This window comes from Hydrogenophaga sp. (assembly GCF_014773545.1).
Taxonomy (GTDB): Bacteria; Pseudomonadota; Gammaproteobacteria; order Burkholderiales; family Burkholderiaceae_C; genus Hydrogenophaga.
In genome coordinates this window covers 169158-225946 of the sequence record NZ_SDDV01000001.1, presented here as the reverse complement: position 1 = coordinate 225946, position 56789 = coordinate 169158, and the positions used below count along the sequence as shown (strand labels likewise).

Sequence of the window (56789 nt, the reverse complement as noted above, 5' to 3'; positions counted from 1 at the left end):
ATAGCCCTGCAACAAGCCACCCCATGCTCTTGACCCACCCCATCCGCAGCACCGACTGGCCTGCCCCCAGCGCCCTTTTTGCCTGCGGCATCTGGTTTTTGCCGCGAACGGCGGTGCTGGGTGCTTCGATCAAGGTCGGCTCGATTGGCCTGCGCCGCTCACCGGCCTGGGCAGCGAGCGCAAACGCGCCATGACGAACAGGTTGCGGGTCAAAAACAAGACGCTGGTGGTCTGGCTGGCGCTGCTGGTCGGCTCGTTCGGTCTGCACCGCTTTTACCTGCGCGGCCTGGGCGACTGGATCGGCTGGCTGCACCCGATTCCGACGGCGCTGGGCTGGTGGGGGGTAGAGCGGGCGCTGACTCACGGACAGGACGACCCGCTGTCTTGGCTGCTGATTCCGCTGCTGGGCCTGACGCTGAGCGCCAGTTGCCTGGCGGCGGTGGTTTATGCCCTGACCGAACGCGAACCATGGAACCGGAAGTTCAATCCCGAGGCGCCGGCCGACAGCAGCGCCGGCGCCACCCGCTGGTTGACGGTCGGCGCGCTGCTGGCCGCTCTGATGCTGGGCAGCATTGCCTTCATGGGCAGCCTGGCGTTTGGCGTGCAGCGCTATTTCGAGTACCAGATCGAGCAGGAACGCAGCTTCTGACTATCCCGCTCTCCCGCCTGCGGGAGATGGCAAGGGCGAGGGAAGCACGCAAGCGGCGCAGGTGCCGTGAATCGACAGATCGACGCGTTGCCCCTGATGACCCAGACCGGCCAGCGTGCGCAGCAATTCGCCGGCCACGGCGTGTGTGGGCGCGTTGGCCGCGCTGAGGTGCCACTGACGGTGGCAGGCGTCACACTCGAAGCGCGGCACCACGTCGGCTGCTGCCGCATCAGGAACTGGTTCGGCCAAACCAAAACGCCAACTGCGCGCGGCGGCGTCCGGGTGGCGCTGCAAGACGCCGCAGGACGCCAGCCGATCCAGCAAACGGTAAAGCGTAACGCGGTTGACGGCCAAGCCGCGCGCTGCCAGCGCGGTCTGCGCCTGAGCATGGCTGAACATGCCGTGGGGATGGGACAGAAACAAGTCCAGCACCGCGCGCGTGGCCAGCGTGCGGCGCAGACCCGACCGATCCAGTCGAGCTTGCAACTCGGCGGGGACGTTCAGCGGTTCTTTGGCCGCGCGCCGCAGCGGCGACGCCGACGCGTTGCTTCCGTCTGTTTGCGTTATAGTCGCCATTAATGCAATTGAGTTGCGTTATCCACAGCCTATCTTAACTGCAATCCAGCCCCATGTCTTACGCGACCGCTGCCAGCTCGGCCGCACCCATCGAATTGCACAACCTCACGCTGGGCTACGAACGCCACCCGGCGGTGCACCACCTGAACCTGCGCATCGCCCCAGGTTCGCTGGCCGCTCTGGTGGGGCCGAACGGGGCCGGCAAGTCAACCCTGATCAAGGCGCTGGCGGGTCACTTGCGCCCCATCAGCGGCCGCTTGCTGGGGCTGGCGCCACAGCGCGTTGCCTGGCTGCCGCAGCACAGCGAGCTCGACCGCAGCTTTCCCATCACCGTGCGCGCCATGGTGGCGATGGGTTTGTGGCACGAGTTGGGTGCATTCGGGCGCTGGCGCACGCGCCAGCACGAGCAATGCGACGCCGCGCTGGCGGCGGTTGGGCTGACCGGGTTCGAAAACCGCAGCCTGGAGACGCTCTCGGGCGGTCAACTGCAACGCGCGCTGTTTGCGCGCCTGATCCTGCAAGACGCGCCGGTGGTCTTGCTCGACGAACCCTTTGCCTCGGTGGACAACCGCACCACGGCCGACCTGCTGGAGCTGCTGCACCGCTGGCACCAGCAAGGCAAGACGGTGCTGGCGGTGCTGCACGATCTGGCGCAGGTGCGCGCCCATTTTCCGCTCACGCTGCTGCTGGCGCGCGAACTGGTGGCCTGGGGGCCCACCAGCAGCGTGCTGACGCCGGACAATTGGGCGCGTGCGCAGCGTATGCAAGAGCCGTTTGATGACGCCGCGCCGCCGTGCGATCTGGCTGCCACCGTGGATCGGCACGCCGCCGGGAGCGCGCATGCCAGCCCGGGCGCGCCCGCACACCCGGCAGCACCGCCCGCACACCCGCGGCCGTATCCGCAGCCGCTCTTGCAGCCCCAGCAGGCGCAGGAGGCGCTGCCATGAGCGAGACAAGCGCCGCACTGGCGCCGATGGACTGGTTGTTTGCCGGCCTGCTGCTCGACCCTTTCATTGAATTCGGCTTCATGCGCCGGGCGCTGGCGGGCTGTGTGGCGCTGTCGCTCAGTGCCGCGCCAGTGGGCGTGTTTTTGCTGCTGCGCCGCATGAGCCTGACTGGTGATGCCATGTCGCACGCCATTTTGCCGGGTGCCGCGCTGGGTTATCTGGTGGCCGGCCTGTCGCTGGGCGCGATGACGCTGGGCGGCATTGTCGCCGGTTTGCTGGTGGCTGTGGCCTCGGGGCTGGTGGCGCGCAACACGGTGCTGCGCGAGGACGCCAGCCTGGCGGCCTTTTACCTGCTCTCGCTGGCGCTGGGCGTGCTGATCATTTCGGTGCAAGGCAACAACGTGGACTTGCTGCACGTGCTGTTTGGCACGGTGCTGGCGCTCGACAACGCGGCCCTGACCCTGCTGGGCAGCATTGCCGCGCTGAGCCTGCTGGCACTGGCGCTGCTGTACCGGCCGCTGGTACTCGAATGCCTGGACCCGGTCTTTTTGCGCAGCGTCAGCCGCTGGAGCCCGGTGGCGCACTACGGCTTTTTGGCCCTGCTGGTGATCAACTTGGTGGCTGGCTTTCACGCCCTGGGCACGCTGATGGCGGTCGGCATCTTGGTGCTGCCGGCCGCCACGGCGCGCTTTTGGGTGCGCCGCCTGGGCCCCTTGCTGCTGCTGGCCACCGCGCTGGCCTTGCTGGCTTGCCTGGCCGGTCTGTTGATTTCGTTTTACGCCAACTGGCCCACCAGCCCGCTGATTGTGCTGTGCCTGGGCGTGGCTTACCTGTCATCCATGCTGCTGGCTCCGCACGGTTTGCTGCGCCACCAGCGTCCCGCCGCTACCCACTTGCGCGCCTGAAAGGAGGCCTCCATGTCACCCACCTCATATCCCTGGAATTTACCGCGCCGCGCGATGCTCGGCTTCGGCTTGGCGCTGGCGGTCTGCAGTCCGGCGCTGCAAGCACAGGCAACGCCGGCGCAATCGCCCCCGGTGCAGGCGGCGCCGGTGCAAGCGGTGGCAACCTTCAGCATTCTGGGCGACTTGGTGCGCCAAGTCGGCGGCGAACGCGTCGCCGTGACCGTGCTGGTCGGCCCCGGCGCCGATGCCCACGTGTTCCGGCCGACACCGGCCCACGCGCGCCAAATCGGGCAGGCGCAGATCGTGTTCTCCAACGGCCTGGGCTATGAGAGCTGGCTGGCGCGGCTGCTCAGCAGCGTCAACTACCGCGGCCCGCACGTGGTGCTGAGCACAGGGGTGCAGCCGCTCAAGGCCGGCAAGAAAAAACACGGCCACGCGCACGGCCACGACCACGGTGACACCGACCCGCACGCCTGGCAAAACGTCGCCCACGTGATGACCTACGTGGCCCACATCGCCCAGGGTCTGTGCCAGGTCGACGCCAGCGGCTGCGACCTGTATCGGCGCAACGCCGGCAGCTACACCGCCGAGCTCAGGGCGCTGGAGGCCGAGATTCGCGCCAGTTGGGCTGAGGTGCCAGCCGCACAGCGCAGCGTCATCACCTCGCACGATGCCTTTGGCTACTACGGTGCCGCCTACGGCGTGCGCTTTTTCGCGGCGCAGGGCATCGACACCAAAAACGCCGCTTCGGCCCAGGACGTGGCGCGCCTGGTGCGCCAGATCAGGCGCGACAATATCCGGGCGCTGTTCGTCGAAAACATTGCCGACCCGCGCCTGATCGAGCAGATCGGACGTGAAACCGGCCTCAGACCGGCGGGCAAACTGTTCTCCGACTCGCTCTCGGGCGCTGACGGCCCGGCGCCGAACTACATTGCCATGATGCGCTACAACACCCGCGCGATGATCAACGCCATTCGGGGCCCCTGAGTGGCTGAGGTCGGGCAGGCGAATCAGTTGCGCGCCAGCCGGGCAAAAACCTGCCGAAACTGGGCCAATTTGGGTGCTACCACCGCCCGGCAGTAGCCGTGGTTGGGGTGGCGCTCGAAAAAATCCTGATGATAGGCCTCAGCCGGCCAGTAGTGGGCCAGCGCCAACAGTTCGGTGACAATGGGCGCTCCCCATGTGTTGCTGCGCGCCAGCTCATCGAGCAGCGCCTGCGCCGCCTGCTGCTGCTCGGGCGTGCCGAAGTAGATGCCGCTGCGGTACTGGGTGCCGATGTCATTGCCCTGGCGGTTCGGCGTGGTCGGGTCGTGAATCAGGAAAAAAATCTCCAGCAACTCGCGCGTGCTCACCTGCTGCGGGTCATAGACCAACTTGACCACCTCGTTGCAGCCGGTGCGGCCGCTGCACACGTCTTCGTAGCTCGGCTGCGCAGCCTGACCGTTGCTGTAGCCGGACTCGACATCGATGACGCCGCGCACCTGCTTGAAAACACTCTCGGCGCACCAAAAACAACCCGCGCCGAGCACCCAAGTTTGTCGCTCACTCATGTCAAGGCTCCTGGTTTGTCGCTGCAAGCACCCACTGTAGCCGCAGACGAATTCCCCGGCCACCCGACGGGTGCTTGCAGCGCAGCCAGCGCGCTCGCAGCCCGCTGCGCGGCGCACCCAATGCCCGTGCTATAGTGCCGCGGACTGATGCCGTCAGCCCGCCAGATGCCAGATACCCCACCATGCTGCCTTCCATTTCGCGCGCTGCCGTCGATTTGAATCAATTGCAGTTGGAAAAAGCCATTCAGTTGTTACAGCATGCCGGCATGCCGATCGTGCGCCCTCAAGCCGGGCTCGAGGTCGAATACATTCAAACCCTGATCGATGCGCTGTGCCGGGTTTCATCGATCGACCCGCTCACCGGCCTGACCAATCGGCGCCAATTGCTGCTGGTGCTCGAGCGCGAACTCAATCGCGTGCTGCGTGCCACCGAAGACGCCTTGTTGTTGATGGTGGATATCGACCATTTCAAACAAGTCAATGACACCTACGGCCACCTGGCCGGCGATGCGGTCTTGTGTGCTTTGGCCAAAGCCCTGCTCTCTTGCGTGCGGCCGATGGATACCGTGGCTCGCTACGGCGGTGAAGAATTTGCTGTGGTTTGCCCGAATTGCGACCCCGGCTACGGACAATTGGTGGGTGAAAGAATACGGCAGAAAGTGGCACAGCTGGCGGTTCCAATCGATTCGGGCGCCCTGCTCCAGGTCACGGTCAGTTGCGGCGGTGCCTACGCCCCCAAGTGGATCCGCAGCGGCGCCGAAGCGTGGCTGGCACGGGCCGACGCGCAACTCTATTTGGCCAAAGCGGGGGGTCGCAATCAGGTTCAAATCGAATCGCCACTGCACAGCGTGGTCAGCGCCGAGGAAAAAAGCATGCTGTTTGCAGCGGCATCGGACATCTCGCCCACCAGCGCCGCGCTGCCGACGGCGTCGATCTATTTGAGTGACACATGACCGAACCCAGCACGACCACAACCGCAGAGTCCGGGCAAGTTGTATCGATTCCAAAAATCGGCAAAGTGGTGGCCATTGCCAGCGGCAAAGGCGGTGTCGGCAAGACTTTCGTTGCCGCCAATCTGGCCGCCGCCTTGACCCGGCGTGGATTAAAGGTGCTGGTGCTGGACGCCGACCTCGGCCTGGCCAACCTGGACGTGGTGCTCAACCTCCATCCCAAAATCACCTTGCACGATGTGTTTTTGGGGAAGTCGTCGCTGGATGAAGCCATTTTGAAAGCACCGGGCGGCTTCTCGGTCATTCTGGCTGGCTCGGGGCTGGTGGAGTATTCCCGCCTCACACGCCAAATCAGCGATCAATTGCTGAGCGTCATCCAGGAACTGGTGCCGCGCTACGACATCGTCTTGCTCGACACCGGCGCCGGCATTTCTGAAGTTGTTTTGTTTTCCATCTCACTGGCGTCCGAAGTGATTCTGGTGGTCACGCCGGAGCCCACTTCCCTGACCGACGCTTACGCCACCATCAAGGTGTTGGCGACCCAGCAAAAACGTCAACAGGTGCGGCTGATCATCAATCAGTCACAACAACCCGGCGATGGCATGGCAATCACGAACCAACTGCAGGCTGTGCTGAACCGTTTTCTGGGCGCCCACACCGCCAGCGCAGCGCAGGCAAGGTCGAACGTGATTCGTCTGCTGCATCTGGGCGACATTCCGTCTGATCCGTCGGTCAAAGAGGCCGTGATGCGGCGTCAGTTGCTATTCTCCATCATGCCCGGCGCGGCAGCGTCGCTGGCCATTGGCAAGCTGGCCGGCAAACTCGAAGCGGCGCTGATCAAGCCCTGAACCCGCCATGAAAAACCGCTTCGATTGGGAAGACCCGTTTCTGTTGGGCCAGCAACTGAGCGCCGACGAACGCGCCGTGCAACAGGCCGCGCAGGCTTTTTGCCGGCAGCGCCTGCTGCCGCGCGTGACCGAAGCCTTTCGACACGAAAGGGTTGACCTGGCGCTCTGGCGCGAAATGGGCGCGCTCGGACTGCTGGGCCCGACGCTTGCTCCCGCCTATGGCGGCGCCGGTCTGAACCAGGTCTGTTACGGGCTGCTGGCACGTGAGATCGAACGCGTCGATTCGGGCTATCGCTCGATGATGAGCGTGCAGTCCTCGCTGGTGATGTTGCCGATTCACCAATTCGGCACCGAAGAACAAAGACAAAAATACCTGCCGCGTCTGGCCAGCGGCGAATGGATCGGCTGCTTTGGCTTGACCGAGCCCGACCACGGCTCAGACCCCGGCTCCATGAGCACACGCGCGCGCCAGGTGCCCGGCGGCTACCGCATCTCGGGCCGCAAGACATGGATCACCAATGCGCCGATTGCCGACCTGTTCGTGCTCTGGGCCAAAGACGACGAGGGCGCGATTCGGGGCTTCGTGCTGGAGAAATCTTGGGCTGGCCTGAGTGCCCCGGCCATTCAAGGAAAAGTCGGACTGCGCACCTCGATCACCGGTGAAATCGCGCTCGACTCGGTGTTTTGCCCGGAAGAAAACGCTTTTCCTGATGTGCGCGGATTGAAGGGCCCGTTCACCTGCCTGAACAGCGCCCGCTATGGCATCGCCTGGGGCGCACTGGGTGCCGCCGAAGACTGCTACTTCCGCGCCCGCCATTATGTGCTGGAGCGTCGGCAATACGGACGTGCGCTGGCGGCCAATCAACTGATCCAGAAAAAGCTGGCCGATATGCTGACCGAAATCAGCCTGGGCCTGCAGGCCTGCCTGCGTCTGGGCCGCATGAAGGACGAAGGCAGCGCCACACCCGAACTCACCAGCCTGCTCAAGCGCAACAGTTGCGGCAAAGCGCTCGATATTGCGCGCCAGGCGCGCGACATGCTGGGCGGCAATGGCATCAGCGATGAATACGGCGTCGCGCGCCACCTGGTGAACCTGGAAGTGGTCAACACCTACGAAGGCACGCACGACATCCACGCCTTGATCCTGGGGCGCGCCATCACCGGCATGGCGGCCTTTGCCAACTGAGCCCGCTCGCTTGCGGCGACGGCCCCTGACCCCGCTGCGGCTGAGCGTCGGCGTCAAATCTGTTAGCTTCAGCGCATGCTGCTGTCGCTCGACTTTCTCGCCCTGCCCCTGCTTGCCGTCGGCACACTGGTCTTCATCAGCGTGCTGGCCGGGGTGTTTTCCGCTCGGCTCGGGTTCTCGTTCCTGCTGATCTTTTTGCTGGCGGGCATGCTCGCTGGTATCGAAGGCCCGGGCGGCTTTGCCTTTGGCGACTTTCATCTGAGCTTTTGGGTCGGCAACGTGGCGCTGGTGGTGATTTTGCTCGACGGTGGCTTGCGCACCGAACAAGCCGCTTTTCGCACCGGGCTAAAACCAGCGGCGCTGCTGGCCACGCTGGGCGTGATGCTGACCGCTGCCATCACCGGCGCGGCGGCGCACTGGCTGCTCGGGCTGCCCTGGCCGCTGGCACTGCTGCTGGGAGCGATCGTCGGCTCGACCGACGCGGCCGCCGTGTTCGCCTTGCTCAAGTCTTCGGGTGTGGCCCTGAACGAGCGCGTGGCCACCACGCTGGAGATCGAGTCCGGCCTGAACGACCCGATGGCGGTGTACCTGACGCTGTTCTTCATTGCCATTGCCCTGGCCTACAGCAGCGGCGGCTCCAGCGGCCTGGACGCGCTGGGCGTGCTGCGCTCGCTGCTGGAGCAGTTTGGCTGGGGCGCACTGCTGGGTGTGGCCAGCGGCTTTGCGCTGGCCGAGTTGCTCAAGCGGCTCGGACGCGGCGCCGACGGCGGCGGCGGCATTCGGGCCCTGCTGCTGGTCTCCAGCGGAGTGGCGGTGTTTGGCCTGACCACGTGGATGGGCGGCTCGGGCTTTTTGGCGGTCTACCTGCTGGGCCTGTGCACCGGCATCCGGGCGCGCCGCCAGGTGCGACCGGCGCTCTCGGCCATGGATGGCTACGCCTGGCTGGCGCAAGCCGGCATGTTCTTGCTGCTGGGCCTGCTGGTTACCCCCAGCGAATTACTGAATACCCTGTGGCCAGCGCTGGGTGTGTCGCTGGTGCTGATGCTGGTGGCGCGCCCGCTGTCGGTCTGGCTGTGCCTGGCGCCGCTGCACTTTAACTGGCACGAAATCACCTTTATCTCCTGGGTCGGACTGCGCGGTGCGGTGCCTATCGTGCTGGCGGTGTTCCCGCTGATGGCCGGTGTGCCCGGGGCGCAGATTTTCTTCAACGTCGCTTTCGTGGTGGTGCTGGCCTCGCTGGTGTTGCAAGGCTCGACCATCGCCTGGAGCGCACGCCAACTGGGCGTGGCGCTGCCCGACCCGGACGACACCGCACACGCGCGACGGGTGTTCGGTGACTTTGTGCTCGACGCCAACACCCCGCTGCAAGACCTGTGCGCCTTCTACGACCTGCCGCTGCCGGCCAACGCCCAGCAAGCGGTCGGCCAGTGGCTGCAGGCCGAGCTCAACCGTCCGCCGGTGCTGGGCGACCACGCCTTGCTGGGGCACGCCGAGATCAGTGTGCGCGAGATGAAGGCTGAGCGCATCAGCCGCGTCGGCATCAAGCTGTGAACCCGGCAGATGGCAGTCCGGCACTCGGTAAAATGGCGCAGTTTTGAGAAAAATTCCGATCGGAGCACGACCCATGACCACCCCCAGCGCTGCCACCGCCCCCATGAGCCTGGAGCAAGCCCGCTTCAAAATGATCGAGCAGCAGATTCGCCCGTGGGAAGTGTTCGACGCCCAGGTGCTGGAACTGCTGGAGCGCGTCAAGCGGGAAGACTTCGTGCCGCCGGCGCAGCGGGCACTGGCCTATGCCGACCTGGAGCTGCCGCTGTGCCAGCCTATCGTGAGCGACCAGTGCATGCTGGCGCCCAAGGTGCAGGCGCGCCTGCTGCAAGAGCTGCAACTCCAGCCGACCGACAAGGTGCTGGAAATTGGCAGCGGCAGCGGCTACCTGACGGCCTTGCTGGCCCACATGGCCAAGCGCGTGCTCGCGCTCGAGATCGACCCCGATCTGGCCCGTCAGGCGCGCCACAACCTGCAACGCGCTGGCATCGGCAACGTCGACCTGCGCTGCGCTGACGCCTGCGCCAACGGCTTTGCCGCCTGCAGCGCCGAAGCACCGTTCAACGCCATTGTGCTGGGCGCCTCGGTGGCCCACATTCCACCCGAGCTGCTCGCGCTGCTGGCGCCCGGTGGCCGCCTGGTCGCCATCGTTGGCGATGAGCCGGTGATGCGCGCCACCGTGGTCACCCGCAGTGACAGCGGCGCGTATCAGACCACCCAACCCTGGGACACCAGCGCACCCCGGCTGCGCAACTTTCCAGAACCCTCGCGCTTTCAGTTCTTCTGATTGCCCCGCTTTTTTGCACCACCTCATGATCTCAATTGCTCCGGCCCAATTCCAGCACTGGCTACAACAGGCCAAGACCCAGACCGCGCCGGGTGCGCTGCCGATCGTGCTCGACGTGCGCGAGCCCTGGGAAGTTCAGACCGCATCGGTCAAGCCAGACGGTTTCGAGCTGCGCCTCATGCCCATGGCCAGCGTGTCGGCGCGCCACCTCGAACTCGACCGCCAGCAGCCCATTGCCTGCCTGTGCCACCACGGCCGTCGCAGCGCGCAAGTGGCTCAGTTTCTGCAGGAAAACGGATTCAGCCGCGTCGTCAACATCGACGGCGGCATTCACGACTGGTCGCAACAGTTCGATACCAGCGTGCCGGTTTACTGAGCCGCTGCGCCGCCCAAGTGCCTGCGAAGCAATCGTTGCCCTTCCCCACACGATGGAGCGCGCCGCTTCACACCGCCTGCCCAGCCTGCTTGGGATGCTTGTGCTTGCACTGCTGGTGCTCGCAACGCCCGCCAGCGCGCAGGCGCAAAGCCTGCTCGAGCTGCATGCAGCCGCGCGCACGCACGACAGCCGCCTGCTGGCCGCGCGCGCGCAGTGGGACGCCAGCCTGGCCCGGGCCGCACAGGCGCGCGCCGGCCTGCTGCCACAAGCCGGCCTGGCCGCTGCCAGCCACTGGACGCAGCGGGACAGCTCGGCCGCGCTGCAAAGCGGCAGCAGCAAGCACCAACACCTGACACTTTCCGCCAGCCAGCCGCTGCTGCGTCCGGTCAACCGGCTGGCCAGCGAACAGGCGCAGCTTGCGGTTGAAGTGGCGCGCGCCCAACTGGATGCAGCCGAGCAAGACTTGATCGTTCGCAGCGCGCAAGCCTATTTCGACCTGCTCGCGGCACAGGACAGCTTGCGTTTCGTCCAGGCCCAACTGACCGCCGTGGCCGCGCAGCGCGCAGCGGCACAACGCAACTTCGAAGTGGGCACCGCCACCATCACCGACGCGCGCGAGACGCAGGCCCGCCTTGACTTGGTGCGGGCGCAGGAAATCAGCACCGAGAATGAGCTGCTGATCAAAACACTGGCGCTCGAACAACTGGTCGGTCGCTCCGGCTTCACCCCGCTACCCCTGCGGCTGCCGCTGGTCTTGCCCGCCTTGCAAGCGGCCGAGCTGCAAAGCTGGCTGGACCAGGCCGAAACCGCTCACCCCCTGCTGCGCCAGGCCGCCCTGGCCCTGAGCATCGCCCAACTGGAAACCCGCCGCGCGCAGGCAGCCAAGCAGCCCACGCTAGACCTGCTTGGCCAGGTCCAGATCACGCGCGGCCCGGCAGGACTGCCAGCGCTGCCGGGCCAGGTGCGCAACCGCAACGCCAGCGTCGGACTGCAATTCAACCTACCCCTGTACAGCGGCGGCGCACTGCAAAGCCGGGTGCAAGAGACGCTGGCCCTGGAAGAAAAAGCCCGCGCCGAGCAGCAAACCACGCAGCGCAGCGTGACCCAGACCCTGCGCAGCGCCTTCTTCGGCGTGTTGTCAGGTCAGAGCCAGGTGCAAGCGCTGGCTGCCGCCCAAGCCTCCAGCCAGAGCGCGCTGGAGGCCAACCAGTTGGGCTACCAAGTGGGCGTGCGCATCAACATCGACGTGCTCAACGCCCAAAGCCAGTTGTTCCAGACCAAACGCGATCTGGCGCTGGCGCGCTACAACGTGCTCCTGGGCGGGCTGCGGCTCAGGCAGGCCAGCGGTTCGTTGGAAGTGGGAGACTTGCAGGCGCTGAATGCGTTGTTGGCGCACTGATTTTTTTCGCCCAGCAAGCCCGTCTGCAAAACAGACGCACCGATGCTCAGATCGTCCGCTCAGCCTCAACGCTGGCAACGATTTCATCAAAAATGGCATCTTCCGGGCGCGGTAAATCACCCGCCCGAACCGCTCGGACATACTGCCGGCGCATTCTGCTTTGCAACTCTCCCCGGTTTTTTTTCAGCAGCGGGATTCCCAGCAATGCAATGCTTGCGTAACAAAAAGAAGAATGAAAATTCCTTTTGTTTACCGTCACTCGGATGTGCTGCAAGACCTGCTCCCGCCAAGTTTGGTCGGCGACCTGCTGACACAAAAGTTGGTCGCGTTGCTGCTGAAGATCATCGTCAGTGTAAGCCCCGTAATGCAGCGTTTTCATCAAAAATGCATTTGATTGCGAAGTCAGCGCTTGCAGAAATAGATCCCGTGAATACATTCCTGAGCTGCGCACACCAGCGCCAAACAAGGCGCTGGAAAACCCCCGCTCACCTCGGCGCACCGTAAGATACTTGTTGCTGGTGGCAACATAGCGATCCCAATAGTCGACAAATACAGGCAATGTCAGCAAAGACCGCTTAAACAGAAAGAAATAGGACAGGAAAATACCAGCATGCTCTGCGTCTTGGGCTGGTGCGTTGACATGCCGCAGGGCACCGATAAATTCAGCGAACGACTGTTCCATGCGCACCAACATGGTTTCTGCTGAGAAGATCGGGAACCAAATGCTGTCGTTCAGCATGACCAACATATCTGGAACAATCGCCCAATGCCGAAGCAGCCGTATACCGTCTCGATAGCCGCCAAAATCATAGCCAAAGTTTTCACGTACAGCCACTCTCCAAACCAACTGTTGCAGCCTGTTCAGATCGGCATCTGTCAACGCAGAATTGGCCACCAACAAAACAGAGTAACCGTGCCCCTGTAAATGACGACATGTCACAAAAATCGACTCCGACAGACCATGCGGCTGATACACCAAGACAATGGCGACCTTGGATGTCAGCTGAGCCAAACCAGCGTGCACCTCAATATTGCCTGGAAAACGACGATCCTGTCGACGCTGACGCCCTGGACCAAGCAGTCTTTCCACAATGGCATCCACCTGCTGGCGCAGCGTTTCCAATTCGCGTTTGATTTTCCAGATTGGAATCATCCGAGAACTACACCATCTTCAATTAAACATCGCGCTCAGCGCAGCGCCGACTGCATGCGCCAGCCAGCCATCAATAAAGGCAGCACAGCCGTGAAAAAATTTCGTTCTGTCGTCACCCAAAGCGGTCCATTAATGAAACTGCTAACCAGCATCACAGACAAAAAACCAACCAGCAGAATTCTTGCCTGAATTTCACATTGCAATGCATGGGCAGCGGAACGCTGCAACAGCCAGGCGTAGGTCAAAATACCGATGATTCCGTATTCAACGCCGAAAAACAAAAATTGATTATGCGGATGAATACACGAAGTTGCGCACACCACCGGATCAACGTAGATCAATTCAGCCTGCATTCGGTAGGAACCAGTGCCATGCCCCCACCATGGACTATCCAGGAACATGTCGATCGAAATCCGCCACATATCCAAACGCGCACCAATGGATGTAAGACTCATATCTCCATCCAAGTAGCGATTGAATTCATCCAGCCCGACAGCAAAGCGCTGCAGCAACAAAGGAGAACTGGCAAATGCGAGCACCAGCAACAGGATGAGCAAGGCCAGAAAATGCCAGCGCCAGCGCACCGGTGCCGCCACCAATAATATTGCTGGCAGCATGACCAGCAGCACGACCTGTCCGGTGCGACCTTGCAGCAAATGTGTGATGCTGAAGATGGCGAGCAAAATCACCAGCATCCACCCAGCTTTGACACCCCAAGATTTCTCTGACAACGCATAGAAGACAGCCAGCACAACAAAAAAAGACATTGCCAGCCCCTGGGCAATGTGATCGTTGAAAACGTTATGGGTGACGCCCAAACCCTGATTATTGCTATCCGACCAAGGCACATGCCACCAGATGTTGACGTAGGTCGACACCAGAGTAATCAAGGAGCCGACAGCAAATGCTATGAGTGCTCGACGCTGCCATTTCGATTCGAATAACAAAGTCAACAGCATCAACATCAACAGCAGACGGCTGTACACATACAGATGCCGATTGATGTACTCCGGACGCGCCTCGGTGTAGGCAATGCCAATCAGCACCAAACCGAACAACATGAGCGATGGCAGGGTGATTGGGTTGTATCGAATGACCTCCCATTTCCATCGGAAATTTCCTGAGAACAGCCAACCGATGACGATCAACAGCGTGGCGACGTTGACCAACGCAATGGAAGTTGGCGCACCCAGCAACAAGACAACCGCGCCCCATTTGGCGAGCTGATCCATCGAAAGCTGGAATTTTTGCAAGGCGCTGCTACCGTGAATCATGTTATTTTGTTCTGGACTTTAAGCCAGCCGTGAAGAATTTCGGCCTTCCGTTTCAGTCAGTAAAACTCTTTTGCAATGAATGCATCCAGAAATTACCGTGCTCAAGAATACTCGTAAATCTCTCCGATGCACTGCCCGAGCCGAACGCCATATCTGCAGCAAAACGCCGCCCCCAGTGTTGAGTCAAGAAAGAGTCGATCGTGGCACGATCAAACACCGAGCACGCCGTGATGGAAGTTGCGGCGGCGCGTTGATTTTGCCGCGTCCCCACATCCAAACTGGGCAAGCCCAGAAACGGCGCTTCACGCACGCCGGCACTGCTGTTTCCCACCATCACGGCGGCGTGCTTCATCAGTTCCGAAAAGTAGTTGAAGCGCATGGATGGGATTAGTCTAAAGCGTTCTTTTGGCAGCCGCTCCAGTACGGCAAAAATGTCTTCAGTGCCGGGATCGTTGTTGGGCGAGATGACCACAAAGTGTCGACCACTGGCCTGCAGGCAGTCAAACAGCGCCTGCGCCTGCGCGCCCATGGTGTCGGCTTCCGATGTAACGGGATGAAAGATGACGATGCCGTAGTCGATAAATGGAATGGCGTAGCGCGCCTTGACTTCTTCGATCGTCACGCCTGAAGGGCGGGCGTGGGCGTCAAGTTCGGGCGAACCGATGTGGTAGACCCGCTCGGGTGCTTCGCCCAGCGCCAGCACCCGTGCGCGCGCGGCCTCGGAGCTGACGAAGTGAGTGGCGCAGAGCTTGGTATTGCAGTGGCGGATGCTCTCGTCGATGGTACCCGAGACCTCACCCCCCTCGATGTGCGCCGAAAGAATGTATTTCATGGCACAGACAATGGAGGCTGCCAGCGCCTCAACCCGATCTCCATGGATGAGCACCAAATCGGGTCGATGTTCGTGCACGAAGTCGGAAAAACCAAGAATAGTCTTGGACAGGATGAATTCCTGCGCGTCGCCTTCACGCTGGTTCACGAACTCGAAGAACTCGGCAGCGGGAAAGCGCTTGACCTCCAGCCGCGTCTCGCCGTAGCGGCGCATCATATGCATGCCGGTAATGAAAAAGCCGATGGCAAAGCCCGCCTGCTGGGCGGCGATGGCCAGCGGTTCAAGCTTGCCGTAGTCGGCCCGCGTGCCGGTGACAAAGAGCAGCTTCTTTTGCATCAGTTGTTGGATCAAGTGTTCGCCTGGGGCTTCACGCCGTCCAGATCGGTCCACAGCAGCTGCTGGTTGCGCTTCACGGCGCGCGTGAGCCGGGCGCCGATAAGGCGGTCGAAATGTTGCACCGAGATTTCACCCGAACCGGGGCGACGCGCCCAGATGTCGGCAGCACCGATCACATGACCAGCCGGCAGGTCCTGATCGGCCACCATGGAGCCGCGCGCGAAGCGGTACACGTCTTCTTCGGGGCCGGTGCGCAGCTTGGGGTTGTGGAGTGCGGTGTGGATTTCCTTGGAACGGTCGATCAGGAAACGCAGCTCGGCCGGGTCCATGGAACATGGGATGTCCGGGCCCTTGCGGTAGCGCGTGTCGGTGAAATGACGCTCCAGGATGCAGGCGCCCAGCGCCACCGAAGCCAGCGCCATTTCAGGGCCGATGCTGTGGTCCGAGAAGCCGATGACGGCACGCGGGAAGGCGCGGCGCAACTCGGTGATGCCTTGCAGGCTCACGATCTCGGGCGGCGAGGGGTAGAGGTTGGTGCATTCGAGCAGTGCGTACTCAATGCCCGCGTCGTCCAGCGCCTGCACCGATGGGCGCAGCGAATCGATGGTTTGCATGCCGGTGCTCAGGATGACCGGTTTGCCAAAACTGGCGATGTGGCGAATCAGCGGCAGGTGATTGGCTTCACCGGAGCCGATCTTGAAACCGGCCACGCCGATCTCGGCCAGAAAGTCGGCTGCCGCGCGCGAGAACGGCGTGGAGATGTAGATCATGCCGAGCGACTCGGTGTGCTTCTTGAGCACAATCTCATCGTCCTTGCTCAGGGCGCAGCGTGCCATCACCTCCCAGATCGACACGTCAGCATTGGGCGGGAAGATGGCCTTGGCCTCGTCGGTCATTTCGTCTTCGACGAAATGCGTCTGGTGCTTGACCATTTCGCAGCCGGCTTTGTGTGCGGCGCTGACCATGGCCATGGCCACGTCCAGGCTGCCGCCGTGGTTAATACCAATCTCGGCAACCACCAGCGGCGGCATACTGGGAGAAATTTCTCGGTGGGCGATTTTCATGTACTGCTTCGTATAGGGTTGAAAAGATCAGAATGAATCGGCGTAGAACGCTTTTATTTTTGACTGCATTTGCCCCAGTGTCTTGCGGCTCCAAATCAGCTTGCGGGACTTTTCGTCGACGATCACGTCACCCTCGCGCAGTGAGAGCAATCTTTCCGGCTTGATCATCAGGCCGTTGAGAGTCACCGCCACTAGGGCCCGGCGTCGCGCGCGCACCCAGGGCAGCCACGCCTTGAGATAAAGCCAAAAACCCCAGGGAAACATGTATTCGCCCGGAAATTTAACGGCAAATTGGCGTGGAATGCGCTTCATGTGCGGTTGCGCTGCCCAGCTCATGAAGCGCTCGTCGGCGACCATGGGACGAAATTCAAAATTTGGATGTTGCTGCAGCAGTTGCTTGAATTGCTCGGCAATGTAATGACAGGCGGCCGGGTGATAAATCACGAACGATGAATTGCCGCGTGCGTAGCGTCGTCCCTGCGTGCACCGGTAGATAAATCGCCCCATCCAGCCAAACGGGATGATCGCGCTTTGCAGTATGGCCACCGTCTGCTGATTCTCCAGCAAACACAGGCCTTGGCTCAAGTCGCCCAGAACGATGGTGTCGAGATCGACGTAAATGGCAGGCAAATCTACAGGGACGATACCTTGTTCGAACATCACCAGTTTGGCTTGACACCCAGAGCGCTTCAATTTGTCACTGATCCAGTGCTCCGGAAACCTGACCAGCCGGATGCCCGGCAGCACATCATCGCGCTCACAGTCAGAGATCAACACAAAGCGCGGCACAGAAGCGGCTTGGGTGGCAATGCTGCGTGCCAGGTTGTTGATGATGCGGGTGGAATATTTGTTCCCCCAACAAATCAAGACGCACTGCCAACTGGGGTTGTGCGGCGTCTGAAAGGCTGCCGGGGCAGTGGCCAGCTTGCTCTGGACTGGTCGAGAAGCTGCCAAATCTGACAAATGATCTGACTGCATGTCAGCCCTGCCCGGTTCGCCCGGCAGCGGGCTGCAGGGATTCGAACAGAGATTCACAGCGGGCAAAATCTTCCAGCGTGTCGATGTCGTAGCTGTACTGCGCCGGCATTTCAATCGCACCCGTGCGTCCACTGACAAAACTGCCGCGCGCCAGCAGCCAGTCGGCATGCATGACGTATATGGCGCCGTTGGGCCGCACCACGGGCGGCAGGCTTTGCCGGTTGGCAAAGCAGTAGTCCGGATCAGACAATGGCTGGAAGTGGTTGCCACGCAAGGTGCCCCACTTCAGCACGCCCCGATCGGCCGGAGTGACCGACATGACCAGCTCAAAAATGCCTGAACCGAACAGCGCCAGCGCAGCTTCGATGTCACCGATCCGTCGCAGCGGCGAGGTGGCCTGCAACAACACCACGGTACCCTGGCAAGCCGCGCTGCGCAGCGCATGCAGCATAACTGGCGCCATGGGAACAGCGTCGCCACACAAGTCGGCGCTGCGGTGCAGAAGTTGCACCGCAGCGGGAAAATCAGCGCAAAGCACCTCCGGGATGTCGGTCGTCACCAGCACGCGCTGCGCGCCCGCCGCCAGCGCTTGATCGATGGTGTGGCGGTATAGTGGTTTGCCCGCCAGCAAGCGGGTGTTCTTTTGTGGCAGACCCTTGGAACCTGCGCGCAGCGGTATAACAGCGGTCCATGCCGGCATAGAGTGCAACATGCAGGGATTTTATCTTGCAGCGTAGAAAAGCCAGTTGGACGAAGCCGCTACGCGGAGTAGACCACCCTCTTCGTAGAGCACGTCGGACTCGCTGCGCCCATCGAGCAGATGATCCTGATGGTCGAACAGCGTGGCTACCAGGTCCACCGGGTTGGGGTTCCAGGCGCGGATGTTCGACGTGGCCAGCTTGAAGACGAGAAAACCTCCGCCTTCTGATCCTTATCGCTCGCATTCAGCGGTTCAGGTGGCTGAGCAAGGCAAAACGTTCGTCGGACCGAGTCCTTTGAATTGAGCTTCCACACAGCGTTGGCAGTTGCGCCGGAGCCCGCGAAGAAATCAACAACCAGATCATCATGATCCTTTTACCACAAACTCAGCGGTGAGGTCACGGATTCAGGAATTACCTAGACTTACTCGCCCGCTCATGCTCTCGTGCATACCAATCAGACGGTGCCATGTCTTCCCAGCGTCGAAACGCGCGCCTGAAGTTGGCAATGTCTGCGTAGCCCAGGAAATAGGCCACTTCTTTGATGGAAGACCCTTTTCGGAGCAGTTCCAACGCCATGCGATGCCTGATGGATTCAACTATCTCACGGTAGGAGGTGTCTTCTTCGATCAACCGTCGATGCAGTGTTCGTGGCGTTGTGCCTAGCAGCCGCGCACAGATGGCAAGATTGGGAAATGGTGAAAGTCTTTCAAGAACGATCTTCTCCAACTTCGAGCCTGTGCTCCTGCCAGTTCCCCGTTTTTTCAACTCTTCGGCACAGATACGTACCGCTTCTGTCAGTACCAGTGGATCATGTTTCGGAGTAATTTCTTCGGCAGCAGAAAGAGGAAAAGATAAACCGGACCAGTTCTGGTCATATTTAACCGGGCAGCCAAAAATATCGCGTGCCAGTGCTGCATGAGATGGCTCTGGGAATTGGAAGCAAACTAAATTGCACGCGCTGCGACCCAGAAGCAAGTCGTCAGCGATATTCTTGGCTGCAAGCACTGCGATTTCCGTCACCGCGTTGCTTGCAGAACCAAGACCAATTGCCGGATCAAACCGAACCTCCAGATTTCCATCTACTTCCCGAGTCTGAATACCAATAACCTCTGTTCTGAGACAGACATAACGCTCGACGATTTGCATGGCTTCACGGATGCTACGGCTTGCCGCAGCCGCCATGCCGAAGATGCCATGACTTGCTGGAAGCAAGCGACGCCCAGCCAACACCCCGAAGCCCGTCTCACGTGACAGCCTGATGGCGTTGGCGACCAGTTCTCCAAATGTTTCGACGGCGACCACCGCTGACGCATCGGCAAGGTCGTCTTCCTTGAGGCCGGAAACAGCCAGCCACGCTACGGTATCCACGCCCAGCTCAGCCGCTTGATCTGCAACTTGCCGTAAGTAGGTGATACGAACGGTTTGTGGGTTCATCGCTTGTCTCGCTCCATGTTCTTGTGGCGCCCGGTGGCCGCTAAGAGCCACCCAAGTCTCTCTGTTCTTTGACAGGTGTCAGGACTGTCCCACATGCCTGTGGGCAGCGGAAGGCGTTGGCAAGAAATGACCCATATCTGTCGGTTTAGGCACTCACGGTAGAAGACGGCAGGGATGCATCATGAAAAACGGGACAGCAAGATCCCTTTTTTATATTTTCAGGAGACAACTGCAATGAATTTCCTACACGGACGGCGAGCGCACAAAGCTGAAATCAACGGGCAGACCATCACGGTCCAGCCCGATGAAACCTTGCTGGATGCGGCGCAACGCCAGGACATCAATATTCCCTCCATCTGTCGCGTCGGCGGCTGCGGAACTTGCAAATGCAAGCTCAAGAGCGGCAAGGTGGATGAACTGACCGAAACGGCTTATCTGCTGACGGAGAAAGAAATTTCCGATGGGTTCATATTAGCTTGCCAGAGCCGTCTGCGCAGTGACGTGAAGATCGAGCTGGACCGAGAGGGGGCAATCGACGGACCTCCGGTCAGTGGTGTCATCGTCGGCAAGCAGATGCTGACCCACGACATCGCAAAAATTGACCTTCGACTGGACAAGCCCATCCGCTATCGTGCCGGCCAGTTTGCCGAGGTCACGCTGTCTGCGATGTCGGATGCCCCTCGCAGCTATTCGTTCTCGACTGCGCCTGGCAATGATCGCCAGGTGAGTTTCACGGTGCGCCGCGTGCCTGGAGGCCGGGTGTCCGGGCATCTCGTGGACAAGGCGCAGGTGGGCGAGTCGGTCACCGTGCGTGGCCCCGGTGGTCACTTCTACATGCGCCCAGGCCGGGAGCCAGTCCTCATGATGGCTGGAGGCAGCGGCCTGGCGCCCATCCTCGCGATGCTTCAAGACATGAAGCGCGCGGGCGACAAGCGGCCGGTGACGGTGCTGTTTGGCGCGCGCAGCCAGAAGGATCTGTACGCACTCGACGAGATGGCGGCCTACGAAAGCGATTGGCCGAACTTCCGGTTCGTGCCGATTCTGTCCGAGGCTGACCCTTCGCAGCCCTGGGAAGGGCGCACCGGCTTGGTGACGGAGCACATTCCAGAACTGCTTGGCAAGGCCACGTCGGCGTACTTGTGCGGCCCGCCCGCGATGATCGACTCGGCCGTCGCTGTCCTGCGCCAGCGCGGCATTGCAGAAGCGAGCCTGCACGCGGATCGCTTCGTCGATCAGACGCCCAAGCTCCACACCGGGTTTTATGGCGCTGTCGGCTTGCCCACCGCTGAACGTGTACCAGCCAACACCTTGGACTATCTGAAGTTCTTCCTTTTGCATGCGGTGGGGATCGGTGCTGTGGCATCCATTCTGGCGGGCGGGGTCTTCACCAGCTTGGGGCTGCTCGCCTTCCTCGTCTTCTACGTTGGCGGTGATGCGCTGTTCGGCAACGATACCCGCACGCCCGGGTACAAGTCACCGTGGATACTGACGGCGCAACTGTGGCTTGCGCTGCCCTTGCTGGCGTTGATCGTTTTCAGCTACATCTGGACGCTTTCTCCGGGCGATCCGTTGGGATTCGGCGCATGGGTGACTCATCTCACCGGCTACGACGTGCTGGCAGCCCGAGAGGCGACAAGTTTCTGGCACCACCTCGCCGGAGGCGTACACACCGGCTTCCTGATTGCCTTCATCGGAACACTGACCGGGCATGAACTGACACACCGCACCTGGGATCCCGTGTCGAAGTTTGTGGGGCGCTGGCTGCTTGCCTTCAGCTACGACGTGGGGTTTTCCATTGAACACGTCTACGGCCACCACCGCTACGTTTCAACCGAACATGACCCGGCAACCGCGCCCCGCGGGCGCAACGTGTACTTCCATATCCTCGCCTCAACCATTCATGGGAACGTCAGCGCCTGGAAGATCGAAGCCGAGCGACTCCGGCGCAAGCACCAGGCTGTGCTTTCGCTGCGCAACGCCTATATCCGAGGGTTGCTCATGAGCGTGATGCTCATCGTCATCGCTGGCTGGATGGCGGGGTGGACAGGCGCGCTTGCAATGATTGCTTGTGGGCTGTTCGGAAAGTCCCTGTTGGAGATCGTGAACTACATGGAGCACTACGGCATGGTGCGCGTTCCTGATCGGCCCGTACAGCCTCGGCATTCATGGAATACCAATGCCAGAATGAGTTCCTGGGCCATGTTCAATCTCAGTCGGCATTCGCACCACCATGCCCAGGGCGAGGTACCTTACCAGGACTTGATGCCGCTGCCGGATGCCCCGACGATGGTGGCTGGCTACCTCGCCACGGTTCTGATGACGCTGATCCCGCCGCTTTGGCAGCGAATGATGATCCCCAAGCTCATGGAGTGGGATCGGTGCTACGCCACGCCAGAGGAGAGAGTGTTGGCGCTGCGTGCCAACCAGAAAAGCGGCCTGAAGGCGTTGCGCTCCTACGACCCACGCCAATGGAATAAGGAATTGGAGACTGCCTGAATACGGTCGCTGCTCCCTCCATTTCCTTCTTTCAATTCGGAGCCATTGGCTCCGCAGTGGGACCCTATGAATTTCGACTACATCATCGTAGGCGGCGGCTCTGCCGGCGCCACCTTGGCCTCGCGGCTGAGTGAAGACTCTCGCATCAGTGTCTGCTTGCTTGAAGCAGGAGGACAAGGCGACTCATTGCTGGTTCGCACGCCGGCAGGAATGGTGGCCATGATGCCAGGCAAGGGCAAGATCAATAACTGGGCATTGAACACCGTACCTCAGCCCAACCTCAATGGTCGGCTGGGCTTTCAACCGCGCGGCCGTGCCCTTGGCGGATCTTCGGCCATCAACGCCATGCTCTACGTCCGGGGCCAGCGTCAGGACTACGACCACTGGGCCGACCTGGGTTGCCAAGGGTGGGACTGGAACTCGGTGCTGCCGTATTTCCTGAAGTCGGAGAACAACGAGCTTGGTGCGAACAAGTTCCACGGCGGGAACGGCCCTTTGCATGTTTCCGAGCAGAGAAGCCCCAGGCCGATCACCCTTGCGTTCATTGAAGCGGCCAAGCAGCGCGGCATCCCGTTTCGTGCCGATTTCAATGACGGGGACAACGAAGGCGCGGGCTTGTATCAGGTCACGCAATTCCACGATGCCGCCCGCCGGGGCGAGCGTTGCTCCGCCGCTGCCGCGTACCTGCATCCGCTACGGGGGCAACGTCCCAACCTCACGGTCAAGACGAATACCCGCGCCAGTCGGATCATCTTCGAAGGCAAACGCGCCGTGGGCGTGGCCTACCGTGCCGGCGGAGCCGAGCGCGAGGTCAGGGCCAAGCGGGAAGTCATTCTGGCCGCAGGCGCCTTTGGTTCGCCGCAGATTCTTCAACTGTCCGGCGTCGGTCGCCCAGAAGACATTACCCACCACGGCATCCGCATGGTGCATGAGTTGCCCGGTGTTGGCCAGAACTTGCAGGATCACCTGGATTTCATCCTGGCCTACACCACACGGGACGCGGACAACTTCGGCATCGGCCTGAGAGGTTCGATCAACCTGCTCGGCCATATCGCCAGTTGGCGCAAAAATGGCAGCGGCATGCTTGCCACCCCCTTTGCCGAGGGTGCTGCATTCTTCAAGAGCGCGCCTGACGTGGATCGACCTGATTTGCAACTGCACTTCGTGATCTCGATTGTGGACGACCATGCGCGCAAGCTGCACATGGGGTATGGCTACTCGTGCCACGTTTGCAATCTGCGGCCTTACTCGCGTGGTGAAGTTTTCCTGCAATCACCCAATCCGTTGGACGACCCTGGAATCGATCCACGCTTCCTGTCGGACGAGCGAGACGTGAAGCTCTTGGTGCAAGGCGCCAAGGTCACGCGAGAGATCATGCTGGCATCACCGTTGGCAAAGTACCGTGGGCGCGAACTGTTCGGCATCACCGATGACATGAGCGATGCGCAATGGGTTCAGGCCATTCGAGCACGTTCCGACACCATCTACCACCCGGTCGGCACCTGCAAGATGGGGGTGGACAACATGGCCGTGGTCGATACGGAGTTGAAGGTGCATGGTCTGCAAGGTTTGCGCGTTGTCGATGCATCCATCATGCCGACTTTGCTCAGTGGCAACACCAACGCGCCGACGATCATGATCGCCGAGAAGGCTGCGGACCTCATCAAACGGGCACATGGACACCCCGTTCAGATACCCAGAAAAAGCGACCGCCAAGCAGACGAGAGCGTACTGCTTGGGTAAATCTGGCGCTTTGATTTTTTCACACCAATAAATAAAACCTTATAGGAGACACGATATGAAAGATTGCTTGCCTTGCAAGGCCAAGAGGAAAAATGCGCGACCTTGGGTGGTCGGAGGGATTGCTTTCCTTGGCATGAGCTTTTTCGGCGGCGCCAGCGCGCAGGAGAGTCCGTGGACCTTGCGTGCGGGGCCGGTTGGCGTGTTCTGGGATCAGTCATCCCAAGTGACGGTTGCTGGTTCAGACGTGCCTGGGGCGCAAATCAACCTCAATAACAACTACACGCTCGGGCTCGACATCGGTTACGACCTGTCCGATCGGTGGACCGTTCACTTCGCATTTGGGGTTCCCCCCAAGGTCAAGTTGACCACTGGAGGGACCCTCAACACGATGGTGCCGCCGCTCACGGGAAAACTCGGTGATGTTCGCTATGGCCCCGCTCTGCTGAGCGCCGTATACAAGTTCAACCCCGCTGGAGGGTTCGTGCCGTATGTCGGCGCTGGTGTCACCTATATGCACATCTTCAGTTCCAAGGGGGGCGACATCCAGGGGTTGGATGTTGACGATGCTTGGGGAGGTATTTTGCAGGCTGGTTTCACCGTTCCCCTTCAGGATCGCTGGTCCTTCTTCTTCGACGCGCGAAAGCTCCTTCTGAAGACCAAGGCGTCAGGCACGTTGCCTGCGCTCGGTGGACCGCCAGCGTCCGTTTCCATCCGCCTCAATCCTCTGGTTGTCCACACCGGCCTCGAATACCGATTCTGAAGGAAGTAGAAAAATGCTCGGAAAAATGATGCGCGAGCCTTTGCTCGTCTCCAGTCTCATCGCCCATGCTGCGCGTTACCACGCTGATACGCCGGTCGTCTCTGTCAACACCACGGGCGGGATTGAGCACACGACCTGGGGCCAAGTCGATATCAATGCGCGACGCCTGTCGTCGGCGTTGGCCAAACTGGGTGTGCAATCGGGTGAGCGCTGCGCGACCATCGCCTGGAACAACCGGCGCCACTTGGAAATCTACTTCGGCGTTTCTGGTGCAGGCATGGTGTGCCACACGGTCAATCCGCGCCTGTCCGCCGACACCCTGACCTACATCGTCAACGACGCCGAAGATCAGGTGCTGTTCATCGACCGAACCTTTCTGCCCATCGTGGCCAAGCTGCGGTCGGCATTGAGCACCGTCAAACACGTCATCCTCATGGGGCCACGCGATGAGGAGGCATCGGGCCTGTTGGATGGCTTGCAGTTCTACGATGAGGTGGTCGCCTCGGGCGATGCCGGCTACCCGTGGCCAAGCATTGACGAGGATCTGCCTTCGTCGCTGTGCTACACCTCTGGCACGACGGGCCATCCGAAGGGTGTTCTGTACAGCCACCGTTCCACCGTGCTGCATGCACTGGCGGGCAATAGCCCAGACGGCTTAGGCATCTCGGCCCGCGATACGGTCATGCCTGTTGTCCCCATGTTCCACGTCAATGCCTGGGGCATACCCTACATTGCGGCGGCGCAGGGAGCGAAGTTGGTGCTACCCGGCCCGAACCTTGACGGTGCCAGTCTCGCCGCCCTGATCGACAACGAGGAAGTGGTGCTGGCACTTGGCGTTCCTACGATCTGGATGGGACTGCTGGCGGCGTTGCGCTCGCGCGGCACCAGGCCCAGGAGCTTGAAGCGCACCGTCGTTGGCGGCTCGGCACTGCCGCCGTCGATGTTCGCTGCGTTTCGGGACGAGTTCGGTATCGAGTTGATCCACGCCTGGGGCATGACCGAAACGAGTCCGCTGGGCACTCTGAATCAACCGCTGGCCCGCCACCTCCACCTCGATCCTCAGCAGCAGAGCGAACTGCGACTGGGGCAAGGACGACCGCCCTACGGCGTTCAACTGCGCGTGGTTGATGACACCGGCGCTGTCTTGCCGAACGATGGAAAAAACCAGGGCAAACTACAGATCAAGGGACACTGGGTCGTCAGCAGCTACTTCGGCGCCGAATCCAGCGCGCTGACCGACGACGGCTGGTTTGACACCGGTGATGTGGCCACGCTCGATGCCAACGGCTACATGATCATCCGCGACCGCTCCAAGGACATCATCAAGTCCGGTGGAGAGTGGATTTCATCGGTCGAGGTCGAGAACATCGCCATCGGGCATCCCGACATCGCCAACGCGGCGGCTATCGGTGTGCCCCACCCGAAGTGGGACGAACGCCCTGTCTTGGTCGCCGTGAAAAAACAAGGTGCGGACGTGTCCGAAGCGGACCTTCTGGCCTTCTTCAAAGGACGCCTGCCGGACTGGCAAATCCCCGACAAGGCCGTCTTCGTTGACGCGCTGCCGCTCAGTGGCACGGGCAAGGTGCTCAAGAACAGGCTCCGCGAAGCCTACGCAAGCCTCCTGACCGGCAACACCACGGAGAGCATGCAGTGATGGGGGCTGATCTACCGAATTTCGATGTTCAGACCCTGTTGGATCAGGACTTGCAGGCACTGGATGCAGCCAAGCATCGATGGGCAAAAACCTCGGTCGCCGATCGGATTGCCATTCTCGGACGTATCAAGCCGGCGCTGATGCAGGTTGCACAGGGATGGGTGCAGACGGCTGCCCGGAAGAAGCGCATTGCGCATGCGTCGCCGCTGGCTGGGGAGGAGTGGATGTCCGGTCCCTTCGCTCTCATGGCCGCCTGCAACGGGTTGATGCACACGCTCGCTGCCATCGATCGCAAGGAATTCCTTGCTCACTTGCATTTGCGACGCCTCAAAAATGGTCAGTTGTCGGTAGGCGTCGTGCCTCATTCGATCTGGGATCGGCTGCTCCTTTCCGGTGTTTCTGCCGAAGTCTGGATGCAAAAGGGAATCTCCGAGGTCAACGTCGATCAACACGCGGCGCTCGCCTATGACATCCCACCCGAGCAGCGGCACGGCAAAGTGGCCTTGGTCTTGGGCGCAGGCAACATTGCGGCCATTTCGCCTCTCGATGCTTTCCAGAAGCTGTTCATCGAGAATCAGGTGGTTTTGCTGAAGATGAATCCGGTCAACGACTACCTGACCGACTATCTCAAGGCGGCCCTGCGGCCCCTGATCGAATGTGATGCCCTACGCATCGTTCGCGGCGATGGCGCCGTGGGCGCCTACCTGTGCGGGCATCCCTTGGTGGAGGAAATCCACATTACCGGCGCAAAGGCCACCCACGATGCCATCGTCTGGGGCGCCGCAGACGAGGGCGCCCGCAACAAGGCTGCGAATACGCCGAAGAACCATCGAAAGATCACGTCCGAGCTGGGCGCAGTCTGCCCCACCATTGTGGTGCCCGGGCCGTGGTCGAGCGCGGACATCCGCTTTCAGGCAGAACACATAGCCACTCAAAAGTTGCACAACTCTGGCTTTAACTGCGTGGCATGTCAAGTCTTGATCGTGCCTCGTGGCTGGCGGCACACGGACAAACTTTTGGCCAGCGTGTCCAAAGTCATGTCGCGCTATGGGCAGCGGGAGGCCTACTACCCAGGCAACGAGCAGCGCATCGGAGAGTTTGCTGCCCACGCCGGAAGCTCGGACGCGATCGACCGTGGGCCTCTTGCGCCCGCGTGCGTTCTTGCGGACATGGATCGGGGCGATGAGTCCTGGCTGGCGCAGCACGAAGTCTTCGGCACGGCGTTGGCAATGAAGTCCCTCGAATACAAGGATGCGGAGTCGTACCTTGAAGCGGCCATTGAGTACGCCAATGACCGCTTGTACGGCACCCTGGGGGCAAATATTCTGATTCACCCCAAGACTGTGCGAGAGATCGGTTGTCAACGCTTTGAAGAACTGCTTCAGAAGCTGCGCTACGGCACCATCGCCGTGAATGCTTGGACGGGATTGGGATTCCTGCTCGCTCCATGTCCCTGGGGGGGATTTCCCGGCGGCTCGTCACGCGATCCGCAATCCGGTGTTGGAACGGTGCACAACACCTTCATGCTTGAAGGAACGGAGCGCACCGTCCTATCCGCCCCCTGGCGGCCATTCCCGCGCAGTTTGCTCTCACTGCACCCGACTCTCCTTCCTCGGCCACCTTGGTTCGTCACCAACCGGCGGCAAGATGTGATTGGCCGTCTCTTGACCGATTTCCAGTTCAAACCTGGTTGGACCAAACTGCCAAGAATTTTCGTCAATGCCCTGCGTGGCTGAGGACGAGAAATTCATGTCAAATTCGAAGGCTGAGTTCTCTTTGACCGTGTAGCTTTCACTGATACGAAGTCCCGCATGACCTCGAAAGCGAGTCATCCGGGACTTCAGGTTGGAGCCGCAGCGGTTGACGCTCTGCGCCTGCCACGGCCCAAGGCCGCCCTTGCCGTGGTGACTCGATACGAAGCAGCACGTGACCGGATCAATATACTGAAGGCTTGTTTCCACCTGCGTCCGGCGGTGCCCGCGCCGTCTGCTTCTGACCATGGCTTTGCCTCTGCCGTCCACCGCCTTACCCCCGGCGCGTCCGTTCCCGCCCAACTGGCGCCTATCGCTGCTGATTGGTTTGTATGAAGCCCTGTGGCATCTGCTGCTGCCGCTGGTGCTGCTTTTTTTGTGGCGGCGCGGGCGGCGCGAACCGCTGTACCGTCAATTCTGGAGCGAGCGCTGGGGCCGCACGCACACTGCGCTGGACCGACCGCTGTGGGTGCACTCGGCCTCGATGGGTGAAATTCGCGGTGCCGCGCCGCTGGTTCATGCGCTGCTGGCTGCGGGCTACCCGGTGCTGATAACCACCGTCACACCGGCTGGACGCAGTGCAGCACAAAAGTTGTTTGAGCCATCCATTGCCGCAGGTCGGGCGCAGGTCGCCTTCATGCCTTTTGAGCTTGGCTGGGTGGTGCGCCGTCTGATTCGGCAGGTGCGCCCGCGTGCGGCCATCATGACCGAGATTGACACCTGGCCGGTGCTGCTGACCACGCTGCGCCGCCAGGGCGTGGCGCTGTGTATCGTCAACGCACAGTACCCGAAAAAAAGCATCGTCCGTGACCAGCGCTGGGGTGGCTTTCGAGCCGCGCTGTTCCAAGCCTACGAGTTGGTGCTGTGCAAGTCAGAAACGCACGCTCAGCGCTTTCGACAAGTGGGCTGTGAGCGGGTGCTGGTTGCGGGTGAAACGCGTTTTGACCTGCCGGTGGCCCCGCAGCAGCTTGCCTGCGCCCAAGTGCTGCTGCGGCAATGGGGGTTGGACCGGCGCCCGGTGGTCTGTTTTGCCAGCGCCGTCGCAGGCGAAGACGAACTTTTCATGCAAGCCTTTGAACAGGTACAAAGCGGACTGGCGCAGGCTGGGTTTTCGCGCGCACTGTTCGTCTACGTGCCGCGCAGCCCGCAACGTTTCGATGCGGTGGCGCAATTGTTTCAAACTGCTGGGCTGCGCGTGGCGCGGCGCAGCCTTATTCTCGATGCCAGCTTGCAGGCCAGGCCCGATGCCCCCGACATGTATGGCATTGACGTGTTGCTGGGTGATTCGCTGGGTGAAATGTATTTTTACCTCGCGCTGTCACAGGTGGTGGTAGTGGGCGCATCGTTCGTGCCACTGGGCGCGCACAACGTGATCGAGCCGCTGGCGCTTAAAAAACCAGTCATGGTCGGCCCCAGCATCTGGGGCATCGAATACCCCGGCGTAGAAGCGCTGGCTGCGGGCGTGCTGCAACAGCACATGAACATTGCCAGCCTGTCGACCGCGCTGCTGAAACTGCTGACCGATCGCAGCGCCTACGCCAGCGCCATGGCCGGCGCCCAAGCGTTCTACGCCGAACACGGCGGCGCCACCCAAAAGCACATGCACGTGTTGCAGACGTGGCTGGAACAGAGATGAGCAGCGCCCGCACGCCCTACTTGCTGCGCGTCTACCTGGGCCTGAGCAGCGTGCTGGCGCCACTGTGGCGCTGGGGGTTGCGGCACAGACTGGCGCGCGGCAAGGAAACGGCCGCCAGCGTCGAACAAAAATTGGCCCTTGCCATGGCCAGCCGCCCGGCTGGCCCACTGATCTGGGGCCACGCGGTGGGTGTGGGCGAAGCGATGGCGCTCGCGGGTCTGTTCGCCCGGCTGGCGGCACTGCACCCCAAGCTCAACTTTCTCATCACTACCACGGCACGCACCTCGGGCCAGGCCTTGCACGCCAGCGGCCTGCCGCCGCGCTGCCAGCACCAGTTTGCCCCGGTGGACACGCCAACGGCGGCGGCGCGCTTTCTCGATCACTGGCAACCGACGTTGGCGCTGTGGTGCGAGATGGACTTGTGGCCCGCACTGATCGCCGCCACCGATGAGCGGCAGATCCCGCGTGTGCTGGTGAACGCACGCCTGTCTGAAAAATCGCTGGCCAAGCGCCGCTGGGGCCGCTGGATCTACCAAGCGCTGCTGCCCGGTTTTCGCATCGTCTTTGCACAGAACGATCAAACGGTGGACGCGCTGGCACAGCTCGGCGCAGCGCGCGAACACATCACCGTCACCGGCACCATCAAGTCGCTCTCGCCCGCCCTGGCCTGCGACCCGGTGTTGCTGGCCGACTGGCAACGGGCGCTGGGCGCGCGCCCGGTCTGGCTCATGGCCTCCAGCCACCCGGGTGAAGAAACCCTGGCGCTGCAGGCGCACGCCCTGCTGCGGCAACAACAGCCCGCTGCGCTGCTGATCATCGCGCCGCGCGTGCCGACCCGGCGCGACGAAGTGATGGCCCTGTGCCCGCCGGGCACGCCACAACGCAGCGCGGGCGCCCCGCTGCCCACCGATGCCGGTGTGTACGTCGCCGACACCATTGGCGAGATGGGCCTGTGGTACCGCATCGCGCCCGTGGCACTGGTGGGTGGATCGTTCGCCGCCGTGGGCGGACACAACCCGCACGAGCCGCTGGCGCTGGGTTGCGCCGTGCTGCACGGCCCGAAGGTGTGGAACTTCGCCGAGAGCTACGACAGCCTGGACCGCCTCGGACTCAGTCAGCCGGTGTCGGATGCGGGGCAGATTGCCGTTGCCATAAAGGCTGCATGGGCGTCCCCGAGCCCACAGGAAGACCGCCGCCCGGCCGACCCGCAGATGGAAGCGATGCTGGAGCGACTGCAAGCACTTCTGGACTAACAGCCAGCACCAGCACCTCAACCGGTGCGAGGCGTCTGAAACCCAGAAACACAGGGGGAAGTGAGCCAGTAACCAGGAGGATCAGTGCTGACTTTTACCAACCAGCGCGTCCGGCTTGGCGTGTTTGAGCAGCGCCAGCATGGCGGCCTCTATGCGGTGCAGGGCGCTCGGCGTCTGCCCTTCAAAGCGCAGCACCAGCACCGGCGTGGTGTTGGAGGCGCGAATGAGGCCAAAGCCGTCCGGCCAGTCGACGCGCACGCCGTCTATGGTCGAAACTTTGGCCGGGGTGCCAAACGGCGGATAGGCACGCGCCAGCGCCACCAGCTTTTCTACCACGCGGTGCGGCTCGCCTTCGGCACAATCGACGTTGAGTTCGGGCGTGCTGTGGCTGCTGGGCAGGCCATTGAGCACGGCGTTGGCGTCCGGGCTGCGGCTGAGGATTTCCAGCAGGCGCGCGCCGGCGTAGCTGCCGTCGTCAAAACCGAACCAGCGTTCTTTAAAGAAGATGTGGCCGCTCATTTCGCCACCGAGCGGGCTGCCCAGCTCCTTCATGCGCGCCTTGATGAGCGAATGCCCGGTCTTGTAAATGTGCGCCACGCCGCCGGCCGCCTCGATCGCCGGGGCCAGGCGCTGCGAACACTTGACGTCGAAAACGATGTGGCCGCCCGGCACGCGCGACAACACGTCCTGCGCGAACAAAATCATCTGCCGGTCCGGGTAGATGTTGTTGCCCTCTTTGGTCACGATGCCCAGGCGGTCACCGTCGCCGTCGAACGCCAGGCCGAGTTCAGCGTCGGTTTCGCGCAGGGTTCGCATCAGGTCTTGCAGGTTCTCGGGCTTGCTCGGGTCGGGGTGGTGGTTGGGGAAGTTGCCGTCCACCTCGCTGAAGAGCTCGATCACCTCGCAGCCCAGCGCGCGGAACAGGGCCGGCGCCGAGGCGCCGGCGATGCCGTTGCCGCAGTCGAGCACCAGTTTCATGGGCCGCGCCAGCTTCACATCGCCCACGATGCGGTCGGTGTAGGAGGCCAGCACGTCCACCTGGCGCACGCTGCCACCGTCTGCACGCTGCCCGTTGTCGGCTTCGATGGTGCGGCGCAAGGCCTGGATGTCCTCGCCATAAATCGCCCGACCGGCCAGCACCATCTTGAAGCCGTTGTAGTCTTTCGGGTTGTGGCTGCCGGTGACCTGGATGCCGCTGGTGCACAAGGTGCTGGCAGCAAAGTACAGCATGGGCGTGGTGGCCAGACCAATGTCGATCACCTCCAGACCGGCATCGACCAGGCCGCGGATCAAGGCGGCCGACAGCGCCGGGCCACTGAGCCGACCATCGCGCCCAACCGCCACCGTGCGCTCGCCCTGCTGCTGCGCTGCGGCGCCGAACGCCAGGCCCAGGGCGTGGGCGACGGCTGGGTTCAATTCGTTTGGCACCCGACCCCGGATGTCATAGGCTTTGAAGATGGAGGCGACAATGTGCATGAAGATGTTCCAGGGCAAAGGTCGGGGCATTGTAGGCCGCAGCCCGCTGCCGCCCCAAGCGCCGGCGCACCTGGAGCGCGCCACCCACACCGGAGTTCAAGCCATGCACCAAAACCCCGCGCGGGCGCACAGCCGCACCGATTCACCGCTGGGTCCGCTGCGGCTGGCTGCCAGCGCGCACGGACTGAGCGGCGTGTGGTTCACGTCGCAGTGCCACAGCCCCAGCGATGCCTTGCTGCAGACTTGGGTCAACGACCCGGAGCACCCGATTCTGCTGGCAGCGATCAAGCAGTTGCGCGCCTATTTCCGGGCCGAGCGGCTGCACTTCGATCTGCCCCTGGATGTGTGCGTTGGCACGCCGTTCCAGCAATCGGTCTGGCACGCCTTGCAGCATATCCCGGCCGGGCAAACCTGCAGCTACGGCGAGTTGGCGGACCTGCTGGGCCGTCCCAAAGCCGCCCGGGCGGTCGGGCTCGCGCTCGGGCGCAACCCGCTGGCTCTGGTGCTGCCCTGCCACCGCGTGCTGGGCCGCCAAGGCGCGCTGTGCGGCTATGCGGGTGGGCTCGACCGCAAAGCCGCCCTGCTTGTGTTGGAGCAAGCAGCGCTTGGTCTGCGCCATGCCCCGCCCCCATGCCCTCGCCCCTGATCGCCGCATGCATTTTGCTGGCCGCGCTTGAGGGCGCTTTATTTTCATTCATCTTGTTCGACAGTCTTTGCACGTTAAATTCGGCCCTTGGACGCGCCTGAGTGGGCCGTCATGGAGCGGGCGGGCAAGAAATGGCGACGCCGCTGGTGTCGTGTTGCGTGCTTGATGGAAAAGCGTTCAGCCTCCGGTCGATTGGTCTTGGCAGACGCCAACGCAGCCAGCCCTGTTACAATGCCGGGCTTCGACGCGGAGAGATGGCAGAGTGGTCGAATGCACCGGATTCGAAATCCGGCGTACAGTTTTTGCTGTACCGAGGGTTCGAATCCCTCTCTCTCCGCCAGTTCAAGTCCTGGCAAGCGGCTTGGCAGCCAGTGATTTTTCGCTTGGCGGCACCTGCGCCGATCGAGTGTACGCTCGGCCTTGTGGGGCACAACAGGCCACCTGAAAAGTCGTATTCGACGCGACCAGGGATGCACACATCACCCTTTTTCGCGCAGCGCACGGCACCTGCATACGCTTGATGCGCCTGGCCAGCGTCACCGCACCACCAAACTCCAGTCGCTGCTGAGCCCGTCACGTGCCGCACTGGCCGCATTCCGGCTCCACCCTTTGCTCATGCGCGGGTTCGGCAGCCAGATCACCCATGTGCTGCGACGTCTGCAACTGAAGGCTCACGGTTACGGGCCACGTCTGACCGATCTGCTGGACGAGAGGCTTTCGATGAAGAAAACGCTGTTTTTGGCCTGTAGAATGAAAAAACCGTGCCCCAGCAGGTCAAAACGGCGGCTGTGCGAGGCCTTGCAAAAGCTCCGCCTGCAAGAATTTTCCATTCGTTTCGCAGCCTGAGCGCTGAATCACTATTGCTCCGGCCCGGTGAAATATCAACCGTTCGCCCTGAGCCGGTTCAATAGAACACCGGCACCCCGTCCCGACGAAGCGATGGGTGCCAGGCCAACCGGCCTGTCGGCCACCCCTTCTGGAGACCCCCATGGTGAGCGATTTCAATTTTCTGCTGCAGTCCATGGCCTGGCCGCTGGTGCTGCTGCTGGCCTGGTTCGTTGGCGAGCGTTTGCACGAGCTCTGGCTGATTCCCCGCGTCAGCAGCTACGTCGCCGTCGGTCTGCTGGGCGGCCTGCTGAACCTGCCCGGCCTGACCGGCGCGGTGCCGGGCCTGCCCTTTCTGGCCAATGTGGCGCTGTCGCTGGTGCTGTTCGAGTTGGGTTATCGCATCAACCTGCGCTGGTTTTGGCACAACCCCTGGGTGGCGGCCGTGGGGGTGCTCGAGTCACTGATCACCTTCACCCTGATTTACCTGACATGTCACTCCTTTGGTCTGACCCAGGACGCATCCCTCGTCATCGCAGCGCTGTCGATCGCGGCCTCGCCGGCGGGCATTGTCCGGGTGGCCAACGAACTGCGCAGTGTCGGTCAGGTCACCGAGCGTGTGCTGCATCTGTGTGCCATCAACTGCATACTGTCGGTGCTGGCACTCAAGCTGGTCATCGGTTACTGGCACCTGAGCATCAGCGCAGACCTGGCGTTGGCGGCTTTTGGCAGCATTCACGTGCTCCTGACATCGGTGGGTATCGGCGCGCTGCTGGGGGTGGCAACCCCCATGCTGCTGCGCCAGCGCGCTGCGCAAGAACGAGCTGTCACCGTGGTGTTCGCCCTGGCGGTGCTGCTGCTGACCACCATGGCCTATGGGCTGAAGCTGTCGCCTTTGCTGGCAGCGCTCATCTTCGGCATCGTGGCCCGAAGCCGGCGGGTGCACCTGACCAACGCACAGCGTGACTTCGGCACCATCGGCGACTTGCTGGCGGTGTTCCTGTTCGTCTACATCGCCTCCTTGATAAACTGGGCCGACCTTGCCACCGGTATCGTCCTGGGGCTGGTGCTGATCGCGGTCCGCACCCTGTCCAAGGTGGCTTGCAATGTGGCCGTGGCGCGCCTGTCCGGCATCACCGAACGCAAGGGACTGATGACCGGGCTGGCGCTGACCCCCATGTCGGTCTTTGCCATCTTGCTGCTCGAGCAAAGCCGTCTGCTCGGGTTCGACCCGGCGGCACAGGTGCTCTCGGTCATGGCCGCCATGCTGCTGCTGCAAGAGCTGCTCGGGCCGGTGCTCACCCAGCGCGCCCTGATGGCGGCACGTGAAACCCATGTCACCCGGCAGGCGTGACACATTCGGAGCTGCCAGATGCCACTTGAACCCTTCAAATCTTCTGACTCCCTGACCATGGGAGTGGAGCTGGAGTTGCAACTGGTCAACACCTACGACTTGGACCTGTCCAGCAGCGCCAATGACTTGCTGGAGCTGCTCGGGCGCAAGCCGTTTCCAGGTGTGGTGACACCCGAAATGACACAGAGCATGATTGAAATCGCCACCAGCGTGCAGCGCGAGCACGCGCCCTTGCTGGCGCAACTGCAGCACATGCGCGACGCCCTGGTAGCCGCTGGCGACCGCATCAATATCGAGTTGGCTGGCGGTGGCACGCACCCGTTCCAACGCTGGTTTGAACAGCGCATTTTCTCCAAACCCCGGTTCCAGGAACTCTCGGGTCTGTACGGCTACCTGGCCAAGCAGTTCACCGTGTTCGGCCAGCATGTGCATATCGGCTGCGCCAGTGCCGACGAAGCCCTGTTTCTTCTGCACTCGCTTAACCGTTATGTGCCGCACTTCATCGCCTTGTCGGCCTCATCGCCGTTCTCGCAAGGCATCGACACCTTGTTCGACTCGGCCCGACTAAACTCGGTGTTTGCCTTTCCGCTCAGCGGTAGGGCTCCGTTCGTGCTGGACTGGGACGAGTTCGCCAACGCTTATTTCATCAAGATGGAATCCACCGGGGTGGTCAAATCCATGAAAGACTTCTACTGGGACATTCGGCCCAAGCCCGAGTACGGCACCATCGAACTGCGCGTCTGCGACACGCCGCTGACGGTAGAGCGGGCGGCGGCCCTGGCCTGCTATCTTCAGGCCTTGTGCCGCTGCCTGCTCGAGCGCGAAGAGTCCCGACCCGAGGAGGACGATTACCTCGTCTACACGTACAACCGATTCCAGGCCTGCCGCTTCGGCCTGGACGGGATGATGGTCAAGCCCAAGACGCGCGAGCAGATCAGCATCCGCGACGATGTGCTGGCCACTGTGAACCGGCTGGCTCCTCACGCCGAGGCGCTGCGGTCGTCGGCGGCACTCGAGGAAATTGAGCGCACGCTCACCCAAGGCAACGATGCTGCGTACCTGCGGCGCTGCTTTGGTCAGAGCGGCAGCGTACAGGCGGTGGTGCGCGCCAGCGTCGATGCCATGCGCCATGGGCCTGACCAGGCAGCAAGCTGACAGCGGCGCAATTCGATGCCCTGCGCGGCCTTGGCGCGCAGGGCATCCGAGCCGCTGCAGCCCGCTGATGGGCGCGCCTGGGAATGCGCCGTGAAATATCCGAGGCGGCAAGCCCTCGAATTGCGTTAGATTACGACTCTATGGTTTTTGTCGAATCCCTCACACAAGAGGCCGCCAGCATCGCCCTGCCCGGCTTGGGCCGCGCGCTCGTGGCGGCCGGAAAACTGGAGCAAAAAGCCGCTGAAGATCTGTACAAAAAAGCTCAGAGCAGCCGCACCAGCTTTATTGCCGAAGTCACCGAATCGGGCGCCGTCTCTGCCGCCGACCTCGCGCACACCATGTCGAGCGCCTACGCCGTGCCTTTGATCGACATCGGTTCGATCGACATCGAGCGCTTGCCCAAGGATTTGCTCGACAAGAAAATCTGTTCCGATTTCCGCATCGTTGTGCTGAGCAAGCGCAACAACCGGCTGCTGATCGCCACTGCCGATCCGGCCGACCAGCAGATGAGCGAAAAGATCAAGTTCGCCACCCAGTTGGGGGTGGACTGGGTGATCGCAGAGTACGACAAGCTCAACAAACTGGTGTCGTCCCAGTCGGTGTCGCTCAATGAGGCGATGGACCAGATCGTCGGCGGCGACTTCGAGTTCGACGACCTCGCCACCGATGCAGTGGTGCCAGACAGCGCCGACAAAGCATCGGAAGTCGACGACGCTCCGGTGGTCAAGTTCTTGCACAAGATGCTGCTCGACGCGTTCAACATGCGCGCCTCCGATCTGCATTTCGAGCCCTACGAAAACACCTACCGGGTGCGCTTTCGCATCGACGGCGAGTTGCGCGAGATTGCCGCACCGCCGGTGGCCATCAAGGAGAAGCTGGCTTCGCGCATCAAAGTAATCTCGCGCATGGACATCTCCGAGAAGCGTGTGCCGCAGGACGGGCGCATGAAACTCAATGTCAGCCCGGGGCGCACGATAGACTTTCGCGTCAGCACGCTGCCGACGCTGTTTGGCGAGAAGATCGTGATTCGGATTCTGGACCCCAGCAGCGCCAAGGTCGGCATCGACGCGCTGGGCTACGAGCCGGAAGAAAAGGCGCGCCTGATGAGCGCCATTGTCCGGCCCTACGGCATGGTGCTGGTGACTGGACCCACCGGTTCCGGCAAAACGGTTTCGCTCTATACCTGCCTGAACATCCTGAACAAACCCGGCATCAATATTTCCACCGCCGAGGACCCCTCAGAGATCAACCTGCCCGGGGTCAACCAGGTCAACGTGAATGAAAAAGCCGGCCTGACCTTTGCCGCTGCGCTGCGGGCCTTCATGCGCCAGGATCCGGACGTGATCATGGTCGGAGAAATCCGCGATCTGGAAACCGCCGACATCGCCATCAAGGCCGCGCAGACCGGCCACATGGTGCTCTCGACGCTGCACACCAACGACGCGCCCACCACCTTGACGCGCATGATGAACATGGGCATTCCCACGTTCAACATCGCCGCCAGCGTGATTCTGATCACCGCGCAACGCCTGGCGCGCCGGCTCTGCCCCACCTGCAAGGCCCCGCTGGACGTGCCGCGCAAAGCCTTGCTCGAAGCCGGCTTCAAAAGCGAAGACCTCGACGGCAGTTGGACGCCTTACAAGCCGATCGGCTGCTCGGCCTGCAACAACGGCTACAAGGGCCGCGTCGGCATCTACCAGGTGATGCCGATTTCGGAGGAAATCCAGCGCATCATCTTGCGCGGCGGCAGCGCGCTCGACATTGCCCAGCAGGCCGGCAAGGAAGGGGTGCGAACGCTGCGCGAGTCGGGCCTGCTCAAGGTCCGCCAGGGCATGACTTCGCTGGAAGAAGTCCTCAGCGTGACCAACGAATGACGTAGCCCCAAGAGCGAGAACACCATGGCCACCAGTGCAGCAAAAAACGTCAAGGACTTTGTTTTCGAATGGGAAGGCAAGGACCGCAACAGAAAGCTGCTGCGCGGCGAGATGCGCGCGGCAGGAGAAAACCAGGTGCTGGCGGCGCTGCGCCGTCAAGGCATCATCCCTGCCAAGGTGAAAAAACGGCGCATGAGCGCCGGCCGGCGCATCAAGCCCAAAGACATTGCCATCTTCACGCGCCAGCTCGCCACCATGATGAAAGCCGGTGTGCCGCTGCTGCAGGCCTTCGACATCGTCGGGCGCGGCAACGCCAACCCCAGCGTGACCAAGCTGCTCAACGACATCCGCAGCGACGTCGAGACCGGCACCGCGCTCAGTGCAGCGTTTCGCAAGCATCCCCTCTATTTCGACAGCCTGTACTGCAATCTGATCGAAGCCGGGGAAGCGGCCGGCATTCTGGACGAGCTGCTCGACCGGCTGGCGGTCTACATGGAAAAAACCGAGGCGATCAAGTCAAAGATCAAGTCGGCGCTGATGTATCCGATTTCGGTCATCGTGGTGGCCTTCGTGGTGGTGGCGGTGATCATGATCTTCGTCATCCCCTCGTTCAAAGAGGTGTTTTCCTCGTTCGGCGCCGACCTGCCCGCCCCGACGCTGCTGGTGATCGCCATCAGCGAGTTTTTTACCGCCTACTGGTGGCTGATTTTTGGCGGACTCGGCGGCGGCATCTACTTCTTGCTGCAGGCCTGGCGGCGCAGCGAGCGGGTGCAGCATGTCATGGACCGGATCATGCTGAAACTTCCGATCTTTGGCAACCTGGTGGAAAAATCGGTGATTGCCCGCTGGACCCGCACGCTGGCGACCATGTTCGCCGCCGGCGTTCCGCTGGTCGAAGCGCTCGACTCGGTCGGCGGTGCAGCCGGCAATTCGGTCTACGCCCGCGGCACCGAGAAAATTCAGCAAGAAGTCTCGACCGGCACCAGCCTGACCAACGCCATGATCAACGCCAAGCTCTTTCCGTCCATGGTGCTGCAGATGTGCGCCATTGGCGAGGAGTCGGGCTCGATCGACCACATGCTGAGCAAGGCGGCCGACTTCTACGAGGCCGAGGTCGACGACATGGTGGCCGGCCTGTCCAGCCTGATGGAGCCGATCATCATCGTCGTGCTCGGCGTCATCATTGGCGGCATCGTGGTGTCCATGTACCTGCCGATCTTCCAGTTGGGCCAAGTGGTTTGATGCCCGACTTGCCACTTGCTGCCGCCGCCCTGTTCGGCCTGTTCGGCCTGTTGGTGGGCAGCTTCCTGAACGTAGTGGTGCATCGCCTGCCCAAGATGCTCGAATTGCGCTGGGCCGCCGAGTGCGCCGAGTTGCAAGCCGAGACTGACCGGCTGGCGCCCACTCAGGCCGAACCCTTTAATCTGCTGCGCCCGCGTTCGCGCTGTGTGCATTGCGGCCACCTGATTCGCTGGTTCGAAAACATTCCGGTGTTGAGCTTTCTGGCCCTGCGCGGGCGCTGCCGGCAATGTGCCGCACCCATCGGCCTGCGCTACCCGGCGCTCGAGCTGTTGTGCGCGGCGCTGTTTGCCTGGTGCGGCTGGCGCTGGGGTCTGAGCTGGGAGGCGCTGGCCTGGAGCGGTTTTTCTGCTGCCGTGCTGGCGTTGGCCTGGATCGACTGGGACACCACCTTGCTGCCCGACGACATCACACTGCCCTTGCTCTGGGCTGGCCTGTGCGCGGCGGCACTGGGGCTGACCGACACCACGCTGCCGGCCGCCCTGTGGGGGGCGGTGGCCGCTTATTTGTCGCTCTGGCTGGTGTATTGGGCCTTCAAGCTGCTCACCGGCAAGGAGGGTATGGGCTACGGCGACTTCAAGCTATTTGCCGCTTTGGGTGCCTGGCTGGGTTGGCAGGCGCTGATTCCAGTCATCCTGATGGCATCGGTGATTGGTGCTGTCGTCGGCATAGGAATCAAACTGCTGGGGCGCTTGCGCACCGGCGGCTACGTGCCTTTTGGGCCTTTTTTGGCGCTGGCCGGTCTGTGCGCCATGATCTTCGGCCCGACGGCCATTTTGGCCACCATCGGCTTGTGAGCACCGCCTTGCCCGCTCCCGCCCCGCTGCGCCTGGGCCTGACCGGCGGCATCGGCAGCGGCAAGAGCACGGTGGCCGCCTTGCTGCGCCAGCACGGTGCAGCGCTGATCGACGCTGACGCGATCGCTCAGGCCTGCACGCAAAGCGGCGGCAGCGCGATGGCAGCGATTGTGCAAACTTTTGGCGCTGACTTTGCCGCCGCTGACGGCTCGCTCTTGCGCCCGCGCATGCGCGAACACGTTTTTGCCCAGCCACAAGAGCGCCAGCGCCTCGAAGCCATCATTCATCCGCTGGTACACGCCGAAATGGCACGCCAGGCCGCTGCGGCCACGGCGCGCTGCCTGGTTTTTGACCTGCCGCTGCTGGTGGAGTCGCCGCACTGGCGCGCCCGGCTCGACTGGGTGCTGGTGCTGGACTGTTCGGTACCGACCCAGCGTCGGCGCGTGCATGCGCGCAGCGGCTGGTCGCCAGCCAGCATCGAAGCGGCTATCAAGAGCCAGTGCCCGCGCGCGCAACGCCTGGCAGCGGCCGACGTGGTGCTATACAACGAGCACGACCAGATCGATCCGCTGCAGGCCTTGGTGGCCGAATTGGCCCGGCAGTTCGGGCTATGATGCAAAATTGTTCTTCAAGCGCTCCTGCGCTGCTGCTGCGGTGTCGATAGCCGGTGCGGCACGACCACGCAAACCCTTGCTGCTGTGATCCTGTACGAATACCCTTTCAACGAGCGCATCCGCACCTACCTGCGGCTGGAACAACTGTTTGGCCGCCTGAGCGAGTTGCTGCCGCGCAGCCCGGCGCTGGAGCACCATTTCGCCCTTCAGACCATCTTCGAGATCATGGACGTGGCCTCGCGCTCCGACATGAAATCCGACGTGCTGAAAGAAATCGAGCGGCACAAGCAACAGCTCAACGGCTACCGGGGCAATCCGGCCATTTCTGAAGCCGCACTCGACACCGTCATTGCCAAACTGGACGAGCGCTTTTCCCGGCTCAGCCAGCGCAGCGGAAAAACAGGTCAGTCGCTCACCGAAAACGACTGGCTCATGAGCATTCGCAGCCGCATCGGCATCCCGGCAGGCACTTGCTCCTTCGACCTGCCGGCCTACTGCCACTGGCAACACCGCAGCGCCGCCCTGCGCCAGGCCGACTTGCAGACCTGGGTCGAGCCGCTGGCGCCGCTGGCCGACGCGATTGCGCTGTTGTTGAAATTGCTGCGCGAAGCGGGTTCGGCGCAAAAAGTGATCGCCATCGGCGGGCAGTTTCAACAAAACCTGCCCCAGGGCCGAACCTACCAATTGCTGCGGCTGCGCATCGACCCGGCGCTGAATCTGATTCCCGAGATCAGCGGCAACCGGCTGCTGATCTCGGTTCGGCTGCTGCGCCAAGGCGATGAACAACGCTTGCAGCTGGCGCCGCAAGACGCTGCATTCGAACTCGCGCTGTGCGCCTGAGAAGTCGGCATGCACTCCAAGGAATCGGTCGCCGCCGACAAAACGGTGCGCTGCCCCGGCTGCGCTGGCGCCAGCGTGTACACAGCCGCAAACCCCTACCGACCGTTTTGCAGCCAGCGCTGCAAAAGCATCGATCTGGGCGCCTGGGCCAGCGAAAACTACCGCCTGCCCGAGCCAGCGCAGCCAGATCAGGACACGCTGCCCGGGTCGCGCTGACAGCGCTCAGTCTCCAGCCACTGCAGCACCGGCAGGCTGCCGGGCAGCAGCGGGGTGCAACGCGGCGGCAGGCGTTCCCAGCAAAACTGCTGGCCTTCGAGCATCTGCAACGCGCCGCTCCAGCGAAAGACCTTGCAAATGTGCAGGCGCACCAGAGCGTGCGGGTAGTCGACCAGGATGCTCTTGCAGGGCTGCACTGCGCCCGGCGTCACACCGATTTCTTCCTGCAGCTCACGCCGCAGCGCCTGCTCGACGGTTTCACCGCGTTCGATCTTGCCACCGGGAAACTCCCAATAGCCCGCATACACCTTGCCTGGCGGTCGGCTGGTGAGCAGGAATTCCCCGCCGGAGGCCAGCAGCACGCCGACCGCCACCGCCATTTCGGTGCGCGGCGCGCTGCCAGCTCGCGCACGCTCGGGGTCAACGCGCCACAGCGGCTCGTTCATGCCGCGGCGTGGCTGCCGGCGTAATCGCGCGCGAACTGGTACGCCACCCGGCCACTGCGCGAACCGCGCTCGAGCGCCCACACCAAGGCCTGCGGCCGCGCCGCATCGATGGCCGTGGCCGGTACGCCAAACGAAGCCAGCCAGACGGCGACGATGCCCAGGTACTCGTCCTGGCTGAACGGGTAGAAGCTGACCCACAGGCCAAAGCGCTCGGAGAGCGAAATTTTTTCCTCCACCGCCTCGCCGGGGTGCAACTCGCCGTCGTCGCTGTGGCTGCAGCCCAGGTTGTCTTTCATGTACTCTGGCAACAGGTGGCGCCGGTTGCTGGTGGCATAAATCAATACGTTGGCACCCGCCGACGCTATCGAGCCGTCGAGTATCGACTTGAGCGCTTTGTAGCCCGATTCACCCTCCTCGAAACTCAAGTCGTCGCAGAACACGATGAAGCGCTGCGGGCGTTGTGCCACCACATCGACGATGTCGGGCAGATCGACCAGGTCGGCTTTATCGACTTCGATCAGGCGCAAGCCCTGCGCGGAAAAAGCATGCAAACAGCCCCTGACCAGGGAAGACTTGCCGGTGCCACGCGCGCCGGTCAGCAGCACGTTGTTGGCCGGCAGACCTTGCACGAATTGCCGGGTGTTGCGCAGTATTTTTTCTTTCTGCGCGTCAATCTCGCGCAAGTCGTCCAGACGGGTCGCGGCGACATGACGCACCGGTTCGAGAACGCCGTGGCCGCTGCTGCGCTTGCGGTAGCGGTAGGCGAGCGAGGCCGACCAGTCGGGGGCGCCCAGCGGCTGCGGCAGCACCGACTCGATGCGCGCCATCAGGTGTTCGGCGCGCTCGAGCAGTCGTTCGAAGTGAAGATTCATGACCTGTAATCGGCGTTGATGCTGACGTAATCGTGACTGAGATCACAGGTCCAGACGGTCTGGCTGGCCTGGCCCCGGCCCAGACCAATGCGCACCACAATTTCTGCTTCTTTCATGACGCGCTGGCCGTCTTCTTCGCGGTAAGCCGGGTGACGGCCGCCTTGGGTGACCACGTGCACGTCGCCCAGGTGCAGCTCGACGCGACTGGCGTCGAGGTCGGCCACGCCGGCGTAGCCGACGGCGGCCAGGATGCGGCCCAGATTGGGGTCGCTGGCGAAGAAGGCGGTTTTCACCAGCGGCGAATGCGCCACCGCGTATGCCACCTGCAAACATTCGGCCTCACACTGGCCGCCTTCGACTTGCACCGTGATGAATTTGGTCGCACCCTCACCGTCGCGCACGATGGCGTGCGCCAGTTGCCGCGCCAGCGGCGTGAGCGCGGCCAGCAGGGCCAAGCCGTCGGCGCTGTCTAGGTCGCTCACGCAGGCATTGCCGGCTTGGCCGGTGGCAACGACGACCAAGGAGTCGTTGGTGCTGGTGTCGCCGTCGATGCTGATGCGGTTGAAAGAGGCGTCGGCCAGCCGGCGCGCCAGCGCGTCCATCAAAGTCGGCGCGACACAGGCGTCGGTGGCCACAAAGCCCAGCATGGTCGCCATGTTGGGCCGAATCATGCCCGCGCCTTTGGCGATGCCGCTGGCGCAGACCGAGCGCCCACCCAGCTCAAAGCGCAGGCTGGCGGCCTTGGGCACGGTGTCGGTGGTCATGATGCCCTGCGCCGCCGAGAGCCAGTGGGCGCCGCTTGGCACCGCTGCTGCGTCGGCCAGCGCAGCCGGCAGACCGGCCAGCAGGCGCTCCAGCGGCAGCGGCTCCAGAATCACGCCGGTGGAAAAAGGCAGCACCTGCTCGTGGCGCAGCCCGAGTGCGCGCGCCAGCACGGTGCAGGTCTGGCGCGCGCTGGCCAGGCCGGGCGCGCCGGTACCGGCGTTGGCGTTTCCGGTATTGATGACCAGAGCACGAATCGCGCTGCCTGCACCCAGGTGCTCGCGGCACACCTGCACCGGTGCGGCTGCAAAGCGGTTTTGCGTGAAAACCGCACCAACCACGCTGCCCTCGTCGAGCAGGAACACCGTCAGGTCTTTGCGCTTGGGCTTGCGAATGCCGGCCTGCGCCACGCCAATGCGCACACCGGCAACCGGCAGCAGTTCTTCAGCCAATGGGGTGTTGAGTTGAACGGGCATCTGATCTCCGTGAAAAATCGAATCGAACCCCCCAGGACAGCAGCCTGTCGATGGGGCAGTTTGCAATCTCAGGCCAGTTTGCCGTGGCAGTGCTTGTACTTTTTGCCGCTGCCGCAGGGGCAAGGTTCGTTGCGTCCGACCCTGGGTACGCTGCTGCTGCCGGCAACAGCGCGCCTGATGGTGGCGGCGTCGGTGGTGACTTCGACCTCACCGGTTTCGGTCGGGGCGCTGTAGGTCACGTTGGCAATGTGCTCGGCGCGCTGCTCGATCTGTTCGGCGGCCTGCGAAATTTGTTCGGCCGACTGCACGCGCACGTTCATCAACAAACGCGTGACTTCTTTTTTCACGCTGTCGAGCATCTGGCCAAACAGCAAAAAGGCCTCGCGCTTGTACTCTTGCTTGGGCTGCTTTTGCGCGTAGCCGCGCAGGTGGATGCCCTGGCGCAGGTAGTCGAGCGCGGCCAGATGTTCGCGCCACTGGCTGTCTATGGCTTGCAACAAGACCATGCGCTCGAACGGGGCGAAGTTTTGCTCACCCACCGCTTGCACCTTGCCATCGAATACCGCCTTGGCGGCCACACACACCCGCTCGGCGATTTCCTCGGCGTCGATCGCATCGGCTTCGTCCACCCAGGACACCACGGGCACGTCGACCGCCCACTCTTGGCGCAAGAGTCGCTCCAGACCTGGCAGATCCCACTGCTCTTCCATGCTGGCATGCGGCACGTATTGCTGCACCAGGTCACGAAAGCAGCCGTCGCGCAGCGCGTCGATCTGCTCGCGCATATTGCTGGAATCCAAAATCTCATTGCGCTGCTGGTAAATCACCTTGCGCTGTTCATTCGAAACGTCGTCGTACTCCAGCAACTGCTTACGAACGTCGAAGTTGCGCGCCTCGACCTTGCGCTGCGCGCCTTCGATGCTGCGCGTGACGATGCCAGCCTCGATCGCCTCGCCCTCCGGCATTTTGAGCCGCTCCATGATGGAGCGCACCCGGTCGCCGGCAAAAATACGCAGCAAAGCATCGTCCAGGCTGAGGTAAAAACGCGACGATCCCGGGTCACCCTGGCGACCTGAGCGGCCGCGCAACTGGTTGTCGATGCGGCGCGACTCGTGGCGCTCGGTGGCGATGATGCGCAAGCCGCCGAGCGATTTGACTTTTTCGTGGTCTTGCTGCCACTGCTGACGCAGGGCTTGGACTTTGACCTCGCGCAGCGCTGGCTCCAGCGTCGCGTCCGCCATCAATGCGTCGACCATTTTCTCCAGGTTGCCGCCGAGCACGATGTCGGTGCCGCGCCCGGCCATGTTGGTGGCGATGGTGATGGCACCCGGCCGACCGGCCTGGATGATGATGTCGGCCTCGCGCGAATGCTGCTTGGCGTTGAGCACCTCATGTGGCAGATTTTCCTGTCTGAGCAGTTCGGCAATGACCTCCGAATTCTCGATTGACGAGGTACCTACCAGCACCGGCTGGCCGCGCCCATAGCATTCGCGGATGTCTTCGATCGCGGCGCGGTATTTTTCCGGCGTGGTCTTGTAGACGCGGTCGAGCTGGTCGTTGCGCTTGCTGGGCCGGTTCGGCGGCACCACCACCGTCTCCAGGGTGTAGATTTCCTGGAATTCGTAGGCCTCGGTGTCGGCGGTGCCGGTCATGCCAGCGAGCTTGCCGTAGAGGCGGAAATAGTTCTGGAACGTGATCGATGCCAGCGTCTGGTTTTCCGGCTGGATCGCCACCCCTTCCTTGGCCTCCACCGCCTGGTGCAGGCCGTCGCTCCAGCGCCGCCCCGCCATCAGGCGGCCGGTAAACTCGTCCACGATGATGATTTCGCCGCCCTGGTTGACGTACTGCTGATCGCGGTGGTAGAGGTGATGCGCCTTGAGAGAAGTCACCAGGTGGTGCATCAGCGCGATGTGGGCCGGGTCGTAGAGTGAAGCGCCCTCGGGCAGCAAGCCGGCCTGGCTGAGCAATTGCTCGGCCTTCTCGTGCCCCTGCTCGGTCAAGTGAATCTGGTGCGCTTTTTCATCCACCGTGAAGTCACCCGGTGTGATGACGCCTTCGCCGGTTCGTGCATCGGCCTCACCTTCTTGGCGCTGCAGTTGCGGCGTGAGCCGGTTGATGGCGATGTAGAGCGCGGTCTGATCGTCGGCCTGACCGCTGATGATCAGCGGCGTGCGCGCCTCGTCGATCAGAATCGAGTCGACTTCATCGACAATGGCGTAATGCAGCCCGCGCTGCACCCGGTCGGCGGCTTCGTAGACCATGTTGTCGCGCAGGTAATCAAAGCCGTATTCGTTGTTGGTGCCGTAGGTGATGTCGGCCCGGTAGGCGGCTTGCTTGTCAGAGCGCGGCGCCTGCGGCAGGTTGATCCCGACCGTCAACCCCAGAAAGTTGTACAGCCGCCCCATCCACTGCGCATCGCGGCTGGCCAGGTAGTCATTGACCGTCACCACGTGCACGCCATGACCGCCGAGGGCATTGAGGTAGACCGGCAAAGTGGCGGTCAGCGTCTTGCCCTCGCCGGTTCGCATCTCGGCCACTTTGCCCTGGTGCAAGGCCAGACCTCCCATCAACTGCACGTCGAAGTGGCGCATCTTCATGACGCGCTTGCTGGCTTCGCGCACCACCGCAAACGCCTCCGGCAACAAAGCGTCCAAGGTCTGGCCTTGCGCGATGCGGGCCTTGAACTCCACCGTCTTGGCCTTGAGCTCGTCGTCGCTGAGTCGCTCGAACTCAGCCTCCAGACCGTTGATGCGCAGCACCGTCTTGCGAAAGGATTTCAGCAAGCGTTCGTTGCGACTGCCAAAAATGGCGGAGAGGAATTTAATGGCCATACATGCAAACCTGCAGCGCCCGCCCTGCGGGCCGCGCACAGTCATTGTTGAAGTTAGGAAGCCCAGACAAAACCGTGTCGCAGCAGTCCGGCGCAGACTGGCAACCGGCGCCGCGCGGGCACAGGGCGGATTTTACCTGTCGGCCAGACCGGCTTGCGCTCGGCAGGCGGCGTTCGACCCCCCAGGCGCAACGGCTGCAGGCGCTGCGCAGCGCCGACCGCCATGAACTGCTCCATCGGGAAAAAACGGCTGCGCAGCGGCATCCACCAACGCTGTCCACCCGAATGAACCATCTCGGATAATGTGCAAGCTCGAGTCTTTCTCCCTATTTGCGCCACCCGCTCACCCGGTCCACCCATGAACACCACCCCACGCTCAACGTTCAGCCTGGAGCAAGCCAGCGAAGCGGCGCCGGCACTGGCGGCTTTGCGCCAGCGCGTGCAGGAATCTCAGCGCCTGCTGCGGCTGGTGCAACACCTGATTCCAGCGGCACTGCGGCCGGCCGTTCAAGCCGGCCCGCTGCTGGGCAGCGACTGGTGCTTGCTGGTCGGCAGCGCCAGCGCGTCCACCAAACTGCGCCATCTGCTGCCCACCCTACAAGCAGCGCTGCGCGCTGACGGCTCGCCGGTGCAGCACATTCGAATCAAAGTGCTGCTGCCCAAACCTTGAAGCCGATACAACAACCTCAGCATTTTTTGGTGCCGCTTGTCTGACTCGAACAGACGACCTATCGCTTACAAGGCGATTGCTCTACCAACTGAGCTAAAGCGGCAGTGAATGGGGATTGATTTTACTTGACTCTTTTCAGCGCCGGCCGCGTCCCGGCACCTGCGGCCGAGCCCGGTGGAGGATCGGGCGGCTCCGGCGCCACCGACTCGCCATCAGATGGCTGCGCCGGCACGGCGCGCAAGCTATTGCGCGGTGCTGGCGCTTTGGCAGCGGCCGAGCGGCTGTCGGGCGCCGCAGCAGCTTGATCCGGCAGCGCGGGTGGCGCAGGAAATGCCATGCCCTGGCCATTTTCGCGCGCGTAGATTGCCGTGACGTGACTGACCGGCACCTGAATATCGCGCACCACACCACCGAAACGGGCCTTGAATTCTATGTATTCATTGCCCAGACGCAACGCGTTGCTCGCCTGCAGACTCAGGTTGAGGACGATTTCACCGTTCTTGACGAACTCCAGCGGCACGCGAACCAATCCATCGACTTGCACCACGATGTGCGGGGCGTAACCGAGATCGGTGCACCACTCATGCAGGGCACGTATCAAGTATGGCCGGGTAGACGGCAGTTCTTGCTCGGAAGAGATCATGGAGAGAGCGTCGACTGCAGCGGCTTATTTGCGCATGACTTTTTCAGACGGCGTGAGCGCCTCGATATAGGCCGGTCGCGAAAAAATGCGTTCGGCGTACTTCAGCAGGGGGGCGGCATTTTTGCTCAACTCGATGCCGTAAAAATCGAGCCGCCACAGCAGGGGGGCGATCGCCACGTCGAGCATGGAAAAACTCTCGCCGAGCATGAACTTGTTTTTCAGAAACACCGGCGCCAACTGCGTCAGGCGGTCGCGGATGTGCGAACGCGCCTTTTCCTGGGTTTTCTCGTTGCCTTTGCTGCTGCGCGACTCCAGCGTGGCCACATGGGCGAACAGCTCTTTCTCGAAGTTGAGCAGGAACAGACGCACCCGCGCCCGATCGACCGGATCACCCGGCATCAGTTGCGGGTGCGGAAAGCGTTCATCAATGTATTCGTTGATGATGCTCGACTCATACAGAATCAGATCGCGCTCGACCAGAATCGGCACCTGGCCGTAGGGGTTCATCACGCTGATGTCTTCCGGCTTGTTGTACAAATCCACGTCGCGGATTTCAAAATCCATGCCTTTTTCAAACAGCACGAAACGGCAGCGGTGGGAATACGGACAGGTGGTGCCCGAATACAAAACCATCATGAGAGGATTATCCTTGTAGAAAAGCAGCGCTGCAAAGTGGGCGACAGAGAACGACGGCAGGGCTGTTCAAAACGAGCGAGCCCGCGGTCATTCTTTGACCGCGGGCTCCAGACCGGCTCAAGTGAAATTACTTGATGTCCTTCCAGTAGGCTGCATTCAGGCGCCAGGCCACCAGGGTGAAAACCAACAGGAACAACAGCACCACCACACCCAGACGCTCGCGCTCGTGGCGCCGCGGCTCAGCCATCCATGTCATGTAGGCCACCAGATCGGCCATATTGCTGTCGAACTCGGCCCGGCTCATGGTGCCGGGTTTGACCTCTTCCCAGCCTTTGTGTACTTGGGTTTCACGGCCATCAACCATCACCGCCTCGAACAAGGGACGGCGCTCGCCTTCGAGCTCCCAAAACGGATTGGGCATACCGATATTGGGGAACACCAGATTGTTCCAGCCGCTCGGACGGGTGTCGTCGCGGTAGTAGTTGCGCATCAAGGCGTAGAGGTAGTCAGGGCCGGAATGCGCGCCAATGGCCGCGCGCGAGCGCGCCACCAGGGTCAGATCAGGCGGGTTGACGCCAAACCACTCCCTGGCCTCGCGCGGGTCCATGGCAACGACCATGGTGTCTCCAATGCGGTCGGTCGTGAAGGTCAGATTCTCGGCAATCTGCTTGTCGTTCAAACCGATGTCGCGCAGGCGGTTAAAGCGCATGAACGAGGCCGAATGGCAGTTCAAACAGTAATTCACGAACAGTTTGGCACCGTTTTGCAGCGCCGCCATGTCGTGCGAGCGGTCGGGTGCGCGCTCGATAGGAATGGTCGGCTTGGCCGCCAGAACCGCGCCCGACAAGCCCAGCGCCAGCACAAAGCTTAGAAGAATTCTTTTCATTTGACGGTTACTCCGCTTGTGGCTGCTGGTTTTCAGTGAGGCTTGAAGGTGACCCGGGTCGGCAGCGGCTTGCATTCGCCGATACGACTCCACCACGGCATGAGCAGGAAGAAGCCAAAGTAGAACAGCGTACCGAACTGAGAAATGCGCTCGTACAGCGGCGTCACCGGCAAGATGCCCAGGTAGCCCAGCACCAGGAAGTTGACCACGAAAGCAGCGTAGAGCCACTTGTTCCAGGTGGGACGGTAGCGAATCGACCGCACCGGACTGTGATCGAGCCAGGGCAGGAAGAACAGGATCAGCACCGCCGCACCCATCACCACCACGCCCCAGAACTTGGCATCGATACTCAGAAACAACAGCACCAGCAACAGCGAAGCGCCAACCACCGTGCTCTTGCCCATCAGGCTCAGCTTGGTTTTGAACACACCCAGCACAGCGCCAAGGACCACGCAGGCCACCAGCACGAACATCATCTGCGTGGTAATGGCGCGCAGCATGGCGTAAAACGGCGTGAAGTACCAGACCGGGGCAATATGCAGCGGCGTCACCATCGGGTTGGCCGGAATGAAGTTGTTGTACTCCAGGAACAAGCCGCCAAATTCGGGTGCAAAGAAAATCAGCGCCGAAAACACCATCAGGAACAGCCCCACACCCAGGATGTCGTGCACGGTGTAGTAGGGATGAAACGGTATGCCGTCCAGTGGAACGCCGTTGGCGTCCTTGTGGTCTTTGATTTCGATGCCGTCGGGGTTGTTGGAGCCCACTTCGTGCAAAGCGATGATGTGCGCCACCACCAGCCCCAGCAACACCAGTGGCACGGCAATCACATGCAGGGCAAAAAAGCGGTTCAGCGTGGCGTCTCCAACCACGAAGTCGCCCCGGATCAACAGCGCCAAGTCAGGACCGATAAAGGGGATGGTGGCAAACAGGTTGACGATCACCTGCGCGCCCCAGTATGACATCTGACCCCAGGGCAGCAGATAGCCCATGAAGGCCTCTGCCATCAAGACCAGGAAAATGGCGCAACCAAAGACCCAGACCAACTCGCGCGGCTTGCGGTAAGAGCCGTAGATCAAGCCCCGGAACATGTGCAGATAGACCACCAGGAAGAAAGCCGAGGCACCGGTAGAGTGCATGTAGCGGATCAGCCAGCCCCAGGGCACGTCGCGCATGATGTACTCGATCGACGCAAACGCCACCGGCACCCCGGCGGCGTTGAGCGACGCGTCGGGTTTGTAGTGCATGGTCAGGAAAATACCGGTAACGATCTGGATCACCAGCACCAGCAGCGACAGCGAGCCGAAAACGTACCACCAGTTCAGATTCTTCGGCGCGTAGTAGTGCGCCATGTGGTCGTTGAAGAGCTTGGAGAGGGGGAAGCGGTTGTCGATCCAGTTGAGCGTTTTATGGCTCAGGGGTGCGTCGGGAGAAATTTCTTTGAATTCAGCCATGGATTGCCTCGGGTGTCAGGTATCTGCTTGCACGGTCAGGCAAGGCGACTCAGGCCTGTGCGTCTTCCCCGACCAGCAATCTGGTCTCTGATAGGTAGTGGTGCGGCGGCACCGCCAGGTTGTCGGGTGCCGGCTTGTGCAAGAAAACCCGTCCTGCCAAGTCGAAAGTTGAGCCGTGGCAGGCGCAAAAAAAACCACCCGGCCAGTCATCGGGCAGCGATGGCTGCGGGCCCGGATTCAATCTGGCACCCGGCGAGCAGCCCAGATGGGTGCAGATACCCACCAGCACCAGGTATTCGGGCTTGATCGAGCGGTGCCGATTGCGCGCGTATTCGGGAGTCGGGACGGCGGTGCGCACCGAATTCGGATCAGCCAACTGAGCATCGATATTTTCCAGAGAAGCCAATTGCTCGGGGGTGCGGCGCATGATCCAGACTGGCTTGCCGCGCCACTCGACCACCAGTTTCTCGCCCTGCAAGATGCGTGAAATGTCAACTTCTACGGGCGCACCTGCGGCCCTGGCCCGCTCGGACGGTTGAATGCTGCTGGCAAATGGAACGGCGACGCCAACCGCACCGACACCGCCAACGGCGCAGGTAGCGATCAGCCAGGTTCTGCGGCTGTTGTCGACAGCCGGCTTCGTGAATGCTTCGCTCATGACAAACTTTCTAGCTGGTTCGAGAGGAGTTTTTGGGTGTCTGCGGATTGTACTGGAGCCCAAGATGCGATCTGTGGCTCACAGATGCGATCTGTGGCCTGGCATTAACGTGAAAGTCGGACCGCGACTCACTTCGCTCCCATCTCCCGTGCGCAGGAGAGGGGTTGGGGGAGAGGGAGAACGGGCAGGACTTTCATTTTTTGGGCGGCTTTCAAAGTCATACCCGTTGGAGGCAGGCCACAAATGCAAAGTTGCGTGTGCTGCAGCCAAAACTCGACGCCTGCACGCCGGCGCCGCACCACGTGCCGCGGGCAGTGAAACGATCGGACAAGTCGGCGGCTCTCATGGTCGATCCGATCAAGCGCATCATGAAAAACCAGCCGCCGACACCTGCGGCGCCGCCCGCACCAAGCGAAGAGGTGCTGTTGCTGCATCAGATACGCGACCAGTTGCGCCGCTGAAGCAGCCCTCAGTCGGGCGCGGCCTGCAGCGCGGCGTCGATGGCCGCCAGCAGGCTGGCCGGGCTGGCTCGGCCGCTGCCGGCCAGATCGAAGGCGGTGCCATGATCCGGGCTGGTGCGAACGAAGGGCAGCCCCAGCGTGGTGTTGACCCCGTGCTCGAGCCCGAGCAGCTTGACCGGGATCAGACCCTGGTCGTGGTACATCGCCACCACCACGTCGAAAATGCCCTGACGGGCGCGCATGAATACGGTATCGGGCGCATGCGGACCGCTGCAATCGATGCCCTCGCTTTGCGCCTGTCGAATCGCCGGGCCAATGGAGTCGATTTCTTCGCGACCGAACAAACCCCCTTCGCCGGCATGCGGGTTGAGTCCGGCCACCGCAATGCGCGCCGAGCTCGGACCAAAACGGCTCAGATGCGCGTGCGTGATGCGCAGGGTTTGCAACACCTGCTTCTGGGTGACGGCATCGAGCGCCTGCCGCAGCGAGACGTGGATGCTGACCAGCACGGTGCGCAGGCCCGGACAACTCAGCATCATGCGCACCGGCAGCGCAGCCGGCGCCAGCCCCTGATGCGCCGCCGCCAGCGCCTGCAGCATTTCGGTGTGGCCGGGGAATTCGAGTCCGGCGGCGGCCAGCGCTTCTTTGTGGATCGGCGCGGTGACGACGGCGCGCGCCCGGCCATCGAGGGCCGCCTGGGCTGCAAAGCGAATGCAGTCGGCCGCCGCCAGGCCGGCCTCGGCGCTGACTCGGCCCAGAGCGACTGGCTGCTTCAGAGCACACGCTTGTACCAGCGGCAAGCCAGCGGGCGGGGTTTGCGCAAAGTCTGACCATTGGTTCAATTCGACCAACATGATCGGCGCGGCCTGTGACGCCAGTCGCTGCGAGCTCAGCCGCAGCGCGCGGCGCAGCACCGCCACGTCGCCAGCGACCAGCACCTGACGGCCCAAATCGGGGCGCTGTTGAAAGGCGCTGGCAATGATTTCCGGGCCAATGCCGGCCGGGTCGCCCATGGACAACACCACGGGCCGCGCTGTTCGCCGCAGCAGTTGCATCGCAGACGTCTCAGGCCGGATTGTCGATGTCGATGAAGCTGTGGCGCAGGCCCAGTTCGGCCGCCACATGCGCGCCCACCGCTGCCACGCCGTAGCGCTCGCTGGCGTGGTGGCCGCAGGCAATGTAGGCCACACCGCATTCGCGTGCGTAGTGGGCCTGCGGTTCGGAAATTTCGCCGGTGATGAAGACGTCGGCGCCGGCGGCGATGGCCGCCTCGAAATAGCTTTGCGCGCCGCCGCTGCACAGCGCCACGTGCTCGATCGGTCGGTCCGGCTGCGCCACCAGCGTCACCGCTCGGCCCAGCGCTTGCTGCACCTGCGCTGCGAGCGCCGCAGCCGAATCGGCGCGCCGCTGGCCCATGAAACCCAACGCCTGTTCGCCAAAACGACCGCGCACGCCGTCGTACAAAGCCACGCCCAGCAGTTGCGCCAACTGGGCGTTGTTGCCCAGCACCGGGTGCGCGTCAAGCGGCAAATGGTAGGCCAGCAAGCTGACGTCGTGCGCCAGCAGGCGTGCCAGCCGCTGTTTGAGCCAGCCCGTCACGCAGGCGTCCCGGCCGCGCCAGAACAACCCGTGATGAACCAAAATCGCGTCGGCCCCGGCATCCAGCGCGGCGTCGATCAAGGCCAGGCTGGCCGTCACCCCCGTGACCAGATGACGAATCTCAGCCCGCCCTTGCACCTGCAGGCCGTTCGGCGCGTAATCTTGCAACAAGCCCGGTTGCAGCAGGTGATCGAGTGCCCGCACCAGGTCGGATCGGGCAAGAGCAGCTTGGGGTTCGCAGGGCATGGCAAGCAGGAACTAAAGAATCGGATGCCCCGCCAACGCTGCCAAGCAGCGCAACACCAATGGGTCAACCGTGCCCTATTGTGACAGCGTGGCATGCCCCTGCGCGCTGCGCCGCGCGTCTCAAGGCCAACCGATCAAGAATTCCGCTGGTCCGCGTCCGATTCCTCGACCTTGCGCTTGAAAAAGCGGTAAAACCAGATCGCCATCGCAATGACGCCCACAATGGTGGCCAAGCTAAAGAGACCGTAAGGGGTCGTGAAAAGGTCTACCACTGCAGTCATGATGCACTCCGTCGCTTGATTTGAACAAGACCTGATTGCAACTGCTTACACGATTGGCCGCCTTGATCTGGGTCAAGCACTTGAAACAGCGCTGACTGCTTGCATTTAAGCTCACAATCAGAACTGGGGGGCGAGTCCCGCTGAACGCCTCCTGAAACAAACCCCTGACCCATCTTTTGTCACCGCCTCCCATGCAACGCCTCTGGCTCATATTCGCCCAAGCCGTCACCCTTTTGCTGGCGGTGTTTTTTGTTGTCGCCACACTGCAACCGCAGTGGTTGCAGCGCTCTGCGCCGGCGCCGCTGGTGCTGGCCCCAGTGCCGCCCACCGGAGCGGCTCCAGCCTTGCTAGGTGCAGCGAGTTTTCGCCTTGCAGTCCAGCACGCCGCTCCAGCGGTGGTCAGCATCAGTACCCGACGGGCAGCGGCCGTCAACCCGCACCTGAACGATCCCTGGTTCCGATTTTTCTTTGGCGACCAGGCCCGGCTGCGGCCTCAAACCGGTCTGGGTTCGGGCGTGATCGTCAGCTCGGCCGGCTACATCCTGACCAACAACCACGTGATCGAGGCCGCCGCCCAGATCGAGGTGGTGCTCAACGACGGCCGCAAAAGCCCAGCCCAGGTGATAGGCACCGATCCAGAAACCGATCTGGCGATCCTGAGAATCGATCTGCCTGACTTGCCCGTCATCACGCTGGGCGACTCCAATGCCTTGGCGATTGGCGATCAGGTGCTGGCGATCGGCAACCCCTTTGGTGTCGGTCAAACCGTCACTGGCGGCATCGTCAGCGCCTTGGGTCGCACCCAGTTGGGCATCAACACCTTCGAGAACTTCATTCAGACCGACGCTGCCATCAACCCGGGCAACTCGGGCGGCGCGCTGGTGGACGTCAACGGCCACCTGATGGGCATCAACACCGCCATCTACTCGCGCTCGGGCGGCTCACTTGGCATCGGCTTTGCCATTCCGAGTTCGACCGCGCGCAGCGTGATGGAGGCCATTGTGCGCGATGGTCAGGTCACGCGCGGCTGGATCGGCGTCGAGCCGCAGGAACTCGACGCCGAACTGGCGCACAACCTGGGCCTGCCTGCAGGCGGTGGCGTCATCATCACCGGCGTGCTGGAAAATGGCCCGGCGGCCCGCGCCGGCCTGCGTCCAGGCGATGTGATCACCCACGTTGCCGGGCAACCGGTGCGCAACGTCTCGCAATTGCTGGCAGCGGTTGCCGCGCTGGCGCCTGGAACACCATCGACCGTCGAGGTGGTGCGTCGCTCGGGCAAGACCGAGCTTGACATTACCCCCGGTCGTCGCAGTCCCCCGCCGCAGCGGCCGCGCTGAGAGGGCTGCGCTTACTTGGCGCTGCTGGCTTCGCTGGCTTGCTCGGGCACCGCCGCTGGCAGCTTGATGAACCACTGAGCGCCCCAGATGCCCAACTGATACAGCAGGCACATGGGCAGCGCCAGCGCGAGCTGCGAAATCACGTCGGGCGGCGTGATGACCGCCGCGATGATGAATGCCAGGACGATGAAGTAGCCGCGAAAGTCCTTCAACTGCTGGATCGTGACCATGCGCAGCTTGACCAGCAATATCACAACCACCGGCACCTGAAACGCCAGACTGAACGCCAGATAAAGCGACAAAATGGCTTCGACGTAGGAAGCCACGTCGGGCGTGGCCGCCACGCTGTCAGGCGTGAAGTGCTGAATGAAGGCGAACATTTGGTCGAGCACGAACAACTGCACGAAAGCAATGCCGCCATAGGCCAACAAACTGCCGATCACGATCATCGGAATGGCAAAACGCTTTTCCTGGCTGTAGAGCCCGGGCGCCACAAAAGCCCAGACCTGGTACATCCACCACGGCAGCGACAGCAACAAGGCCGCCATCAGCAACACCTTGATCGGTACGAAAAAGGGCGAAAACACACCGACCGCGATCAGCTTGGCGTCGGGCGGCATATGGGCGCGAATCGGGATGGCGATCAAGTC

The 56789-nt window shown here is 62.3% G+C and carries 55 protein-coding genes and 2 tRNA genes (1 of these 57 only partly in view); 33 read left to right on the top strand and 24 right to left on the bottom strand.

What is annotated here, in order from left to right; translation table 11 throughout:
• Window positions 1-23: 23 nt before the first annotated feature.
• On the top strand, window positions 24-194 hold the full coding sequence (locus EST26_RS01085; protein ID WP_291064651.1) for a hypothetical protein: 171 nt from the start codon (window positions 24-26) through the stop codon (window positions 192-194).
• Window positions 191-649, top strand: coding sequence for a TM2 domain-containing protein (locus EST26_RS01080; RefSeq protein WP_291064649.1), 459 nt, complete (start codon window positions 191-193; stop codon window positions 647-649). The genes EST26_RS01085 and EST26_RS01080 overlap by 4 nt, the downstream gene beginning before the upstream one ends.
• Here EST26_RS01080 and EST26_RS01075 read toward each other — a convergent pair whose 3' ends face one another.
• The gene (locus EST26_RS01075) at window positions 650-1135 is read right to left on the bottom strand and encodes a Fur family transcriptional regulator (protein WP_291064648.1); all 486 of its coding nucleotides are present in this window, start codon (window positions 1133-1135) and stop codon (window positions 650-652) included. It abuts the gene before it with no gap.
• A gap of 143 nt (window positions 1136-1278) precedes the next feature.
• On the opposite strand from EST26_RS01075, the gene aztA reads away from it, so the two are divergent.
• The 3 genes from aztA to EST26_RS01060 are packed head-to-tail and all read left to right on the top strand — an operon-like array spanning window position 1279 to window position 4064.
• On the top strand, window positions 1279-2172 hold the full coding sequence (aztA, locus tag EST26_RS01070; RefSeq protein ID WP_291064646.1) for a zinc ABC transporter ATP-binding protein AztA: 894 nt from the start codon (window positions 1279-1281) through the stop codon (window positions 2170-2172).
• Window positions 2169-3077, top strand: coding sequence for a metal ABC transporter permease (locus EST26_RS01065; RefSeq protein ID WP_291064644.1), 909 nt, complete (start codon window positions 2169-2171; stop codon window positions 3075-3077). Before aztA ends, EST26_RS01065 begins: the two co-directional genes overlap by 4 nt.
• Window positions 3078-3089: 12 nt before the next feature.
• Window positions 3090-4064, top strand: a complete 975-nt coding sequence (locus EST26_RS01060) for a zinc ABC transporter substrate-binding protein (RefSeq protein ID WP_291064642.1) — start codon at window positions 3090-3092, stop codon at window positions 4062-4064.
• 23 nt (window positions 4065-4087) lie between these two features.
• Here EST26_RS01060 and msrA read toward each other — a convergent pair whose 3' ends face one another.
• Window positions 4088-4627, bottom strand: a complete 540-nt coding sequence (gene msrA / locus EST26_RS01055) for a peptide-methionine (S)-S-oxide reductase MsrA (RefSeq protein WP_291064640.1) — start codon at window positions 4625-4627, stop codon at window positions 4088-4090.
• Between the two features lie 182 nt (window positions 4628-4809).
• Between msrA and EST26_RS01050 the strand changes: the two genes are divergently transcribed.
• From EST26_RS01050 to EST26_RS01020, 7 genes are all read left to right on the top strand, one after another.
• Window positions 4810-5580 (top strand): GGDEF domain-containing protein, encoded by a 771-nt coding sequence (locus EST26_RS01050; protein ID WP_291064639.1) that lies wholly within the window; start codon window positions 4810-4812, stop codon window positions 5578-5580.
• Window positions 5577-6425, top strand: coding sequence for a MinD/ParA family protein (locus EST26_RS01045; protein WP_291064638.1), 849 nt, complete (start codon window positions 5577-5579; stop codon window positions 6423-6425). Before EST26_RS01050 ends, EST26_RS01045 begins: the two co-directional genes overlap by 4 nt.
• 7 nt (window positions 6426-6432) lie before the next feature.
• Complete coding sequence (locus EST26_RS01040; protein ID WP_291064636.1) at window positions 6433-7611, top strand: acyl-CoA dehydrogenase; 1179 nt, start codon at window positions 6433-6435, stop codon at window positions 7609-7611.
• 75 nt (window positions 7612-7686) lie between these two features.
• Window positions 7687-9162, top strand: a complete 1476-nt coding sequence (locus tag EST26_RS01035) for a potassium/proton antiporter (protein WP_291064634.1) — start codon at window positions 7687-7689, stop codon at window positions 9160-9162.
• A gap of 73 nt (window positions 9163-9235) precedes the next feature.
• Window positions 9236-9946 carry a protein-L-isoaspartate O-methyltransferase gene (locus EST26_RS01030; RefSeq protein WP_291064632.1) on the top strand — a complete coding sequence of 237 codons (711 nt, stop codon included), beginning with the start codon at window positions 9236-9238 and terminating at the stop codon, window positions 9944-9946.
• A gap of 25 nt (window positions 9947-9971) precedes the next feature.
• Window positions 9972-10322, top strand: a complete 351-nt coding sequence (locus tag EST26_RS01025) for a rhodanese-like domain-containing protein (RefSeq protein ID WP_291064630.1) — start codon at window positions 9972-9974, stop codon at window positions 10320-10322.
• Between the two features lie 94 nt (window positions 10323-10416).
• A complete protein-coding gene (locus EST26_RS01020; RefSeq protein ID WP_291064628.1) occupies window positions 10417-11721 on the top strand; it encodes a TolC family outer membrane protein in 1305 nt (434 codons plus the stop codon).
• Window positions 11722-11767: 46 nt separating this feature from the next.
• On the opposite strand, the gene EST26_RS01015 is transcribed toward EST26_RS01020, so the two are convergent.
• The 7 genes from EST26_RS01015 to EST26_RS00985 form a co-directional block, all read right to left on the bottom strand.
• Window positions 11768-12874, bottom strand: coding sequence for a rhamnan synthesis F family protein (locus EST26_RS01015; protein WP_291064627.1), 1107 nt, complete (start codon window positions 12872-12874; stop codon window positions 11768-11770).
• Between the two features lie 35 nt (window positions 12875-12909).
• The gene (locus EST26_RS01010) at window positions 12910-14148 is read right to left on the bottom strand and encodes an O-antigen ligase family protein (RefSeq protein ID WP_291064625.1); all 1239 of its coding nucleotides are present in this window, start codon (window positions 14146-14148) and stop codon (window positions 12910-12912) included.
• Between the two features lie 52 nt (window positions 14149-14200).
• Window positions 14201-15331 carry a UDP-N-acetylglucosamine 2-epimerase gene (gene neuC, locus EST26_RS01005; RefSeq protein ID WP_291064624.1) on the bottom strand — a complete coding sequence of 377 codons (1131 nt, stop codon included), beginning with the start codon at window positions 15329-15331 and terminating at the stop codon, window positions 14201-14203.
• Window positions 15328-16380, bottom strand: a complete 1053-nt coding sequence (locus tag EST26_RS01000; RefSeq protein ID WP_291064622.1) for an N-acetylneuraminate synthase family protein — start codon at window positions 16378-16380, stop codon at window positions 15328-15330. Before EST26_RS01000 ends, neuC begins: the two co-directional genes overlap by 4 nt.
• Window positions 16381-16407: 27 nt before the next feature.
• Window positions 16408-17334 carry a hypothetical protein gene (locus tag EST26_RS00995; RefSeq protein WP_291064620.1) on the bottom strand — a complete coding sequence of 309 codons (927 nt, stop codon included), beginning with the start codon at window positions 17332-17334 and terminating at the stop codon, window positions 16408-16410.
• 25 nt (window positions 17335-17359) lie between these two features.
• Window positions 17360-18070 (bottom strand): acylneuraminate cytidylyltransferase family protein, encoded by a 711-nt coding sequence (locus EST26_RS00990; RefSeq protein ID WP_291064619.1) that lies wholly within the window; start codon window positions 18068-18070, stop codon window positions 17360-17362.
• Window positions 18071-18470: 400 nt separating this feature from the next.
• Complete coding sequence (locus EST26_RS00985; protein ID WP_291064617.1) at window positions 18471-19493, bottom strand: AraC family transcriptional regulator; 1023 nt, start codon at window positions 19491-19493, stop codon at window positions 18471-18473.
• A 234-nt stretch (window positions 19494-19727) separates the two neighbouring features.
• On the opposite strand from EST26_RS00985, the gene EST26_RS00980 reads away from it, so the two are divergent.
• The 7 genes from EST26_RS00980 (at window position 19728) to EST26_RS00950 (ending at window position 30786) form a co-directional block, all read left to right on the top strand.
• The gene (locus EST26_RS00980) at window positions 19728-21989 is read left to right on the top strand and encodes a fatty acid desaturase (protein ID WP_291064615.1); all 2262 of its coding nucleotides are present in this window, start codon (window positions 19728-19730) and stop codon (window positions 21987-21989) included.
• Between the two features lie 66 nt (window positions 21990-22055).
• Entirely contained in the window at window positions 22056-23732 is a 1677-nt protein-coding gene (locus EST26_RS00975; RefSeq protein WP_291064613.1) for a GMC family oxidoreductase N-terminal domain-containing protein, read from the top strand.
• A gap of 55 nt (window positions 23733-23787) precedes the next feature.
• Window positions 23788-24492 (top strand): OmpW family outer membrane protein, encoded by a 705-nt coding sequence (locus EST26_RS00970; RefSeq protein ID WP_291064611.1) that lies wholly within the window; start codon window positions 23788-23790, stop codon window positions 24490-24492.
• 13 nt (window positions 24493-24505) lie between these two features.
• Window positions 24506-26146 (top strand): long-chain fatty acid--CoA ligase, encoded by a 1641-nt coding sequence (locus EST26_RS00965; RefSeq protein WP_291064609.1) that lies wholly within the window; start codon window positions 24506-24508, stop codon window positions 26144-26146.
• Window positions 26146-27882: an aldehyde dehydrogenase family protein gene (locus tag EST26_RS00960; protein ID WP_291064607.1), complete on the top strand. Its 1737-nt coding sequence runs from the start codon at window positions 26146-26148 to the stop codon at window positions 27880-27882. Before EST26_RS00965 ends, EST26_RS00960 begins: the two co-directional genes overlap by 1 nt.
• A 262-nt stretch (window positions 27883-28144) precedes the next feature.
• The gene (locus EST26_RS00955) at window positions 28145-29533 is read left to right on the top strand and encodes a glycosyltransferase N-terminal domain-containing protein (protein WP_291064606.1); all 1389 of its coding nucleotides are present in this window, start codon (window positions 28145-28147) and stop codon (window positions 29531-29533) included.
• Window positions 29530-30786, top strand: a complete 1257-nt coding sequence (locus tag EST26_RS00950; RefSeq protein ID WP_291064604.1) for a glycosyltransferase N-terminal domain-containing protein — start codon at window positions 29530-29532, stop codon at window positions 30784-30786. The genes EST26_RS00955 and EST26_RS00950 overlap by 4 nt, the downstream gene beginning before the upstream one ends.
• 81 nt (window positions 30787-30867) lie before the next feature.
• On the opposite strand, the gene EST26_RS00945 is transcribed toward EST26_RS00950, so the two are convergent.
• Window positions 30868-32262 (bottom strand): phosphomannomutase/phosphoglucomutase, encoded by a 1395-nt coding sequence (locus EST26_RS00945; RefSeq protein WP_291064603.1) that lies wholly within the window; start codon window positions 32260-32262, stop codon window positions 30868-30870.
• A 103-nt stretch (window positions 32263-32365) separates the two neighbouring features.
• Between EST26_RS00945 and EST26_RS00940 the strand changes: the two genes are divergently transcribed.
• From EST26_RS00940 to EST26_RS00890, 11 genes are all read left to right on the top strand, one after another.
• Window positions 32366-32908 (top strand): methylated-DNA--[protein]-cysteine S-methyltransferase, encoded by a 543-nt coding sequence (locus EST26_RS00940; protein ID WP_291064818.1) that lies wholly within the window; start codon window positions 32366-32368, stop codon window positions 32906-32908.
• Window positions 32909-33156: 248 nt separating this feature from the next.
• Window positions 33157-33248: transfer RNA gene (locus EST26_RS00935), tRNA-Ser, on the top strand.
• 80 nt (window positions 33249-33328) lie between these two features.
• The gene (locus EST26_RS00930; protein WP_291064601.1) at window positions 33329-33754 is read left to right on the top strand and encodes a hypothetical protein; all 426 of its coding nucleotides are present in this window, start codon (window positions 33329-33331) and stop codon (window positions 33752-33754) included.
• A 142-nt stretch (window positions 33755-33896) separates the two neighbouring features.
• A complete protein-coding gene (locus EST26_RS00925) occupies window positions 33897-35087 on the top strand; it encodes a cation:proton antiporter (protein ID WP_291064599.1) in 1191 nt (396 codons plus the stop codon).
• A gap of 18 nt (window positions 35088-35105) precedes the next feature.
• Window positions 35106-36242 carry a YbdK family carboxylate-amine ligase gene (locus EST26_RS00920; protein ID WP_291064597.1) on the top strand — a complete coding sequence of 379 codons (1137 nt, stop codon included), beginning with the start codon at window positions 35106-35108 and terminating at the stop codon, window positions 36240-36242.
• A gap of 140 nt (window positions 36243-36382) precedes the next feature.
• Window positions 36383-38116, top strand: a complete 1734-nt coding sequence (gene pilB / locus EST26_RS00915) for a type IV-A pilus assembly ATPase PilB (protein WP_291064595.1) — start codon at window positions 36383-36385, stop codon at window positions 38114-38116.
• Window positions 38117-38140: 24 nt separating this feature from the next.
• Entirely contained in the window at window positions 38141-39358 is a 1218-nt protein-coding gene (locus tag EST26_RS00910) for a type II secretion system F family protein (RefSeq protein ID WP_291064593.1), read from the top strand.
• Window positions 39358-40212 (top strand): A24 family peptidase, encoded by an 855-nt coding sequence (locus tag EST26_RS00905; RefSeq protein ID WP_291064591.1) that lies wholly within the window; start codon window positions 39358-39360, stop codon window positions 40210-40212. The genes EST26_RS00910 and EST26_RS00905 overlap by 1 nt, the downstream gene beginning before the upstream one ends.
• An 8-nt stretch (window positions 40213-40220) precedes the next feature.
• Window positions 40221-40826, top strand: coding sequence for a dephospho-CoA kinase (gene coaE / locus EST26_RS00900; protein WP_291064589.1), 606 nt, complete (start codon window positions 40221-40223; stop codon window positions 40824-40826).
• A gap of 84 nt (window positions 40827-40910) precedes the next feature.
• Complete coding sequence (gene zapD / locus EST26_RS00895) at window positions 40911-41666, top strand: cell division protein ZapD (protein ID WP_291064587.1); 756 nt, start codon at window positions 40911-40913, stop codon at window positions 41664-41666.
• A gap of 9 nt (window positions 41667-41675) precedes the next feature.
• Window positions 41676-41882 (top strand): DNA gyrase inhibitor YacG, encoded by a 207-nt coding sequence (locus tag EST26_RS00890; RefSeq protein ID WP_291064585.1) that lies wholly within the window; start codon window positions 41676-41678, stop codon window positions 41880-41882.
• Here the strand turns inward: EST26_RS00890 and EST26_RS00885 are convergent.
• From EST26_RS00885 to secA, 4 genes are all read right to left on the bottom strand, one after another.
• Entirely contained in the window at window positions 41855-42328 is a 474-nt protein-coding gene (locus EST26_RS00885) for an NUDIX domain-containing protein (RefSeq protein WP_291064583.1), read from the bottom strand. The genes EST26_RS00890 and EST26_RS00885 overlap by 28 nt on opposite strands.
• Complete coding sequence (locus tag EST26_RS00880) at window positions 42325-43200, bottom strand: ATP-binding protein (protein WP_291064582.1); 876 nt, start codon at window positions 43198-43200, stop codon at window positions 42325-42327. Before EST26_RS00880 ends, EST26_RS00885 begins: the two co-directional genes overlap by 4 nt.
• On the bottom strand, window positions 43197-44438 hold the full coding sequence (gene argJ, locus EST26_RS00875) for a bifunctional glutamate N-acetyltransferase/amino-acid acetyltransferase ArgJ (protein ID WP_291064580.1): 1242 nt from the start codon (window positions 44436-44438) through the stop codon (window positions 43197-43199). The genes EST26_RS00880 and argJ overlap by 4 nt, the downstream gene beginning before the upstream one ends.
• A 68-nt stretch (window positions 44439-44506) precedes the next feature.
• Window positions 44507-47269 carry a preprotein translocase subunit SecA gene (secA, locus tag EST26_RS00870; RefSeq protein ID WP_291064578.1) on the bottom strand — a complete coding sequence of 921 codons (2763 nt, stop codon included), beginning with the start codon at window positions 47267-47269 and terminating at the stop codon, window positions 44507-44509.
• Between the two features lie 357 nt (window positions 47270-47626).
• On the opposite strand from secA, the gene EST26_RS00865 reads away from it, so the two are divergent.
• A complete protein-coding gene (locus EST26_RS00865) occupies window positions 47627-47938 on the top strand; it encodes a DciA family protein (RefSeq protein ID WP_291064576.1) in 312 nt (103 codons plus the stop codon).
• A gap of 27 nt (window positions 47939-47965) precedes the next feature.
• Here the strand turns inward: EST26_RS00865 and EST26_RS00860 are convergent.
• The 6 genes from EST26_RS00860 to petA all read right to left on the bottom strand — a co-directional run bounded on the left by EST26_RS00860 (window position 47966) and on the right by petA (window position 52215).
• Window positions 47966-48041, bottom strand: a tRNA-Thr gene (locus EST26_RS00860).
• A gap of 18 nt (window positions 48042-48059) precedes the next feature.
• The gene (locus EST26_RS00855; RefSeq protein WP_291064575.1) at window positions 48060-48581 is read right to left on the bottom strand and encodes a ClpXP protease specificity-enhancing factor; all 522 of its coding nucleotides are present in this window, start codon (window positions 48579-48581) and stop codon (window positions 48060-48062) included.
• Between the two features lie 24 nt (window positions 48582-48605).
• The gene (locus EST26_RS00850; protein ID WP_291064573.1) at window positions 48606-49217 is read right to left on the bottom strand and encodes a glutathione S-transferase N-terminal domain-containing protein; all 612 of its coding nucleotides are present in this window, start codon (window positions 49215-49217) and stop codon (window positions 48606-48608) included.
• Window positions 49218-49344: 127 nt separating this feature from the next.
• Entirely contained in the window at window positions 49345-50103 is a 759-nt protein-coding gene (locus tag EST26_RS00845) for a cytochrome c1 (RefSeq protein WP_291064571.1), read from the bottom strand.
• A 32-nt stretch (window positions 50104-50135) separates the two neighbouring features.
• Complete coding sequence (locus EST26_RS00840; RefSeq protein WP_291064569.1) at window positions 50136-51557, bottom strand: cytochrome b N-terminal domain-containing protein; 1422 nt, start codon at window positions 51555-51557, stop codon at window positions 50136-50138.
• 49 nt (window positions 51558-51606) lie between these two features.
• Window positions 51607-52215 carry a ubiquinol-cytochrome c reductase iron-sulfur subunit gene (petA, locus tag EST26_RS00835; protein WP_291064568.1) on the bottom strand — a complete coding sequence of 203 codons (609 nt, stop codon included), beginning with the start codon at window positions 52213-52215 and terminating at the stop codon, window positions 51607-51609.
• Between the two features lie 257 nt (window positions 52216-52472).
• Here petA and EST26_RS00830 point away from each other — a divergent pair, with 257 nt between their 5' ends.
• Entirely contained in the window at window positions 52473-52676 is a 204-nt protein-coding gene (locus EST26_RS00830) for a hypothetical protein (protein WP_291064566.1), read from the top strand.
• Between the two features lie 8 nt (window positions 52677-52684).
• Here EST26_RS00830 and pdxA read toward each other — a convergent pair whose 3' ends face one another.
• The 3 genes from pdxA to EST26_RS00815 form a co-directional block, all read right to left on the bottom strand.
• A complete protein-coding gene (pdxA, locus tag EST26_RS00825) occupies window positions 52685-53731 on the bottom strand; it encodes a 4-hydroxythreonine-4-phosphate dehydrogenase PdxA (protein WP_291064564.1) in 1047 nt (348 codons plus the stop codon).
• Between the two features lie 10 nt (window positions 53732-53741).
• The gene (locus EST26_RS00820; RefSeq protein WP_291064562.1) at window positions 53742-54521 is read right to left on the bottom strand and encodes a Nif3-like dinuclear metal center hexameric protein; all 780 of its coding nucleotides are present in this window, start codon (window positions 54519-54521) and stop codon (window positions 53742-53744) included.
• A 134-nt stretch (window positions 54522-54655) separates the two neighbouring features.
• Window positions 54656-54802 (bottom strand): DUF3149 domain-containing protein, encoded by a 147-nt coding sequence (locus tag EST26_RS00815; protein WP_291064560.1) that lies wholly within the window; start codon window positions 54800-54802, stop codon window positions 54656-54658.
• A 191-nt stretch (window positions 54803-54993) separates the two neighbouring features.
• On the opposite strand from EST26_RS00815, the gene EST26_RS00810 reads away from it, so the two are divergent.
• Window positions 54994-56139, top strand: coding sequence for a trypsin-like peptidase domain-containing protein (locus EST26_RS00810; protein ID WP_291064558.1), 1146 nt, complete (start codon window positions 54994-54996; stop codon window positions 56137-56139).
• Between the two features lie 11 nt (window positions 56140-56150).
• Here EST26_RS00810 and tatC read toward each other — a convergent pair whose 3' ends face one another.
• Window positions 56151-56789 carry the 3' portion of a twin-arginine translocase subunit TatC gene (gene tatC, locus EST26_RS00805; RefSeq protein ID WP_291064557.1) on the bottom strand. The gene runs 159 nt beyond the window's last position, so 639 of the gene's 798 nt are visible here — the last part of the coding sequence; its start codon lies off the right edge, out of view; the stop codon is at window positions 56151-56153.

Coding starts and splice junctions, on each gene's coding strand:
- EST26_RS01085 (WP_291064651.1), top strand. CDS start 24: ATGCTCTTGACCCACCCCATCCGCAGCACCGACTGGCCTGCCCCCAGC.
- EST26_RS01080 (WP_291064649.1), top strand. CDS start 191: ATGACGAACAGGTTGCGGGTCAAAAACAAGACGCTGGTGGTCTGGCTG.
- aztA (WP_291064646.1), top strand. CDS start 1,279: ATGTCTTACGCGACCGCTGCCAGCTCGGCCGCACCCATCGAATTGCAC.
- EST26_RS01065 (WP_291064644.1), top strand. CDS start 2,169: ATGAGCGAGACAAGCGCCGCACTGGCGCCGATGGACTGGTTGTTTGCC.
- EST26_RS01060 (WP_291064642.1), top strand. CDS start 3,090: ATGTCACCCACCTCATATCCCTGGAATTTACCGCGCCGCGCGATGCTC.
- msrA (WP_291064640.1), bottom strand. CDS start 4,627: ATGAGTGAGCGACAAACTTGGGTGCTCGGCGCGGGTTGTTTTTGGTGC.
- EST26_RS01050 (WP_291064639.1), top strand. CDS start 4,810: ATGCTGCCTTCCATTTCGCGCGCTGCCGTCGATTTGAATCAATTGCAG.
- EST26_RS01045 (WP_291064638.1), top strand. CDS start 5,577: ATGACCGAACCCAGCACGACCACAACCGCAGAGTCCGGGCAAGTTGTA.
- EST26_RS01040 (WP_291064636.1), top strand. CDS start 6,433: ATGAAAAACCGCTTCGATTGGGAAGACCCGTTTCTGTTGGGCCAGCAA.
- EST26_RS01035 (WP_291064634.1), top strand. CDS start 7,687: ATGCTGCTGTCGCTCGACTTTCTCGCCCTGCCCCTGCTTGCCGTCGGC.
- EST26_RS01030 (WP_291064632.1), top strand. CDS start 9,236: ATGACCACCCCCAGCGCTGCCACCGCCCCCATGAGCCTGGAGCAAGCC.
- EST26_RS01025 (WP_291064630.1), top strand. CDS start 9,972: ATGATCTCAATTGCTCCGGCCCAATTCCAGCACTGGCTACAACAGGCC.
- EST26_RS01020 (WP_291064628.1), top strand. CDS start 10,417: ATGCTTGTGCTTGCACTGCTGGTGCTCGCAACGCCCGCCAGCGCGCAG.
- EST26_RS01015 (WP_291064627.1), bottom strand. CDS start 12,874: ATGATTCCAATCTGGAAAATCAAACGCGAATTGGAAACGCTGCGCCAG.
- EST26_RS01010 (WP_291064625.1), bottom strand. CDS start 14,148: ATGATTCACGGTAGCAGCGCCTTGCAAAAATTCCAGCTTTCGATGGAT.
- EST26_RS01000 (WP_291064622.1), bottom strand. CDS start 16,380: ATGAAAATCGCCCACCGAGAAATTTCTCCCAGTATGCCGCCGCTGGTG.
- EST26_RS00990 (WP_291064619.1), bottom strand. CDS start 18,070: ATGTTGCACTCTATGCCGGCATGGACCGCTGTTATACCGCTGCGCGCA.
- EST26_RS00985 (WP_291064617.1), bottom strand. CDS start 19,493: ATGAACCCACAAACCGTTCGTATCACCTACTTACGGCAAGTTGCAGAT.
- EST26_RS00980 (WP_291064615.1), top strand. CDS start 19,728: ATGAATTTCCTACACGGACGGCGAGCGCACAAAGCTGAAATCAACGGG.
- EST26_RS00975 (WP_291064613.1), top strand. CDS start 22,056: ATGAATTTCGACTACATCATCGTAGGCGGCGGCTCTGCCGGCGCCACC.
- EST26_RS00970 (WP_291064611.1), top strand. CDS start 23,788: ATGAAAGATTGCTTGCCTTGCAAGGCCAAGAGGAAAAATGCGCGACCT.
- EST26_RS00965 (WP_291064609.1), top strand. CDS start 24,506: ATGCTCGGAAAAATGATGCGCGAGCCTTTGCTCGTCTCCAGTCTCATC.
- EST26_RS00960 (WP_291064607.1), top strand. CDS start 26,146: ATGGGGGCTGATCTACCGAATTTCGATGTTCAGACCCTGTTGGATCAG.
- EST26_RS00955 (WP_291064606.1), top strand. CDS start 28,145: ATGGCTTTGCCTCTGCCGTCCACCGCCTTACCCCCGGCGCGTCCGTTC.
- EST26_RS00950 (WP_291064604.1), top strand. CDS start 29,530: ATGAGCAGCGCCCGCACGCCCTACTTGCTGCGCGTCTACCTGGGCCTG.
- EST26_RS00945 (WP_291064603.1), bottom strand. CDS start 32,262: ATGCACATTGTCGCCTCCATCTTCAAAGCCTATGACATCCGGGGTCGG.
- EST26_RS00940 (WP_291064818.1), top strand. CDS start 32,366: ATGCACCAAAACCCCGCGCGGGCGCACAGCCGCACCGATTCACCGCTG.
- EST26_RS00925 (WP_291064599.1), top strand. CDS start 33,897: ATGGTGAGCGATTTCAATTTTCTGCTGCAGTCCATGGCCTGGCCGCTG.
- EST26_RS00920 (WP_291064597.1), top strand. CDS start 35,106: ATGCCACTTGAACCCTTCAAATCTTCTGACTCCCTGACCATGGGAGTG.
- pilB (WP_291064595.1), top strand. CDS start 36,383: ATGGTTTTTGTCGAATCCCTCACACAAGAGGCCGCCAGCATCGCCCTG.
- EST26_RS00910 (WP_291064593.1), top strand. CDS start 38,141: ATGGCCACCAGTGCAGCAAAAAACGTCAAGGACTTTGTTTTCGAATGG.
- EST26_RS00905 (WP_291064591.1), top strand. CDS start 39,358: ATGCCCGACTTGCCACTTGCTGCCGCCGCCCTGTTCGGCCTGTTCGGC.
- EST26_RS00890 (WP_291064585.1), top strand. CDS start 41,676: ATGCACTCCAAGGAATCGGTCGCCGCCGACAAAACGGTGCGCTGCCCC.
- EST26_RS00885 (WP_291064583.1), bottom strand. CDS start 42,328: ATGAACGAGCCGCTGTGGCGCGTTGACCCCGAGCGTGCGCGAGCTGGC.
- EST26_RS00880 (WP_291064582.1), bottom strand. CDS start 43,200: ATGAATCTTCACTTCGAACGACTGCTCGAGCGCGCCGAACACCTGATG.
- argJ (WP_291064580.1), bottom strand. CDS start 44,438: ATGCCCGTTCAACTCAACACCCCATTGGCTGAAGAACTGCTGCCGGTT.
- secA (WP_291064578.1), bottom strand. CDS start 47,269: ATGGCCATTAAATTCCTCTCCGCCATTTTTGGCAGTCGCAACGAACGC.
- EST26_RS00865 (WP_291064576.1), top strand. CDS start 47,627: ATGAACACCACCCCACGCTCAACGTTCAGCCTGGAGCAAGCCAGCGAA.
- EST26_RS00855 (WP_291064575.1), bottom strand. CDS start 48,581: ATGATCTCTTCCGAGCAAGAACTGCCGTCTACCCGGCCATACTTGATA.
- EST26_RS00850 (WP_291064573.1), bottom strand. CDS start 49,217: ATGATGGTTTTGTATTCGGGCACCACCTGTCCGTATTCCCACCGCTGC.
- EST26_RS00845 (WP_291064571.1), bottom strand. CDS start 50,103: ATGAAAAGAATTCTTCTAAGCTTTGTGCTGGCGCTGGGCTTGTCGGGC.
- EST26_RS00840 (WP_291064569.1), bottom strand. CDS start 51,557: ATGGCTGAATTCAAAGAAATTTCTCCCGACGCACCCCTGAGCCATAAA.
- petA (WP_291064568.1), bottom strand. CDS start 52,215: ATGAGCGAAGCATTCACGAAGCCGGCTGTCGACAACAGCCGCAGAACC.
- pdxA (WP_291064564.1), bottom strand. CDS start 53,731: ATGCAACTGCTGCGGCGAACAGCGCGGCCCGTGGTGTTGTCCATGGGC.
- EST26_RS00820 (WP_291064562.1), bottom strand. CDS start 54,521: ATGCCCTGCGAACCCCAAGCTGCTCTTGCCCGATCCGACCTGGTGCGG.
- EST26_RS00815 (WP_291064560.1), bottom strand. CDS start 54,802: ATGACTGCAGTGGTAGACCTTTTCACGACCCCTTACGGTCTCTTTAGC.
- EST26_RS00810 (WP_291064558.1), top strand. CDS start 54,994: ATGCAACGCCTCTGGCTCATATTCGCCCAAGCCGTCACCCTTTTGCTG.